This is a genomic window from Photobacterium makurazakiensis, from assembly GCF_050336715.1.
In the GTDB taxonomy this organism is placed as follows: Bacteria; Pseudomonadota; Gammaproteobacteria; order Enterobacterales; family Vibrionaceae; genus Photobacterium; species Photobacterium makurazakiensis.
In genome coordinates, this window is record NZ_JAKJSJ010000020.1 from 1 (window position 1) to 57671 (window position 57671).

Annotated in this window: 48 protein-coding genes and 1 tRNA gene (1 of these 49 running past the window's edge); 22 read left to right on the forward strand and 27 right to left on the reverse strand. The window is 45.6% G+C overall.

The window, feature by feature from the left end:
- Positions 1 to 528 precede the first annotated feature (528 nt).
- The 8 genes from arcA (at position 529) to L4D09_RS09970 (ending at position 8240) form a co-directional block, all read left to right on the forward strand.
- A complete protein-coding gene (arcA, locus tag L4D09_RS09935) occupies positions 529 to 1749 on the forward strand; it encodes an arginine deiminase (RefSeq protein WP_428457350.1) in 1221 nt (406 codons plus the stop codon).
- Between the two features lie 129 nt (positions 1750 to 1878).
- Positions 1879 to 2787, forward strand: a complete 909-nt coding sequence (gene arcC, locus L4D09_RS09940) for a carbamate kinase (RefSeq protein WP_428457351.1) — start codon at positions 1879 to 1881, stop codon at positions 2785 to 2787.
- Positions 2788 to 2921: 134 nt separating this feature from the next.
- A complete protein-coding gene (gene argF, locus L4D09_RS09945; RefSeq protein WP_428457352.1) occupies positions 2922 to 3932 on the forward strand; it encodes an ornithine carbamoyltransferase in 1011 nt (336 codons plus the stop codon).
- A 467-nt stretch (positions 3933 to 4399) separates the two neighbouring features.
- Positions 4400 to 5329: an aspartate carbamoyltransferase gene (gene pyrB, locus L4D09_RS09950; protein WP_428457353.1), complete on the forward strand. Its 930-nt coding sequence runs from the start codon at positions 4400 to 4402 to the stop codon at positions 5327 to 5329.
- A gap of 15 nt (positions 5330 to 5344) precedes the next feature.
- Positions 5345 to 5809 (forward strand): aspartate carbamoyltransferase regulatory subunit, encoded by a 465-nt coding sequence (gene pyrI, locus L4D09_RS09955; protein ID WP_428457354.1) that lies wholly within the window; start codon positions 5345 to 5347, stop codon positions 5807 to 5809.
- A 225-nt stretch (positions 5810 to 6034) separates the two neighbouring features.
- Positions 6035 to 7024, forward strand: a complete 990-nt coding sequence (locus L4D09_RS09960) for a S1 family peptidase (protein ID WP_428457355.1) — start codon at positions 6035 to 6037, stop codon at positions 7022 to 7024.
- A gap of 239 nt (positions 7025 to 7263) precedes the next feature.
- The gene (locus tag L4D09_RS09965) at positions 7264 to 7743 is read left to right on the forward strand and encodes an arginine repressor (protein ID WP_428457441.1); all 480 of its coding nucleotides are present in this window, start codon (positions 7264 to 7266) and stop codon (positions 7741 to 7743) included.
- A gap of 110 nt (positions 7744 to 7853) precedes the next feature.
- Positions 7854 to 8240: an enamine/imine deaminase gene (locus tag L4D09_RS09970; RefSeq protein ID WP_428457356.1), complete on the forward strand. Its 387-nt coding sequence runs from the start codon at positions 7854 to 7856 to the stop codon at positions 8238 to 8240.
- Between the two features lie 68 nt (positions 8241 to 8308).
- Here the strand turns inward: L4D09_RS09970 and idi are convergent, their stop codons facing one another.
- The 8 genes from idi to nudF form a co-directional block, all read right to left on the reverse strand.
- Complete coding sequence (idi, locus tag L4D09_RS09975; RefSeq protein ID WP_428457357.1) at positions 8309 to 8839, reverse strand: isopentenyl-diphosphate Delta-isomerase; 531 nt, start codon at positions 8837 to 8839, stop codon at positions 8309 to 8311.
- A 95-nt stretch (positions 8840 to 8934) separates the two neighbouring features.
- The gene (locus tag L4D09_RS09980; protein ID WP_428457358.1) at positions 8935 to 9660 is read right to left on the reverse strand and encodes a 1-acylglycerol-3-phosphate O-acyltransferase; all 726 of its coding nucleotides are present in this window, start codon (positions 9658 to 9660) and stop codon (positions 8935 to 8937) included.
- Between the two features lie 192 nt (positions 9661 to 9852).
- Positions 9853 to 12117 carry a DNA topoisomerase IV subunit A gene (gene parC / locus L4D09_RS09985; protein ID WP_428457442.1) on the reverse strand — a complete coding sequence of 755 codons (2265 nt, stop codon included), beginning with the start codon at positions 12115 to 12117 and terminating at the stop codon, positions 9853 to 9855.
- A gap of 98 nt (positions 12118 to 12215) precedes the next feature.
- Complete coding sequence (parE, locus tag L4D09_RS09990) at positions 12216 to 14099, reverse strand: DNA topoisomerase IV subunit B (RefSeq protein ID WP_428457359.1); 1884 nt, start codon at positions 14097 to 14099, stop codon at positions 12216 to 12218.
- Between the two features lie 117 nt (positions 14100 to 14216).
- Positions 14217 to 14795: an esterase YqiA gene (yqiA, locus tag L4D09_RS09995; protein ID WP_428457360.1), complete on the reverse strand. Its 579-nt coding sequence runs from the start codon at positions 14793 to 14795 to the stop codon at positions 14217 to 14219.
- Positions 14796 to 15620, reverse strand: coding sequence for a 3',5'-cyclic-AMP phosphodiesterase (gene cpdA, locus L4D09_RS10000; protein ID WP_428457361.1), 825 nt, complete (start codon positions 15618 to 15620; stop codon positions 14796 to 14798).
- 29 nt (positions 15621 to 15649) lie between these two features.
- Positions 15650 to 16078, reverse strand: a complete 429-nt coding sequence (locus tag L4D09_RS10005) for a DUF1249 family protein (protein ID WP_428457362.1) — start codon at positions 16076 to 16078, stop codon at positions 15650 to 15652.
- Between the two features lie 26 nt (positions 16079 to 16104).
- On the reverse strand, positions 16105 to 16743 hold the full coding sequence (gene nudF / locus L4D09_RS10010) for an ADP-ribose diphosphatase (RefSeq protein WP_428457363.1): 639 nt from the start codon (positions 16741 to 16743) through the stop codon (positions 16105 to 16107).
- Positions 16744 to 17033: 290 nt separating this feature from the next.
- Here nudF and tolC point away from each other — a divergent pair, with 290 nt between their 5' ends.
- Positions 17034 to 18326, forward strand: coding sequence for an outer membrane channel protein TolC (gene tolC / locus L4D09_RS10015; RefSeq protein ID WP_428457364.1), 1293 nt, complete (start codon positions 17034 to 17036; stop codon positions 18324 to 18326).
- Between the two features lie 95 nt (positions 18327 to 18421).
- On the opposite strand, the gene hldE is transcribed toward tolC, so the two are convergent.
- The 3 genes from hldE to L4D09_RS10030 form a co-directional block, all read right to left on the reverse strand.
- On the reverse strand, positions 18422 to 19852 hold the full coding sequence (hldE, locus tag L4D09_RS10020; protein ID WP_428457365.1) for a bifunctional D-glycero-beta-D-manno-heptose-7-phosphate kinase/D-glycero-beta-D-manno-heptose 1-phosphate adenylyltransferase HldE: 1431 nt from the start codon (positions 19850 to 19852) through the stop codon (positions 18422 to 18424).
- A 94-nt stretch (positions 19853 to 19946) separates the two neighbouring features.
- Positions 19947 to 22823, reverse strand: coding sequence for a bifunctional [glutamate--ammonia ligase]-adenylyl-L-tyrosine phosphorylase/[glutamate--ammonia-ligase] adenylyltransferase (gene glnE / locus L4D09_RS10025; RefSeq protein WP_428457366.1), 2877 nt, complete (start codon positions 22821 to 22823; stop codon positions 19947 to 19949).
- A gap of 113 nt (positions 22824 to 22936) precedes the next feature.
- Positions 22937 to 24535, reverse strand: a complete 1599-nt coding sequence (locus tag L4D09_RS10030; RefSeq protein WP_428457367.1) for a methyl-accepting chemotaxis protein — start codon at positions 24533 to 24535, stop codon at positions 22937 to 22939.
- A gap of 183 nt (positions 24536 to 24718) precedes the next feature.
- Between L4D09_RS10030 and L4D09_RS10035 the strand changes: the two genes are divergently transcribed.
- Positions 24719 to 25495: a potassium channel family protein gene (locus tag L4D09_RS10035; RefSeq protein WP_428457368.1), complete on the forward strand. Its 777-nt coding sequence runs from the start codon at positions 24719 to 24721 to the stop codon at positions 25493 to 25495.
- 87 nt (positions 25496 to 25582) lie between these two features.
- Here L4D09_RS10035 and L4D09_RS10040 read toward each other — a convergent pair whose 3' ends face one another.
- Complete coding sequence (locus tag L4D09_RS10040; protein ID WP_428457369.1) at positions 25583 to 27100, reverse strand: CYTH and CHAD domain-containing protein; 1518 nt, start codon at positions 27098 to 27100, stop codon at positions 25583 to 25585.
- 184 nt (positions 27101 to 27284) lie between these two features.
- Between L4D09_RS10040 and L4D09_RS10045 the strand changes: the two genes are divergently transcribed.
- From L4D09_RS10045 to L4D09_RS10055, 3 genes are all read left to right on the forward strand, one after another.
- Entirely contained in the window at positions 27285 to 27965 is a 681-nt protein-coding gene (locus L4D09_RS10045; RefSeq protein ID WP_428457370.1) for a TIGR00153 family protein, read from the forward strand.
- Positions 27966 to 27995: 30 nt separating this feature from the next.
- Positions 27996 to 29264, forward strand: coding sequence for an inorganic phosphate transporter (locus tag L4D09_RS10050; RefSeq protein ID WP_428457371.1), 1269 nt, complete (start codon positions 27996 to 27998; stop codon positions 29262 to 29264).
- A gap of 117 nt (positions 29265 to 29381) precedes the next feature.
- Positions 29382 to 29999, forward strand: a complete 618-nt coding sequence (locus L4D09_RS10055; protein ID WP_428457372.1) for a TIGR04211 family SH3 domain-containing protein — start codon at positions 29382 to 29384, stop codon at positions 29997 to 29999.
- Between the two features lie 77 nt (positions 30000 to 30076).
- On the opposite strand, the gene L4D09_RS10060 is transcribed toward L4D09_RS10055, so the two are convergent.
- Positions 30077 to 30973 (reverse strand): general secretion pathway protein GspB, encoded by an 897-nt coding sequence (locus tag L4D09_RS10060; RefSeq protein WP_428457373.1) that lies wholly within the window; start codon positions 30971 to 30973, stop codon positions 30077 to 30079.
- The gene (locus L4D09_RS10065) at positions 30973 to 32646 is read right to left on the reverse strand and encodes an ExeA family protein (protein WP_428457374.1); all 1674 of its coding nucleotides are present in this window, start codon (positions 32644 to 32646) and stop codon (positions 30973 to 30975) included. The genes L4D09_RS10060 and L4D09_RS10065 overlap by 1 nt, the downstream gene beginning before the upstream one ends.
- 190 nt (positions 32647 to 32836) lie before the next feature.
- Between L4D09_RS10065 and L4D09_RS10070 the strand changes: the two genes are divergently transcribed.
- Complete coding sequence (locus tag L4D09_RS10070) at positions 32837 to 34063, forward strand: multifunctional CCA addition/repair protein (RefSeq protein ID WP_428457375.1); 1227 nt, start codon at positions 32837 to 32839, stop codon at positions 34061 to 34063.
- A 73-nt stretch (positions 34064 to 34136) separates the two neighbouring features.
- Here L4D09_RS10070 and L4D09_RS10075 read toward each other — a convergent pair whose 3' ends face one another.
- The 3 genes from L4D09_RS10075 to folB are packed head-to-tail and all read right to left on the reverse strand — an operon-like array spanning position 34137 to position 35783.
- Positions 34137 to 34940: an undecaprenyl-diphosphate phosphatase gene (locus L4D09_RS10075; protein ID WP_428457376.1), complete on the reverse strand. Its 804-nt coding sequence runs from the start codon at positions 34938 to 34940 to the stop codon at positions 34137 to 34139.
- 7 nt (positions 34941 to 34947) lie between these two features.
- Complete coding sequence (gene folK, locus L4D09_RS10080) at positions 34948 to 35433, reverse strand: 2-amino-4-hydroxy-6-hydroxymethyldihydropteridine diphosphokinase (RefSeq protein ID WP_428457377.1); 486 nt, start codon at positions 35431 to 35433, stop codon at positions 34948 to 34950.
- Entirely contained in the window at positions 35430 to 35783 is a 354-nt protein-coding gene (gene folB, locus L4D09_RS10085) for a dihydroneopterin aldolase (protein WP_428457378.1), read from the reverse strand. The genes folK and folB overlap by 4 nt, the downstream gene beginning before the upstream one ends.
- A gap of 214 nt (positions 35784 to 35997) precedes the next feature.
- Here folB and plsY point away from each other — a divergent pair, with 214 nt between their 5' ends.
- Positions 35998 to 36621 (forward strand): glycerol-3-phosphate 1-O-acyltransferase PlsY, encoded by a 624-nt coding sequence (plsY, locus tag L4D09_RS10090; RefSeq protein ID WP_428457379.1) that lies wholly within the window; start codon positions 35998 to 36000, stop codon positions 36619 to 36621.
- A 52-nt stretch (positions 36622 to 36673) separates the two neighbouring features.
- Here plsY and tsaD read toward each other — a convergent pair whose 3' ends face one another.
- Positions 36674 to 37693: a tRNA (adenosine(37)-N6)-threonylcarbamoyltransferase complex transferase subunit TsaD gene (gene tsaD, locus L4D09_RS10095; RefSeq protein ID WP_428457380.1), complete on the reverse strand. Its 1020-nt coding sequence runs from the start codon at positions 37691 to 37693 to the stop codon at positions 36674 to 36676.
- A 184-nt stretch (positions 37694 to 37877) separates the two neighbouring features.
- Between tsaD and rpsU the strand changes: the two genes are divergently transcribed.
- The 7 genes from rpsU to L4D09_RS10130 all read left to right on the forward strand — a co-directional run bounded on the left by rpsU (position 37878) and on the right by L4D09_RS10130 (position 45919).
- A complete protein-coding gene (gene rpsU / locus L4D09_RS10100; protein WP_005301411.1) occupies positions 37878 to 38093 on the forward strand; it encodes a 30S ribosomal protein S21 in 216 nt (71 codons plus the stop codon).
- A 27-nt stretch (positions 38094 to 38120) separates the two neighbouring features.
- Positions 38121 to 38564 (forward strand): GatB/YqeY domain-containing protein, encoded by a 444-nt coding sequence (locus L4D09_RS10105; RefSeq protein ID WP_428457381.1) that lies wholly within the window; start codon positions 38121 to 38123, stop codon positions 38562 to 38564.
- A 165-nt stretch (positions 38565 to 38729) separates the two neighbouring features.
- The gene (gene dnaG, locus L4D09_RS10110; protein ID WP_428457382.1) at positions 38730 to 40490 is read left to right on the forward strand and encodes a DNA primase; all 1761 of its coding nucleotides are present in this window, start codon (positions 38730 to 38732) and stop codon (positions 40488 to 40490) included.
- 92 nt (positions 40491 to 40582) lie between these two features.
- Complete coding sequence (rpoD, locus tag L4D09_RS10115) at positions 40583 to 42421, forward strand: RNA polymerase sigma factor RpoD (protein ID WP_428457383.1); 1839 nt, start codon at positions 40583 to 40585, stop codon at positions 42419 to 42421.
- A gap of 195 nt (positions 42422 to 42616) precedes the next feature.
- Positions 42617 to 42692, forward strand: a tRNA-Ile gene (locus L4D09_RS10120).
- 936 nt (positions 42693 to 43628) lie between these two features.
- Positions 43629 to 45041 carry a pyruvate kinase PykF gene (gene pykF, locus L4D09_RS10125; RefSeq protein ID WP_428457384.1) on the forward strand — a complete coding sequence of 471 codons (1413 nt, stop codon included), beginning with the start codon at positions 43629 to 43631 and terminating at the stop codon, positions 45039 to 45041.
- Between the two features lie 254 nt (positions 45042 to 45295).
- Positions 45296 to 45919 carry a GntR family transcriptional regulator gene (locus L4D09_RS10130; protein ID WP_428457443.1) on the forward strand — a complete coding sequence of 208 codons (624 nt, stop codon included), beginning with the start codon at positions 45296 to 45298 and terminating at the stop codon, positions 45917 to 45919.
- Between the two features lie 18 nt (positions 45920 to 45937).
- Here the strand turns inward: L4D09_RS10130 and L4D09_RS10135 are convergent, their stop codons facing one another.
- The 9 genes from L4D09_RS10135 to L4D09_RS10175 all read right to left on the reverse strand — a co-directional run.
- Positions 45938 to 46066 carry a hypothetical protein gene (locus tag L4D09_RS10135; protein WP_428457385.1) on the reverse strand — a complete coding sequence of 43 codons (129 nt, stop codon included), beginning with the start codon at positions 46064 to 46066 and terminating at the stop codon, positions 45938 to 45940.
- A 175-nt stretch (positions 46067 to 46241) separates the two neighbouring features.
- Positions 46242 to 46739, reverse strand: coding sequence for an acetolactate synthase small subunit (gene ilvN / locus L4D09_RS10140; RefSeq protein WP_428457386.1), 498 nt, complete (start codon positions 46737 to 46739; stop codon positions 46242 to 46244).
- Positions 46739 to 48457: an acetolactate synthase 3 large subunit gene (locus L4D09_RS10145; RefSeq protein ID WP_428457387.1), complete on the reverse strand. Its 1719-nt coding sequence runs from the start codon at positions 48455 to 48457 to the stop codon at positions 46739 to 46741. The genes ilvN and L4D09_RS10145 overlap by 1 nt, the downstream gene beginning before the upstream one ends.
- A gap of 589 nt (positions 48458 to 49046) precedes the next feature.
- On the reverse strand, positions 49047 to 50861 hold the full coding sequence (locus L4D09_RS10150; RefSeq protein ID WP_428457388.1) for an AMP-dependent synthetase/ligase: 1815 nt from the start codon (positions 50859 to 50861) through the stop codon (positions 49047 to 49049).
- Positions 50862 to 51159: 298 nt separating this feature from the next.
- Complete coding sequence (leuO, locus tag L4D09_RS10155) at positions 51160 to 52116, reverse strand: transcriptional regulator LeuO (RefSeq protein WP_428457444.1); 957 nt, start codon at positions 52114 to 52116, stop codon at positions 51160 to 51162.
- Between the two features lie 345 nt (positions 52117 to 52461).
- A complete protein-coding gene (locus L4D09_RS10160) occupies positions 52462 to 53571 on the reverse strand; it encodes an MJ1255/VC2487 family glycosyltransferase (protein ID WP_428457389.1) in 1110 nt (369 codons plus the stop codon).
- Positions 53572 to 53580: 9 nt separating this feature from the next.
- The gene (locus tag L4D09_RS10165) at positions 53581 to 54087 is read right to left on the reverse strand and encodes a phosphatase PAP2 family protein (protein ID WP_428457390.1); all 507 of its coding nucleotides are present in this window, start codon (positions 54085 to 54087) and stop codon (positions 53581 to 53583) included.
- Between the two features lie 143 nt (positions 54088 to 54230).
- Positions 54231 to 57341: an efflux RND transporter permease subunit gene (locus L4D09_RS10170; RefSeq protein ID WP_428457391.1), complete on the reverse strand. Its 3111-nt coding sequence runs from the start codon at positions 57339 to 57341 to the stop codon at positions 54231 to 54233.
- A protein-coding gene (locus L4D09_RS10175; protein ID WP_428457392.1) for an efflux RND transporter periplasmic adaptor subunit crosses the window boundary here: on the reverse strand, positions 57338 to 57671 show its final stretch. Its footprint extends 1007 nt past the window's final position; the window shows 334 of its 1341 coding nt (coding positions 1008–1341); its start codon lies off the right edge, out of view — the gene reads right to left on this strand; its stop codon occupies positions 57338 to 57340. The genes L4D09_RS10170 and L4D09_RS10175 overlap by 4 nt, the downstream gene beginning before the upstream one ends.

The following is a 57671-nucleotide window of genomic DNA, read 5'->3' on the forward strand; positions in this document are numbered from 1 at the left end:
CTATAAATTGGACATTAATAGCGTCTATTTAAAAATAATAACCAACGTCTACCCCACCTTATATATCTAAAAAACAAACCTCCAAAAAAAATCAACTTCAAATAAAAAGGAAAAATATTTGTTACTAACACAATAACATTTCCATTTATTCTATATAGACAAACACTTTTAATGCATAAGATTGAAAAACAAACATTTCCGCAACAGAGTGCAATATGCATAAACTTTCTCAACCAACATACAACCCAATAAAAAACAACAATATAAACCAAAAGATGCACTTAAAAGTCAAATGGGGCACATAAAAACCCATACATATAAAGCAGCATAAAATGAATTAAAAATGTTAATTAAATCCAATTCTTAGGTTGCGGTGATAATAATGAAAATGTGATGAAACTCTAAGACTCTCAGATACCAAAGGGTAAAATAAATACCAGATACGAAAGCGAAGAAATAAAAAACATCAACTTCGCGATAAACAAATAAAGCCAAAAATATGGCAATAAAATAAAGAGAGATACGATCATGAGTAAGTTCTATGTAGGTTCTGAAATAGGCCAACTACGCCGCGTTCTTGTTCACCGTCCGGAGAGAGCTCTAACTCACCTAACGCCATCGAACTGTCACGAGTTATTATTCGATGATGTGTTAGCCGTAGAACGCGCAGGTGAAGAGCATGATGTGTTTGCCAACACCTTACGTGAGCAAGGCGTTGAAGTATTACTACTTGGCGACCTACTGGCTGATACGCTTGCAGTACCTGAAGCAAAAGATTGGCTGTTAAACACCCAGGTATCTGACTACCGCTTAGGCAAAGCATTTGCAAATGATGTTCGCTGCTTCTTGGCAGATCTACCACACAAAGAGCTGTCTTCTATTCTTTTAGGTGGCCTAAGCTATGCGGAATTACCGGTTCAATCGTCTTCTATGATGCAAGGCATACACGAGCCTACAGATTTCATTATTGAACCATTACCAAACCACCTATTTACTCGCGATACCTCATGCTGGGTGTATGGCGGGGTTTCAATCAACCCAATGGCAAAAGCGGCTCGCCAACGTGAAACTAATCATGTTCGCGCTATTTACCGCTGGCACCCAACCTTCGCAGGCCAAGATTTCGTTAAGTACTTTGGTGACGAAGAAAAGATTTACGACAACTCAACCATTGAAGGCGGCGATGTACTGGTTATCGGCAAAGGCGCAGTCTTAATTGGCATGTCAGAGCGCACAACACCACAGGGTGTTGAACAACTTGCTTCTAGCCTATTCAAGCACGGTGAAGCGAAGCAAGTGATTGCGATGCAGTTACCTAAGCACCGCTCTTGCATGCACTTAGACACCGTAATGACTCACATGCGTGAAGACACTTTCTCGGTTTACCCTGAAGTCGTCCGTAAAGATGTTCAGTGCTGGAGCCTAACAGGTGACAAATCTGGCGCGGTAAATGTGAAAGAAGAAGGTTACTTCGTTACTGCTATTGAAAAAGCACTCGGACTTGACCAACTAAACCTGATCACAACTGGCGGTGACAGCTTCGAAGCAGAACGTGAGCAGTGGAATGACGCCAACAACGTATTAACGGTTAAACCTGGTGTGGTTATTGGTTACGAACGTAACACCTACACAAATGAAAAATACGACAAGGCGGGTATCACGGTTCTCCCTATCCCTGGCGATGAACTTGGTCGTGGTCGTGGTGGCGCTCGCTGCATGAGCTGCCCAATCGAACGTGACGGTATCTAATCACCCAGATAAAAGATCTAATAATGGCCGGTCTAACAGCCGGCCACACAACAGAAAAATATCTCAGAATCTAATGGCTTAAGCCAAATAAATAATAAGACTGAGAATAAAACCAAGAGAGACGATCGTATGACTAAGCAAACTGTTGTAGTTGCATTAGGGGGTAACGCCCTACTTCGCCGAGGTGAACCACTAGAAGCGGAAACCCAGCGTCAAAACATCGCCAAGGCTGCACAAACAATTGCTGCTATTGGTAAAGCATACAATGTGGTGCTGGTTCACGGTAACGGCCCGCAAGTGGGCTTATTAGCGCTACAAGGGCTGGAATATAAAAAAGTAAACCCATACCCATTAGACGTATTAGGCTCAGAAACGCAAGGCATGATTGGTTACATGCTAATGCAAGAATTGAAAAACCTGCTGCCAGAACAAGACGTGTCTTGCATGCTAACCCAGATGACAGTTGATCCTAACGATCCTGCTTTTGCCGATCCGACGAAACCTATTGGCCCGGTCTATGAAGAAGCTGAAGCGCGTGAAATGGCAGAAAAATACCACTGGACAGTAAAGCCAGATGGCCAGTACTTCCGCCGCGTCGTACCAAGCCCGCTGCCAACAGGTATTGTCGAAAGTGATGCCATTAACACCCTGATCAAACAAGAGCATTTAGTGATCTGCACCGGTGGTGGCGGCATACCCGTGAAAAAAGAGAACGGCAAATTGATTGGTGTCGAAGCTGTTATCGACAAAGACATGTCAGCAGCCTATTTGGCACAACAACTTAACGCTGATGCATTACTGATCCTAACCGATGCTGACGCCGTATACCTCGATTGGGGCACACCAACACAAAAGGCACTTCGCAGCACTACGCCACGCGAACTGTCTCAATATGCCTTTGATGCGGGTTCTATGGGACCAAAGATTGATGCCTCATGCGAATTCATCAAAAAAGGCGGCAAATTAGTCGGAATTGGAGCACTTGAAGATGGCTTAGCCATTCTAAAAGGTGATGCCGGAACAAATATTATTGCATAGTAATAGAATAGTTATTCACAACTCATCAATAATACGTTAAAAAATACATATAAAAACCCAGCTGGCTGTCGCGATAAATCGAATAATCTCGCCTCGGCCAGACAGAGAGATACCGATTCAGAGAGGATAACATCATGGCTTTTAACCTACGTAACCGTAACTTCCTAAAACTTCTAGACTTCACACCACGTGAAATTCAACATATGTTGGATTTATCTGCTGAGCTAAAAAAAGCAAAATACAACGGTTACGAGCAGCCTCGTCTAACAGGCAAAAACATCGCGTTGATCTTTGAAAAGTCATCAACTCGTACTCGCTGTGCATTTGAAGTAGCAGCATTCGACCAAGGCGCTAAAGTGACTTACTTGGGCCCATCTGGTTCTCAAATCGGTCATAAAGAATCAATGAAAGACACAGCTCGTGTACTAGGTCGTATGTACGATGGTATCGAGTACCGTGGCTTTGGCCAGGAAATCGTAGAAGAGCTAGGCGCACATGCTGGTGTACCAGTATGGAATGGTCTAACAGATGAGTTCCACCCAACACAGATCCTTGCTGACTTCCTTACAATGCAAGAACATGGCCGTGGCAAGCAGCTACATGAAATGACATTCGCTTACCTAGGTGATGCCCGCAACAACATGGGTAACTCACTAATGGTTGGCGCTGCTAAAATGGGCATGGACATCCGCTTAGTTGCACCAAAAGCATTCTGGCCTGAAGAAGAGCTTGTGGCACAGTGCCGTGTAATTGCAGAAGAAACTGGTGCCAAAATCACGATGACTGAAGACGTACAAGAAGGCGTTCAAGGTTGTGATTTCCTATACACCGATGTTTGGGTATCAATGGGTGAAGCGAAAGAAGCATGGGCAGAGCGTATTAACCTAATGCTACCTTACCAAGTGAACATGGACATGCTAAAAGCAACAGGCAACCCGCATGTGAAATTCATGCACTGCCTACCTGCATTCCATGGCGAAGATACTATTGTCGGTAAAGAACTAGCACAAGAATACCCAGTGCTAAAAGATGGCGTAGAAGTCACTGACGAAGTGATTGAATCTAAGCATTCTATCGTATTCGACGAAGCAGAAAACCGCATGCACACCATCAAGGCAATCATGGTGGCAACTCTAGGTCAATAATCGACTCTCTTGGGTTTAGTGCCTATCGTTAGCACAAAATAGGCATTATCTCTTCGTATGCATACCGGCTTTTTAAGCCGGTATTTTTATGCCTAGATTGAGCAAGTAACTCATACTGTGTTTTAACAACTATCAAATAAATCACATGGTTACACAGCTTTCTTCTTACCCGAATTTTCCCCTTCAAAGTGCATAAACTTCCGCAAAATGAATACTTTGCGCAAACGCTTGCTCTCTGTGAAAATGGGGGTATAATCCTTCGCAATTTGTCTAAAGAGAGATAAAAAATGCGCCAGTCAGTGATGTCTTACCTGATGCAATACCGCCGATACTCGGCGATGGTGCCGTTTTTCTCTTTTTTTATTTTTTGTAAAAAGAGCCTCCTTTTTTAAGGGGGCTTTTTTTTGGCTGTAAGAATGCAGCTGCTACATTACGTTCATCATTGAGATATTAAGGGAATAGAAGCCATGCCGAATTCGCTGTTTCAAAAGCACATCATTTCCATCCCAGAACTTAGCCGTAAAGAGCTTGAACTGGTCGTTGAAACTGCAAGCACATTAAAAGCTGAGCCAAACCCTGAATTGTTAAAAAACAAGGTTATTGCAAGCTGCTTTTTTGAGCCTTCAACCCGTACGCGCCTATCGTTTGAAACCGCAATTCAGCGCCTAGGTGGCACTGTTATTGGTTTTGACAACGGTGGTAACACATCACTGGCCAAAAAAGGTGAAACACTGTCTGACTCTGTACAAGTCATCTCATCTTATGTTGATGCCTTTGTAATGCGTCACCCTCAAGAGGGAGCGGCTCGCTTAGCTTCTGAATTCTCACATAACGTGCCAGTGATTAATGGTGGTGACGGTGCAAATCAGCACCCAACGCAAACCCTGCTTGATCTGTTTTCTATCTATGAAACACAAGGTAGCTTAGACAACTTGAATGTCGCTTTTGTCGGTGATCTAAAATATGGCCGTACCGTTCACTCTTTGACTCAAGCGTTATCGAAATTCAACAACATCAATTTCTTCTTCATTGCACCTGAAATTCTAGCGATGCCAGATTACATCTGCGAAGAATTGGATGAAGCAGGTATCAACTATAGCCTTCACGCAACCATGGAAGAGGTTATTCCTGAGCTGGATATCCTGTACATGACGCGAGTTCAGAAAGAGCGTTTCGATGAATCTGAATACGCACATATGAAAGCAGCCTATATCTTAACGGCAGACATGCTAAACGAAGCACGTGATAACCTGAAAATATTGCACCCACTACCGCGTGTTGATGAAATCACCATCGATGTTGATAAAACAAAACATGCTTACTACTTCCAGCAGGCTGAGAATGGCGTATATGCTCGCGAAGCACTATTGGCACTAGTACTAAACGAAGCACTTTAAGCAGGAGAGATAACAATGACTAAAGAAACACAGCTACAGGTTGAAGCAATCAAAAATGGTTCTGTTATTGACCACATCCCTGCAAATGTTGGGATCAAGGTACTTAAGCTGTTTAAATTGCATAAAACAAATCAGCGTGTAACGGTTGGCTTAAACCTACCATCATCAGCGCAAGGCGCTAAAGATCTGATTAAGATTGAAAATATCTTCCTCACCGAAGACCAAGCAAATCAGCTTGCCTTGTATGCACCGAAAGCAACAGTGAACCAAATTGAAAACTACGAAGTAGTGAAAAAGCTCAGCCTATCACTGCCAGAGCAAATCAGTGCGATCTTCAAGTGTCCAAACACCAACTGTATTTCTCATGGCGAGCCCGTTGACAGTAGCTTCAAAGTCATCACGAAGAAAGAAGATGTACAGCTGAAATGTAAATACTGCGAGAAGGTTTTCTCTCGCGAAATCGTTACCGAAAACAACTAACACCTAGAAAACGCAGGTGACAGCAAGTCATAAAGCTGTCTCAAACCCTGTCTTTTTTGGTCTGCAAATAAGAATGCCGACTCACCCGTGAGTCGGCTTTTTTATTCTCACTTCTAGAGCGAACAACGCCCGCCTCTGCCCACTACCTTTGAAGAACATCAAAAATAGCAGCGATTAAAATCAAAAAAATAAACGTCAGCTGCACATAATAAAAAGGTCGTTGGCATGAAGTTAATTGCGCGCGCTCCATACTCAGGTTGTTGGCATGTATTAAAACTCTCACTTACCCTCGCTTTCCTGTCTTTTTACCTGTCGGGGTGTATATCCAGCAATGGGGTTGTCAGCTCTGCTTCAAATCACAGCGCCAATAAAATGGTTGTCATTGGTGTACCCATGTTGATTGGGGGTTTTGGCTCCGCGGTACCTGTGAGTAAAGAGTATATGCTGACCGCCAAACATGTTGCCCAAGTCTCTTGGGATTTGGATGTCATCCACCATCCTGTATGTGATCTCTCTTTAGTCAAACGCCCGTCAGACAATGTACCAAAGTGGGGACTGATCTACCCTGACCAAGACGTTTCTCATCACGGACACTCCGTACTCGGCAACAAGATCAAAGGAAAAGGGAAATACCTACAGGATGTCATTGATACCAATACTAATTGCTTATACTCACTCAGTGATGCCCCTGTGATGTCGGGAATGAGTGGCGGCCCGGTATTTAACCAACAAGGTGAAATAGCAGGGATCACTGTCGCTATCGTGCATAACCCTGAAGATCTTCGTAATCTGCGCCCAGCGGAGCGATACAGTCAGTTTGTCCCCTCAACCCTTATTTTTGACTGGCTCAATGCGCTCGGTGTTTCCACACAATCGGCCAGTAAAGATCTGGCTAATATCCAAGTGTCAGAGTATGTCGCTAATCTTAACCGTCCCGATCAACAAAACACTATCCTTGCTAACCATGCAGCTAACAGTAATGAACAAGGAGGAAGTACTTTTACCCCCGTTTCTAACCAAAACAACTTAGCACCTGCAGCCTCTTCCCCACTGGTCAATTATCGCACCCCCTTAAGATCGACTTTTCTGTCACCGCAATCAGCGAATAAAAGTGCCAACGAAGAAAGTGACACAGCAGCTGTCACCACCCAATCAAGCGACAAGCAAAATCAGCGAAATTTACTGAATAAGTCCGGATATAATTCCTTGTATTAAGCAAAAAGTTGGCATTATATTTTGGTGATTGGGGTCAAGAAAACATTGTTGCATTGTTGATATGATGCTTAGGCAAGATTATGCAACTAAATCATTATGTCTTGTAATCACTGTCAGCTTTAATACACGCATATACAAGTCAATAACCATAAAAAGACAATTGCGTAAGGCTGATACTCAAACAGATACGATCTAAAGTGCCAATAAATAACAAGGAGTTGCCCGTGATTGGATCCAATATGCACGGAGCGATGGATGCTTTTTGCCCAGAAGAAAGCATTACAACAGCCTGCAAGCGACTATTACAGCAACAGAGTTTTACGACCCAAGATGACATTCGAGCCCGATTAATTGATATGGGGTTTGAAGATGTAAGTCAGTCTACAGTCTCACGCCTGCTTTCACGCTTGGGTGTCGCTAAAGTACCTAATGCCTACGGCAAGAAAGTGTATTGTCTAACCGTTGAAAATGAGCCCGTTCAAGTCGGTTCATCTATTGCTTCACAAATCGAGTTTATTACCCATAATCAGCTAGTGGTTGTGGTTAAAACACACCCCGGTAGCGCGCAGCTAGTGGCACGTCTTATTGATATACAGCCACATGCAGAGATCCTCGGCACCGTTGGCGGGAACGATACTGTAATGATTGCCCCAAAGGACATTTTACGCATTGAGCAATGTGAGCAGGTCGTTAAAGCTCGACTTGGTGTCCCGGCATAAAGATAAAAAACGTTGGTGATATCAAGTTCGAAGGATGGAAATCCTTTGACCTCAGTGCGAGAGGACTGCAAACTATCGCTCTCTTAATAATGATAAAGTAAGGACATTCAATGACTCAAGTACTACACACAGAGCAGGCACCTGCCGCTATCGGTCCATATGTCCAAGGTGTTGACCTCGGTAACATGGTTCTGACTTCTGGCCAGATCCCTGTAAACCCACAAACTGGTGAAGTGTCTGAAGACATTGCAGAACAAGCACGCCAGTCACTGGAGAACGTGAAGGCCGTTGTTGAATCTTCTGGCCTAAAAGTGTCTGACATCGTTAAAATGACCGTTTTCGTAAAAGATCTTAACGATTTTGCGACAGTAAATGATGTTTACGGCAAATTTTTCGATGAGCACAATGCACCTTACCCTGCTCGCTCTTGTGTTGAAGTTGCACGTCTACCAAAAGATGTAAAAATCGAAATTGAAGCGATTGCAGTACGCAAATAGCTTCATTCAGATAAAATAAAAAAAGCTGCCACTGGCAGCTTTTTTTATTTTTATGATCTGATCATTTCTCAGCGGTGCGCTTCCGTTTCGCTCAACACTTGAGGGAACCATGCGGTAAATAACTCTGGGGATTGTTCCACCGATTGTTTTAAATCGTTACTCGGCCACCAGCGATATGCCATCACCTCTTCTGGATTAGGATCAATGGCGAGCTCACTTACCTGATGCACTAAGATATGATCTAACTCGTGCTCAATTAAGTGGTTATCTAACTCAGCGCGGTAGAGAAAATTGGCAATATCCTCAAGCTGGGTTATATCAACAACGCCCATTTCTTCCTGTAAACGACGAATACCAGCCTGCTCCATCGTCTCGCCTTTACGCGGATGAGAGCAGCACGAATTGGTCCACAGACCGCCGCTATGGTATTTTCCCAATGCTCGCTGCTGCATCAAGTATTCTCGCTGACCCGCATTCTGGCGATAGATCAGTACAGAGAACGCTAAATGTAAATCACCATCCCGGTGCGCTTGCATTTTTTCTTTTTCGCCCAGCTCCTTGCCCTGCGGATCGACTAAAATAACTTGTTCGTTAATCATTCTTTTATTTCTACACAAATAAAAAGGACACGCTAATGCATGTCCTTATACACTTTTTCAGCCATAATGCTAGCATCACGGCCAATGTTATAATTCTAGCTCGCCGAACGCTGTGCTGCTTCTGCATTAAGCTCCTGAAGCTTATTTTCCATCACGCCACGAGACTGCTTTGAAAGCTCGCGTACATCTTCTTTGGTCAACCCTTCGGTTGAAATAGGCGCGAGTATCTCAACAATTACAACGCCGTTATCCCAGCGATTCAGGTTCACATGTTCCGTTGTGCTACACACAATCGGCACAACAGGTACTTCTGCACCAATTGCGGCATGAAATGCGCCCGTTTTAAATGGCAATAAGCCACGGCCACGAGAGCGAGTGCCTTCTGGGAACATCCAAATAGAGACCTTACGTTGTTTGATTTTTTCAACAACCTGACCAATGGTACCAGCCGCTTTACTACGGTTTGCACGGTCAATCAAAATATTACCCGTTAACCAGTACAGCTGACCAAATAAAGGCATCCATAACAGGCTTTTTTTACCAACAGTCACTGTTCGCGGCATGATCGCACCAGAAACCGTAAATAAATCATAATTATTTTGGTGGTTAGCAATATATACACTCGGCCCATATTGCTCTGGGTTCTCAGGAAAACGAATGTCTAATTTTATGCCAAAAATGCGCGCCATCTTACTAAAGTGGCGACCAACAGTATGAACATTTTTAGGGTTACGTGGGCTTAGTAAGCAGTAACCACAACCAAAAATAAACATGACAACAGCAAACGCTGCTACAGCGATCATGCGTAGTACAAATAACATTAGATTTCCCTCAGCGTACAAGTGTTCGCTAGTATACTTAGGCTGGAAGAAAAAACACCTTTTATGTGTAGAAATTAGACGACTAACATCGCTTCACTTCCCCCCCCTCGCTATGCACTTATTTTCGCGGTATCACTGTGCTGCCCGCTCAAAAAAGCCCTCCGATTGGAGGGCTTCATTCAGTAACGTCGGTTATTCACTCACCGCATCATCAGGAATATCGATTTCCATCCGCGTGACTCGCTGTAAACCTCGAGGCAGCATGCTGCCTCTGCGTCCTCGTTCACCACGGAAGTTCTCAAGATCTGAAGGCTTCAAACCAAGCTTCCGCTTGCCAGCATGAAGCGTTAGCGTACTGCCATGCGGTAACACCACGAGCTGAGACAAAAACTCTTCTCGCGATTTTGAACGAGCTGCTGGAATATTGATGATCTTGTTACCCTTACCTTTCCCTAGTTGAGGCAGGTCTTTAATCGGGAACAACAACATACGCCCTTCATTCGTGATAGCCAAAATATCATCATTATTAATGTCCAAGATTGGCTGTGGCGGCATCACTTCCGCGCTTTCAGGCACCGTCAGCAACGCTTTACCATTCTTGTTCTTAGAGACCATATCTGAACCTTTACAGATAAAGCCATAACCCGCATCAGACCCCATCAACCAAAGCTGCTCGTCCTCAGACATCATGACCTGACACATTTGAGTTCCAGGGGTTAGATTCAAGCGGCCTGTAATCGGCTCTCCTTGGCTTCGAGCTGAAGGCAAGGTATGTGACTCAAGCGCATAACTACGCCCATCACTGCCAAGGAAAATGGCAGGCTGATTGCTCTTGCCTCGAGCATGCGCCAAGAAGCTATCACCCGATTTGTAATTTAGCGTACTTGGATCGACCTCATGCCCTTTAGCATGACGGATCCAACCTTTCTCCGAGAGCACAACAGTAATAGCTTCACTTGGGATCAAGTCGCGTTCCGTTAATGCTTTGGCTTCTTCACGCTCAACCAGTGGTGAACGACGGTCATCACCATACTTCTCGGCATCAGCCAAGATTTCTTTCTTGATCAATGTATTCAGGCGACGTTCTGAGCCTAATAGCTTTTCAAGATAATCACGCTCTTTGGAAAGTTCATCTTGCTCGCCACGGATCTTAAACTCTTCCAATTTAGCTAACTGGCGCAGTTTAATTTCAAGGATGGCATCGGCCTGAATGACACTTAAGTCAAAACGTGACATTAACTCGGCTTTAGGGTCATCCTCATTACGAATAATTTCGATGACTTCATCAATATTGAGATACGCAGCCAATAAACCTTCAAGGATATGAAGACGGGCAATGACCTTATCAAGGCGGTATTGAAGACGACGACGAACTGTCGTACGACGGAACTCAAGCCACTCAGAGATGATTTGAACCAAGCCTTTAACTTGCGGGCGATTATCAAGCCCCAGCATATTCAGGTTGACGCGGAAACTCTTTTCCAAATCTGTTGATGCAAACAGGTGGTTCATCAGCTGTTCGCAATCAATGCGGTTTGAACGCGGCACAATCACGATACGAGTTGGATTTTCGTGATCAGATTCATCACGTAAATCATCGACCATTGGCAGTTTTTTCGCACGCATCTGGTTGGCGATTTGCTCAAGTAACTTCGAGCCAGACACCTGATGTGGCAACGCAGTGATCACGATATCACTGCTTTCTTTATGCCAAATTGCGCGCATTTTAATGCTACCACGACCCGTCCGGTACACCTTTTTCAGGTCGTCTTTCGAGGTAATGATTTCTGCTTCAGTCGGATAATCGGGGCCTTTGACAAACTCCATCACATCATCGAGTTCCGTTTTCGGATTATCGATCATATGGACTGCAGCATGGGCGACTTCACGGGCATTGTGCGGCGGAATGTCTGTGGCCATACCAACCGCAATACCCGTTATGCCATTCAATAGAATATGCGGCAAACGCGCAGGTAACATTTTCGGCTCTTTCATTGTGCCGTCAAAGTTATCCCCCCAATCCACTGTACCCTGGCCTAGCTCTGCCAGTAGCACCTCAGAAAAACGCGACAAACGCGATTCGGTATAACGCATCGCAGCGAATGATTTCGGGTCATCGGGTGCCCCCCAGTTCCCCTGACCATCAACCAACGGGTAACGGTATGAAAAGGGCTGAGCCATTAATACCATGGCTTCATAACAAGCTGAGTCACCATGCGGGTGATATTTACCCAGCACATCACCCACGGTACGGGCTGATTTTTTGTATTTTGCTGTCGCCGACAAACCCAGCTCAGACATGGCGTAAATAATACGTCGCTGTACAGGTTTAAGGCCATCACCAATAAACGGCAAAGCACGATCCATGATTACGTACATGGAATAATTCAGATAAGCGTCTTCGGTAAACTTCCTTAGAGGAAGCTGCTCTACGCCATCGATTGAGACATCAGTCATCGTCGGGTATTCCGTTAAGTCTTTTTGCAACAAGCTGGCACCTTGCCAACCTGCTCATTAAATCATTATGGGGCACCGCAAGGCGGTATTAAATGGCGTTATACTTCCGCCATATCACCTTTCTCTTGCAGCCAATGGCGACGATCTTCTGCACGTTTTTTGCCCAGAAGCATATCCATCATTTCATTAGTCTGCTCATCATCATCAATGGTTAACTGCACCAAGCGACGAGTATTGGGATCCATGGTGGTTTCGCGCAACTGTAGTGGGTTCATTTCACCCAGACCTTTAAATCGCTGTACGTTCACCTTGCCACGTTTGCCACTTAGGCGATCTAAAATGCCATCTTTTTCAGCATCATCAAGTGCATAGAAAACTTCTTTTCCCAAGTCGATACGATACAAGGGTGGCATCGCAATATAGACATGCCCAGCGCGTACTAACGACTCGAAGTGTTTAACAAAAAGCGCACATAACAAGGTCGCAATATGGAGACCATCGGAGTCAGCATCGGCAAGAACACAGATTTTACCGTAGCGTAAGCCACTTAAATCATCGCTATCAGGATCGATCCCGAGAGCGACAGAAATATCGTGGACTTCTTGAGAAGCAAGCACTTGATCTGCCGACACTTCCCACGTATTCAAGATTTTACCACGTAGCGGCATGATAGCTTGGAATACGCGATCACGAGCCTGCTTAGCAGAACCACCCGCCGAGTCACCTTCCACTAAGAACAGTTCGGTGCGAGAAAGATCTTGCTGTGAACAATCGGCTAACTTACCAGGTAGTGCTGGTCCTGACGCAATTTTCTTACGGACCACTTTTTTACTGGCACGCATACGTCGGTGTGCATTCGCAATACACACTTCGGCGAGTTGCTCAGCGAGCTGTGGACGTTCATTCAGCCACAAGCTGAAGGCATCTTTTACCACTCCAGAAACGAATGCCGCACATTGACGTGATGACAAGCGCTCTTTGGTCTGACCCGCAAACTGAGGATCTTGTATTTTCACTGAGAGTACGTAGGCACAGCGCTCCCAAATATCATCTGCGGTTAGTTTTACACCACGCGGGAGTAGATTACGGAACTCACAGAATTCACGCATGGCATCCAACAAACCTTGGCGTAAACCATTAACGTGCGTACCGCCCTGAGCCGTTGGGATCAGGTTAACATAGCTTTCAGTGACTAATTCACCGCCTTCTGGCAACCAGAGTAACGCCCAGTCAGCCGCTTCTGATTGACCACTGAAGACCCCCGTAAACGGTTCTTCCGGCAGTAAGGTATACCCTTTAACGCCTTCCGCTAGGTAGTCTTTTAAACCATCTTCATAACACCAGCGTACGGTTTCATCTGTGCCTTTGTCAGTAAAAACAATTTCCAGGCCAGGGCACAGTACCGCTTTCGCTTTAAGGTTGCTTTTAAGTCGAGTAACAGAGAATTTAGGGCTATCGAAATATGAAACATCAGGCCAAAAGTGAACACTCGTCCCTTTGGCACGACGCCCACACGTTCCAATCACTTCAAGCTCAGAAACCTTATCACCATTCTCGAAGGCGATTTGATACACTTGGCCATCACGTTTAACCGTGACTTCAACACGTTTAGAAAGGGCGTTGACGACTGAAATCCCCACCCCGTGCAAACCACCGGAAAACTGATAGTTTTTACCCGAGAATTTACCACCGGCATGAAGCTTACAAAGGATCAGTTCGACACCAGATACCCCTTCTTCCGGGTGGATATCGACGGGCATGCCTCGGCCATCATCGATAACCTCTAGCGATTGATCGGCATGGAGAATGACCTCCACTTTTCGGGCATGGCCAGCCAAAGCTTCATCGACACTGTTATCGATAACTTCCTGACCAAGGTGATTGGGCCTTGCCGTATCGGTATACATACCCGGACGGCGGCGGACTGGCTCAAGGCCATTTAGAACCTCAATGGCTCCAGCGTTATAGCTTTGCTCTGTCATAGTTACGGAAATTTACGGAAATTTTTGCCACAATAGTCAGTAACCCCAGCTCGGTTGTCAAGCAGGGGCCGATGATGAGACCCACAATTGTGAGTCGAGTTTGATCAATGTTAAGGCTTATAGCCCTAAGAATTTAATGATGTCAGCAGGATAGCGTTCAAATCCAACAAAACTGTGATCGCCTTCTGGCTCAACCGTTTGTCGGCAGGCTGCGTACTTATCGACGGCCTGTCGGTAATCGAGCACTTCGTCACCTTCTTGTTGCAGTAACCAAAATTGCTCTGGACGGGGAATAGAAGCGACATCAATTTGTCGAAGCTCTTCTATATGCTTTGGCTCTAACCAATAGCGTTCACCAGTGTATGGGTTTTGCTGTTCACCAAGGTAATCTTGCAACAACTCATACGGCTTTACTGCTGGGTTAACCAATACCGCCGGAAGCTGAAACTGCTCATTGAGCCAAGTAGAAATATAGCCGCCTAGCGAACTTCCCACCAGCCCTATTTGATACTCCCCGACAAACTGCTGTACATACGCCTCTATAAAAGCGACCGCTTCTGCAGGATAATTTGGCATCTGAGGGATTTCAACCCGAATATCTGCTCGCTCATGGCGACAATATTCAGCCATTAGCTGTGCTTTAAGTGAATTTGGCGAGCTATTGAAACCATGAATGTACAACAGTAAAGGCTTCATTTAATAACCTGATGAGTCGAATTTGGGAATAAAATCATTGCCGTCAATGCGATAAACCTGCGTATTCAGTTGCCCGTCTGCCGTTAGCTCCAGCATTCGCCATCCTGGGTTTTGGCGATCTAACGCAAAGTCATGGGAGTCTGGCTGGAATTGAATACAGGTTGAAGGAGTTGCCAACACTCGTACACCATGAAACGTCCGATCAAGCTCTTGGTGGATATGTCCACATAATACCGCCTGAACTTGCGGGTATTTATCGACAACTTGCCAAAATGCTTCAGCATTGTGTAACTGATGCTGATCCAGCCAAGTGCTACCCGCAGGTAGAGGGTGATGATGCAATAAAATTAATGCGTGGCGCTCAGGGTAAGCTGACAACGCCTGATCGAGCATCGCCAACTGCTGCATACTAAGCTCACCATGCGGCACCCCTTTAACCTGGCTATCGAGTAAGATAACTTGCCAATGCTCACCCGCCAATACTTGATGACAAGGTTTGATCTGCGGGGAAGGCAATACAGCCTGCATACTTGGTTGGTAATCATGGTTGCCAGGCAACCAGAAGCAAGGCTGTGGCCAACGCGCAATACCATCGCAGAAACGCTGATAAGAGGTTTCTGTATGATCTTGAGAGATGTCCCCCGTTGCCACAATGGCATCAAACGGGCGCACAGAAGCATCTACCGCATCTAATACGGCATTAAAGCTGTCTTTCGTCGCGACCCCCAACAAGCTACCGCATTCATCGGCAAATAGGTGGGTGTCGGTAATTTGAAGTAGAACCACGCTATCGGGGTTCGCCTGTGGCAGAGTGTAGTTCTGCAAAACGTCAAAAACCTTGTCTATCTATACTGTTAACAAACCGACTGTCTACTGATCCCATTTTTTAAGCAATATGCCAACCAGTCACCTAAAAAGCGATTTACTTGGTGCTTTTCGTCTTTCTGGTGCATTCGCAAATTCGGGTAATCATACCTTGGCTTAAGCCGTGAAATCTGCTGAGCTGAGCACACTTCTGCGACCCTAGCATCATGATAAAGCCTTACTTTTAAACGGGGTACCATGTAATCTGGCAACGCGTCATCCCCCAATAAGCACAGTTCGATCACTGTGGTATAGCGGGTCGACTCAATGACGGTCAAATGGTATTCATGGTCAAAGACACAATAAACACACCTATCTCCCACCTGATCGTTTTTTGGCAGTAATGGGAGCAGCTTCGCATAGTTCGTCTCATAAAGACGCATGATACCAGCAAAATCAACGGAGTATCGTCTATTCAATCGGCATCCTTTATCAGTGGGTAATTTTATCCAGCTTCAGCCTGTAGCCGTATATAGTTTAGTTGCAACCATTGTAGCGCAATGATTGAAGCCGCATTTTCAATTTTACCAGATTCTACCCACTGATAAGCGACCATTCTTGGTACAACGTGTACACGGATATCTTCACCTTCTTCTGGCAAGCCATGAATACCCTGGGCTAGCGTACTATCAACACGGCCAATAAAAATATCTAATGTCTCCGAGCAACCACCAGAGCTTGATAAGTAACTTGTGATTTTTTCAACTTGAGTCACCGTTACCCCAGCTTCCTCAACCACTTCTCGGCACACCACATCTTGAGAGCTTTCACCTTCTTCGATGATCCCTGCGACAATTTCTAACTGCCAAGGCGTACAATCTGCGGCCATCGCACCAACACGAAACTGTTCGACAATAACAACACAATCAGTGACGGGATCATAAGGCAATAAGGCCGCAGCATGACCGCGTTCAAATAGCTCACGTTCAATGGGCTGACTCCATCCACCAGCAAATAAACGATGGCGAAAACGGTATTTCACCATGCTAAAATAACCTTGATAGAGCGATTCGGTGGACAGCACTTCGATGTCATTGCGAGTAAATGACGTTAATTCACTGTCCTTCGAGGAGTGATTTTTCATTCCAACTTCCCTTTGAATTACTATTGCTCACCTAATGACTGAGAACTCAATAAGCTACACATTGTATTTTTTCATTCATAATGCCCACCATCAATGATTTAATTCAACATTTATGACAAAAATTGTGATTTTATTTAAGTCCTTTTTTTAACTTGAATAGATTACAATCACATATAAAGCAGTAAACCGCGTAAAATAAAGTAAAACTGAAAAATGATCAGTTTCAGGCAAGTAAACATCAGGTACACTGATGTCTTGCTCGTTTTTTGTCAGGACCAGGAAAGGCATTCATGAAAAAATTGCTTCCGCTTATTGTTAGCGTTGCGCTTGGCGGCTTCAGCCAGTTAGCACTGGCTGATGATTTAGCCGAAATATACCAACAAGCCAAACAAAATGACCCGCAGCTGTTGCGCTCAGCTGCTGATAAAGATGCCGCTTTTGAAGCGATTAATTCGACTCGAAGTGCATTGCTACCACAAATTAACCTAACCGCTGGTTACAACACTGCTTTCCTTGATGGTAAAGACAGTGATGATGGCTTTAACGGCGGCCTGACGCTAGACCAGTCGATTTATAATCGTTCAAGCTGGATTAGCCTAGACATCAGTGAAAAACAAGCTCGCCAAAGTGATGCGGCTTATGCTGCAACCCAGCAAGCGCTTATTTTACGTGTATCTGATGCATACTTTGCAGTGCTGCGTGCAATGGACAGCCTTGAATTCGTGCGAGCAGAAAAAGCCGCGGTTGGCCGTCAGCTAGAGCAAACGAAGCAACGTTTCGAAGTCGGGCTATCCGCAATTACTGATGTACACGATGCACAAGCTCAGTACGATAGCGTATTGGCCGATGAGATCCTTGCTGAAAACTCATTAATCAATAGCTACGAAGGACTGCGTGAAATCACCGGTCAAGAGCATACTGATCTGCACATTCTTGACACGAACCGCTTTGCTGCAAGCGCACCAAGAGCCCGTGTACTGGATTTAGTGAAAGATGCTGAAAGCGAAAACTTAAGCTTACTAACATCGCGTATTTCTCAAGATATTGCTCGTGATCAAATCACCCTTGCTGAATCTGGTCACTTGCCAACGTTGTCTTTCAACGCGGGTTACAACTATGATGAGAAAAACATTAATAGCCGTGATGATGGTACGCTGAATGCGGGTATCAACCTTTCGTTACCGGTTTATACCGGTGGCCGTACAACGTCTGAAGTGAAACAGGCACAATTCTCGTATGTTTCTGCAAGTGAAGACTTGGAAGGCTCATACCGCAGTGTTGTAAAAGATGTACGTGCGTTCTACAACAATATTAACGCTTCTATTGGTGCACTACGTGCTTACCAGCAGTCGGTTGTTTCAGCACAATCAGCACTTGAAGCAACAGAAGCTGGTTTTGATGTGGGTACACGTACCATTGTTGATGTATTAGATGCAACACGCCGTCTATATGATGCCAACCGTCAGCTCGCAAACGCGCGCTACGATTACATCATTAGCCAACTTCAGCTTAAACAAGCTGTCGGTTCATTGAATGAACAAGACGTCATTGATGTAAATGCAGGTCTAAGACAAGCGAAGTAATTACATCGCTTTGCTACTCGTAAAAGAACGAAAAAAAGCGCCATCTCAATGGCGCTTTTTTGTATCCGCTTTTCACGTTATAACAAGGTGAGAGGCTACCCTCGACCACCTCTGATCGCATCAATAATTTCAGTGGTTGAGCAACCGTCTTCAAAATTAAGAACGCGTACTTCACCACCAGCAGCAACGACTTCTTGACCACCTGCGATCTCTTCAGGCTTGTAATCACCGCCTTTAACCAACAACGTCGGTAATATTTCACTGATCAAGCGTTGTGGCGTTTCTTCCGTAAATGGTACCACCCAATCAACAGCGCCCAAACCGGCTAAGACAGCCATTCGGCGATCTTCCGGGTTTACTGGACGACCAGGCCCCTTCAAGGTCTGTACCGAGCTGTCAGAATTCACTGCAACAATCAAACGGTCACCCAACTTGGCAGCTTCGTTCAAATACGCGACATGACCTGCATGCAGAATATCGAAACAGCCATTGGTCATAACCACTTTCTCACCACGAGCACGCGCCGACTTTACCGCTTGCTTAAGCTGCGCTTCGCCAATCACCCCATAGCCGCTGTCTTGGCTACCGTGAATGGCATCCGTCAACTCAATGGTGGAAAGTGTCGATGTACCCAGCTTACCCACGACAACACCCGCAGCTGCATTTGCTAACTTGCAAGCATCGGCCAGTGATTTACCTGCAGCAAAAGACGCTGCGAGTACTGAAATAACCGTATCGCCCGCCCCAGTCACATCGTAAACTTCTTTCGCTAACGTCGGCATATGCAGAGGAGGCTGGCCTTTTTGCAGTAAGGTCATACCATGCTCGCTTCGCGTCACCAACAAGGCTTCAAAATCACACCGCTCAATAAGGGCTAAACCTTTCTCAACCAACTCTTCATCAGAATTGCTCTTACCGACAACGGCTTCAAACTCTGACAGGTTTGGCGTTAACAACGTAGCACCACGGTAACGTTCAAAGTCTGCCCCTTTAGGGTCAACCATCACTGGCATACCAGCTTTACGAGCCAATTGGATCATTGCTTGAACATGCTCAAGTGCGCCTTTACCGTAATCAGATAAGATAACGGCTTTCGCTTGGCCAATAGACTGTTCAATACGTGGCAGGATTAAATCGGCATCAACATCGTGAAAACCTTCTTCAAAATCTAAACGGATCAACTGCTGTCCACGGCTCATTACACGCAATTTAGTGATGGTTGGATAATTAGCTAAAGGCACAAAATCACAGCGAACATCTAACGAGCTGAGTTTTTCGGTTAGGGCTTTAGCTGGCTCATCCATCCCAGTTAAACCGATTAAGCGCGCATGCCCACCTAGTGCTGCAATGTTCATTGCAACGTTGGCTGCACCACCAGGGCGCTCTTCAATCTGATCGACCTTTACCACTGGTACCGGAGCTTCAGGTGAAATACGACCTGTAGGTCCATACCAATAGCGATCTAACATAACATCGCCAACCACCAGCACACCTGCTTGATCATAATCAGGAAGCGTCAGTTTCATTTTTTTCTCCGGGGTTGTGATAACTGCCAAATATTAACATAAAGCCAACTCACCATGCATTAATCGCAATGGAAATACTAACCCTATCAATAGGTCAATTTCGTTCGCTGGATGAATTGTTTGAAGCTTCAAATAAATGCTGCCAAATGGCCTTCACGGCTTCTCGCTCTTCAACAAACAGTGACTCAGCAACATACGCTGAGTGCCCTAGCAAATTCAAACGATGGATTTCATTGCGCATGGCACAATAAGATTGCTTCAGCATAGCCGCTTGTTGTTGATCAAGAATGCTATATTCAGCCATGCTATCAAACAAACGCACATTATCAGACCAGCGGGTTAGCGCTAGTTCACTATTGGCATGGTTCAATACTAGATATTGAGCAAGAAATTCAATATCAGTAATTCCCCCTTTATCTTGCTTCAAACCAAACATACCTGCTTTTTTACTGCCTAGATGCTCACGCATTTTATGCCGCATCTCAACAACCTCAACTTTCAGCTTTTCCGGATCTCTCGGTAGCATCAATATCTGTTGACGTATTTGGGAGAAAGCCTGATGCAACGGTTGATCGCCATAGATCATACGTGCCCTAACTAAGGCTTGATGCTCCCAAGTCCACGCTTCTTGTTGCTGATAGTCTGCAAATGCTTCGACTGTACTGACTAATAAGCCAGAAGCACCAGATGGACGAAGACGAACATCAACCTCATATAACACCCCTGATGCCGTCCGCGTTGAGAACAGGTGAACGATGCGCTGGGCAAGACGTAAATAGAACTGGCGCCCATCAATTTCTTTTCGACCATTGGTATTAATATTATCGGGGCAGTCATGAAGAAAAACTAAGTCTAAATCGGAACCATAACCCAGCTCCCAGCCCCCTACCTTGCCATAGCCAAGCACGCCAAAGCCTTTGCTTCCTCGTTCGAGTAAATGCGCTGGCTCGCCAAACTTCTCGACCATTTGTAGCCACGCCTGATTGACCACCGCCGCCACAATCGCTTCCGAGAGGTAGGTAAGGTGATCACTCACCGCCATTAGTGGCAGAGCTCCCGCAATATCTGCCGCTGCTATACGCAATAGCTGCGTTTGCTTAAACTGGCGAATTGCTTCCATTTGCTGTTCCATATCTTCTTCTGGAATACGCGCGAGAAATTCTCGTAGTTCATCACCATAACTTTGCAGTGGGGTCGGGTTATAAAGGTGTTGAGGATCAAGTAACTCATCAAGCAAAATGGGATACTGTGCAAGCTGTGCTGCAACCATTGGGCTTGCCGCACACAGGCGGATCAGCTGCTCTAGGGCGGCAGGGTGTTCGCTTAATAGCTCAAGGTAGGTCGTACGCGTTGCGATTTTAACAATGAGCTTACTGACTCGTTCAAGTACTAGGGCTGCGTCTTCACGGGGAACAATCAACGCGAGCACTTCCGGCATCAACTTCGCTAAGACTTCACGTCCCCGAGGGCCAAGCGTCCGTTTTAATAATTCAGCCTTCATGTTGCCAAGTAATTCAACTTGCCGCTCGGCATCTTCAGCCGCTAATTCTTGTAACACAGCCAGCACGACATCTGGGTCTTTTACCATCGCCCAAATTTCATGATACTGAGGAGCAACCTCGCTCGATTGCTCATCTTCCTCAACCCCAATAATGTCATCAAACACAGCATGAATGGCTGCCATTTGTTGAGTGGTGGCAGCCAGTAAGTCAGCCCAGCTTCCATAACCCATTGCCGACGCTAAGCGACATTGATCTAATGGCTTATCAGGCAATGTTTGGGTTTGCTTATCATCAATAGCCTGAAGTAAATTCTCCAGCCGACGCAAGAAGCAGTAGCCTTGCTCTAATGCATCAACTTGATTACCAGGAAGTAGGCTTTGCTCTCTAATGGCCTCTAGGGTCTCTAAAAGCCCTCGCCCTCTTAGATTCGGGGTACGCCCACCACGGATCAGCTGGAAAGATTGGGCAATAAACTCAACCTCGCGGATCCCGCCAGGGCCTAACTTGATGTTATTCGTCAACCCTCGACGTCGAACCTCACTGCTGATCATCGACTTCATTCGTCGCAATGCCTGAACTGCACTGAAATCAATATAACGACGAAAAACAAACGGTCGCAGCATTTGGCGAAGCTCTTGGTACTGGGTGAAACTTTCGCGTCCCATAACCCGCGCTTTAATCATCGCGTAGCGTTCCCAGTCTCGCCCTTGCTCTTGATAATAATCCTCCAACGCCGCATAGCTCATGACTAATGGGCCACTATCACCAAATGGTCGCAGCCGCATATCTACCCGGTAGCAAAAGCCATCAAAGGTCGGCTGATCCAGCGCTTTAATCAAGCGCTGCCCTAGCCGTGTGAAAAACTGAGCATTAGCCAAACTACGTCGACCGCCTTGCGTTTCGCCATTCTCGGGGTAGGTGAAGATAAGATCGATATCAGAAGAAAAGTTCAGCTCGCCACCACCCAGTTTTCCCATGCCAAGGATCAGCATAGGTTGTGGCACACCCTCTGCATTGGTTGGCGTCCCCCACTCTTTACAGCTTTGGGCATACAACCAGTTATAGGTTTCCATAATCATGGCTTCAGCCAGCATTGAAAGGTGTTCAAGGCTTTCAGCTAGCGGAAACTGTGCAGAAAAATCACGCCAAGCGATCCATACCATTTCCCGGTGACGAAACCGCCGTAAGATCCGCATCAAGCTGTTCTCATCGGTCGCCGCCGATAATAATTCGGCTAATGATTCACGATAAGCTTCGCAACGAGACCCATCACTCAAATGCTCAGCCAGCCAAGGAAGTAAAGATGCATCACGCACAATCGCGGTGGTGATAAAGTCGCTGTGGCCTAATGCTTGTTTGAGTGCTTCCTGCTGATGACTTGGCCAGTCAGCACATGCCTCTGGGTGGGCGTGAACCACTTTTTCAAATGCTTTATCAGCGGCAGATTGAAGGATGTCGAGTTGAGTCATAGTGCTTCCTTTTGCGATTTCCTACCAGGCTTTAGCCTGCCTATGAGTTCTGTCCAAGATAGCACAACGCCCGCGAATTGCGGGCGATGTCGATGGCTTTTTCTTGTTTGAAATTAGACAGTAAAAGCTTTGATTTTATCTTCCAGTTCAGTCGCATGCCCTTGCATAATATCTGACGTTTCAGATAGCTCGGTCACCACAACGACTGAAGCTTCAACCAACTCACGTACATTCGTGAGATTTTGATTCATTTCATCGGCTACCGCACTTTGCTGCTCTGCCGCCGACGCGATTTGGAAGTTCATATCATTGATCAACTTAACTTGATCAACAATCTTATCCAGCTCTCCGCCAGCGCTGGTCACCAACTCAACCCCTTCAGCCGCTTCAACGACACTTTGCTCCATCAAGCCGACAGCTTGATTGGCACTATTTTGTAGCTGAGAGATCATTTCTTGGATCTCAACCGTTGCCGTTTGCGTACGTTGGGCTAAATTTCGAACTTCATCGGCCACCACCGCAAAGCCACGACCTGCATCACCCGCTCGTGCAGCTTCTATCGCGGCATTCAATGCCAATAAGTTAGTTTGCTCAGAAATACTTTGAATAGTGACAATTACACTACCGATTTGCTCAACACGCTCTTCAACCTGATTAACGGCATTGGCTGACTGGCTGATATCTTGTGATAGCTGATTAATTGTACCTATCGTTTGTGAAACGAATTGTTGCCCCTGAAGAGCCTGTTCAGACGTCCCCTCTGTCGCGCTTGAGGCTTCGCGAGCATGGCCTGCTACCGACTGAACCGTCGAGCTCATTTCGCTCATCGCCGAGGCAAGTTGATCAATTTCATTAAACTCTTCTTGGGCCGACTCTTTGGTTTCCACCATACTAATTGACATCACTTCAGCTAAACCAGAAAGTTCACCCGAGGCATCACGCTGATTACAGATAACATCACGTAGCTGAAGACGGGTTTTCTCTAACTCTCGCGCTAAATCACCATACTCATCGCGACAATTCATTTCTATCGGCTGAGACAAGTCCCGTGCAGCGAGGCGTTGAATATTGTCAGCTAAATAACGCGTCTGGCGTAACATTACACTGGAGCCACCAAGTAAAATAACCACAAAGGCAACAATCATAAGCACGGTTTGCCAAGCAACCTGCATTAAATAGTTTTGATAATACACCTCGGCTTCAGCAGCTGATTGAGAAGCCACGACGACCCAATTCCACTCAGCAAGCGTAACGGCGTATTCAAAACGGCTTTGACTATCGATAATGAGGCTATCGCTGCCAGAAAATTGCTGTAGGACTCGACCAAGTTCACCTTGTCCGTCAACACTGCCTGTTAGCATATTCAATGAAGAGGCTGCTGGGTGACCAAAGACCTTACCGCTGCCACGTTCAACCAAATAAATATACGACCCTTGATTCATCGTCGCTGCCTGCGCGGTGATCACCGCTTCAGCATCCGCCACAGATTCACGGCTCGACATCAACTCAGTCAACATAGCGGCATTTGATTGCGCTTGCTCTTGTGCTCTATCTTTCTGAATATCGACAACAGACAGGTAAAAAGTATTCGCATCCCATAATTGTTTACCAATTAGCAAGGCTGTACTGAACACCATCAATAATACCAATTTTGGTATCAGGCGAATGTTTGTTAGTCCTTGCTCCCATGGTTTAAAAACCATTTTGGTCATGTAGAATCTCCATATATTCTATGATGGCCGATTACCATCAACTTAAAGCAGATGAGATGGCAGTGGCAAAAGAGGGGGTCAGCACGCTATGTTTGACTCACTTACTTGAAACACGATTTATTTTGCACCCCGAAACAACCTAATCCATTGTATATATCGGCAGGGAATTTCAAAGATTTAATGATGAAAAAGATCGACGTCGTCAAACATGAACTTAACCCAATGAGCTTAATGGCACTTGTTTTGTCGTTTCTATCACTAACAATTGTCACTTGTATGATTTTCATACCTAAAAGCAATAACGCTTATACCCTACTACTGGGTATTGATACCTTTATCTGCCTGATCTTTTGGTGCCAATTACTGACCGATTTTTTCCGAAGCAAAGAAAAAACACTCTACCTAAAACAACATTGGCCTGACTTTCTCGCCAGCCTCCCTGTCATTGAACAATTACGCTTTGCTCGCTTAATTCAGGTATTTCGAGTTGTTCGATTGATCCGCTCTAGCCACCACATCATTGATCAACTCCATCGCAACCGACGCGAGGCAACTATCGCCTCCATTTTTTTACTATTAACCGTATTAGTCTCTGTCGGCTCTGCCATGATGTTAATCATTGAAGGCAATGTACCAGAATCGAATATCAAAGATCCTGTGGATGCGCTGTGGTGGGTCTTTGTCACGATTTCGACCGTCGGCTATGGCGATCACTATCCAGTAACCCTGCTGGGGAAAGCGTTAGCTGCGGTGATCATCATTTGCGGTGTCGGTCTTTTTGGTATGGTGGCAGGCCTAGTCAGCAATATCATCTCCGACCCTGGGCATGAGAAAGAAAAAGCTGACGAGCAACGCAAAGAAGAGTGGAAAATAATGCTTAACAATCAGCAGCGCTTGCTAGATCGGCTCGATAGCCTAGAAAGGCAACTGGCAAGACAGCAGAAAAAAAGGGAGCCTTAGGAGGAAATGCGTCGTTGGCTGCTCACAAACAGAAAATACCAAAATGCCCAGTCTGAACTGGGCATTTGATGCACATCATATTAATGATTATGGCCAATAGGGAAGAAGTTCAATCCCCATTTGTCGCGTTTGATCCATAGCATGAATCAACGACTCTTCTTTACGAGATAACCACTTTTCTAACTGATGGCGATCTTCTTCATCTTCTTGCTGCTCAACCAATACATGAAGAGGCTCAAGCTGACGTAGATCTTCAATACCTCGTAATAAATCAAGCCATGGCATTCTGAATGTTTGGCGTTTTTCAACATCATACAGCGCTGCAAAACTAAGCCCGCTGATCAGGTTACGAATAAGCCGAGGCTGCTGATCAAGGTAATCAATACGATTTAATTGACGTTCGGCAGGAAAGACATCCACCAATTCTTGCCAAGAACGAGAGAGCGTGCCATCAGAAAAGTCTTTAATGCCACCAGCAAGACGGCTGCGGGACTTATCATCAAGGAATGGCTGCCAACCTCGGCTTAAAATCCAGCGACTCAGATCAAGCAATAAATTGCAGTACCGGGCTGATTCTAGTAATGCCAAAATTTCTTTTGTATCTGGCATTTCCGATTGACGAGCTTTAAGTTGTTTAACCAACGTCTTACGCGCATTCAATTTTTTCAGCAAATGACCTTTTTCAGCCAATAGTGCTTCAATACTTGCAGCCTCGTCCAACCATTCCAACTCACCCTCTAGCCACTGCAACTCTTGACGCAGTAACGCACTGGCACGGCGTGGGATCATACCGCCGAAAATAACGAGCGTCTGACGAAGTAAGCTCAATGCTTGATAGATTTGCTCTAAAGCGGCAGGGTCTTGGCATTCGGTAAAGATTTGTTCGTGATAATGCCAATGGCCGAGTGCGTGCTCTAGGGTGTGGACAAATACCGCTTCGACACTCTCAGCCTCCGTAACGGGCACAAAGGCTAAAGGCTTAACTGCATCGCCTTGGTAATCTGCCGCAAGACGATAGCCACGGGCTGCCTTACTTAAATTGCCAAGCCGCATACCGCCATCAGCACAAAGCTCACGGGCAAGGGTAAACAATGCGTCAGTTTGGCCAGATTTAAGCTCTAACTCCACTTCACAGATAGGGGTGGTTTTACCGTTAGCGCTAACCTCTCCTTGGTCAAAAGCCAGCTCGATTTGGCTACCATCAGGCATCGCGATTAGCCACTGCTGGCGTTCAAAGTCCGTAGAGAATAATGGGGATAATTGTTGCTGCGCCATTTCGGCATCAAAGCCTTCCGGCCAAGCATCGACAGGGTGCAGAGCTAAGTTAGGCTCTGTACTGGTGGTCTCTGCATTATATTCAGGTCGTTGGTGCAATCCGGCAACCACGCGCCCAGCAGTTTTCAGTGTTTGAACAAACACATCATCAAAACGACGTATCCGCAGGCCGATATCGTGCTGGCGAAGAATTTGGTCTGGGGTATCGAAGTAGACATTGCCTAGCTCACGACGACTTTGCTGCAGAACTTTCGCATTTGCAATTTTGTGTAGCAACTGACTCGAAAATTCTGGTGAGACGAAAAACTTCAGTTCTATCTCGGTTTCCATAGTTATACCTATAAACAGTGGCAAACCAAGGATATTGGCAATTGCCTCTAGGGGCAAGCACGAAATATCAACAAAACCTTGATCGAAAATAGTTCCCCTATACTTACTTATGCGTTAACATTCGCGCCTTAATGACCATCGCTCAAGAATTAGCCACTTAAGGCACTTTCTAGGTTATTCGGCTATGCCAGTAAATACTATTATGGGGCTCTTTGCTAAGTCCCCGATCAAACCGCTGCAACGTCATGTTACTCGCGTAAATGAGTGTTGCGAACTGCTTGTTCCTTTCTTCGAAGCCTGTAAGGCGGGTGATTGGGATAAAGCATCCACCTTACGTGAGCAAATCTCGCAGCTTGAAAAAGATGCGGATGTGCTTAAGCGTGAGATCCGTCTAAAACTTCCTCGTGGTCTATTCATGCCTGTCGATCGTACAGACATGCTTAGTCTACTAACTCAACAGGATAAACTTGCCAACCTGTCTAAAGATATCGCTGGTCGAGTCTTTGGGCGCCAATTGCAAATTCCTTCCGAAATGTACCCTGACTTTGTTGCTTATGTTCAACGTTGTCTCGATGCTGCCAATCAGGCGAATCGAGTGATCAATGAGCTTGATGAGCTACTTGAGACAGGTTTCAAAGGCCGGGAAGTGACACTTGTTGCTGAGATGATCAACCAACTGGATGTTATCGAAGATGATACAGACAGTATGCAGATCCAACTTCGTCAACAATTAATGACTATCGAAGACCAATACAGTCCGGTAGACGTCATGTTCCTGTACAAGATTCTCGAGTGGGTTGGCGAAATTGCTGACCAAGCGCAGCGCGTTGGCTCGCGACTTGAAATTATGTTATCGCGCTCTTAAGCGAACTATGTAACAAAACAAGGTTTTACAATGGAAATCCTGGCTAACTACGGCACCACGCTTATTTTGGTGGCGGCACTTTTTGGTTTTTTAATGGCTATTGGTATTGGTGCAAATGATGTTGCCAATGCTATGGGTACCTCTGTTGGCTCAAAAGCGCTAACAGTAAAACAAGCTATCATCATTGCGATGATTTTCGAGTTTGCAGGTGCTTATTTAGCTGGTGGTGAAGTAACTGATACTATCCGTCAGGGTGTTATCGATACTTCTCACTATGCCGCCAACCCAGAAGTTCTGGTGTACGGTATGATGTCAGCTCTGCTGGCTGCTGGTACTTGGTTATTGGTCGCCTCTTTCATGGGCTGGCCAGTTTCAACAACCCACTCTATTATCGGTGCGATCATCGGTTTCGCTTGTATTTCTGTCGGCCCTGAAGCGGTTGATTGGAACTCAGTGAAAGGTATTGTGGGCAGTTGGTTAATTACCCCATTCATCTCTGGCTTATTTGCTTATGCTATCTTTATCAGTGCTCAACGACTTATCTTTGATACTGATAATCCACTGGTAAATGCCAAACGTTTCGTTCCTGTTTATATGTTTATCACGGCGATGGTCATTGCTTTAGTAACAATAACAAAGGGTTTGAAACACGTTGGTCTGCACCTATCAGGTGGTCAAGCATGGGCAGCCTCTATTGCTGTGTCGACTATCGTAATGCTGTTTGGTTACATTTATATTAATCGTAAATATAACGATGATGGTACGTCAGTAAACAGCAATGGGTACGCGGGTGTTGAACGAGTATTTAGCCTACTAATGGTTGTAACAGCATGTGCCATGGCATTTGCACACGGTTCTAACGATGTAGCTAACGCAATTGGTCCACTGTCTGCTGTTGTTTCAACAGTACAGAACATGGGTGAGATTGCAGCGAAAACCAGCCTCGCATGGTGGATTTTGCCGCTGGGTGGTATCGGTATCGTTGTTGGTCTAGCGACTATGGGCCACAAGGTAATGGCAACGGTTGGTACAGGTATTACTGAGCTAACACCGAGCCGTGGCTTTGCAGCTCAGCTAGCAACAGCATCAACAGTTGTACTTGCTTCTGGTACAGGTCTTCCTATTTCAACCACGCAGACTCTGGTCGGTGGTGTCATTGGTGTTGCCTTTGCCCGTGGTATTGCAGCACTGAACCTTGGTGTAGTACGTAATATCGTTGCATCATGGGTTGTAACCCTGCCAGCAGGCGCACTACTTGCAGTCATTTTCTTCCATGTGATGCAAGCCGTGTTTGGTTAAACCTGACTCAGGTTCAAAAGAGGGAGGCATTGCCTCCCTCTTTTCTTGCACCATAGACACAAACTTTTTACTATCTGTGTTCTCATAGAAATATAGGCTCCCCCAAGGAATCAAATTGTGAAACACCTAATCAGCTTACTTATACTCGCCTTCGCGGTAGTCACATTGCCGGCGAAAGCAGAACAAACTCGGTATATCTCCGATAACTTGTTCACATACATGCATAACGGCCCAAGCACCCAATTCCGTATTATTGGCAGCGTTAATGCCGGCACAAAAGTTGCCTTACTAAATACAAACCGCGAAAGTGGATTTAGTCAGATAAAAGATAATCGTGGCCGTACCGGCTGGGTAAATAGCGATTTCATCTCAACTCAGGTTGGCTTGAAGGAACGTTTGCCAGCGTTAGAAAAAGAGCTGACGGAAGTCAAAGCTTCGCTAGCTGATGCGCTGCAATCGGGTGACAAGAAAACAGCGAGCTTACAAAGCTCACTACAAGTTCGCACTGAGCAAATTACTGAGTTAGAAACACAGAACAGCCAGTTGAACGAACAGCTAATGTCATCCCAAGCTGAAATCCGTGAATTGCGTGCACAAATCGATACGCAAAAAGATGACCTACTCATGAAGTGGTTCACATACGGCGGCATGGTTGCAGGCGTTGGCTTGCTATTAGGTCTGATCTTGCCACACTTGATCCCTCGTCGCCGCAAACGTAATAACGGCTGGGCTTAATCCCTTCCTTGTAACGGTGCCTAACGAATAATAAAAAAGCAGCCAATGGCTGCTTTTTTTATCTTGCCCGTTTGATTTTACCACTCTGATAACGCTGGCATCGCAATCAAATAAGATTCAAAGTCTAACACCACCTGGCGAGGCTCTATACGCCTTAGCCTGACACCGGGTGCTATTTCGTCGCCTTCATACGCTTCACTTCCATTCACCTTCACCCAGCGACTATCCGCTGATGAAGAGTAGATATGAGCCTGAAAATCTAAGCTCGGAAGACGATCCTGCACAGAAGCAGGCAGCTCACCAAAGTCCATGGCTTCAATCTGGCTCGATACTGGCTGTTCAGTTTCGTCTTGCAAGCGCTGTGGTAACAGCTCTCCCCCACCAGTCGCTTCGATTGCTGAGCGAAATTGACGGGCTATCTGCGGAGAAAGCTCGGAGTAATCAAGTGTATTTAAGTCCCAGCTATCACTTTGACGGTTATTGTTCTGTGGAGGCGATTGCCGTGTCTCGTTGCTTACGCGGGTTGTTTCATTCGCTGTACGCCTGAGTGATTGTTGAAAACGTGGCATCGGCTCGGTATAAAGCACAGGGTAATCCAGTCGCCGGATCCCGTCAGGGTAGTATGCCAGCGTCTTATCGTCCTCCCCCACAATGGCACTGACACTAGTACTGGCACGGTTAATTGTATTCACACTATCGGTCTGCCCCTGACTCGATACTTGGTCAGGTGCTGAGGTAACTGGAGCAGCACTCATCACTGTGGTTGGAGTCGTTTGACGACCTTCGGCAAAATTTTCGGCAAACCAGTGGTTATAAGACAGCAGGCCAATAACGGGGGCTGCAAATAACATCAGTGGTATACCCCATGATTTAGCGACAGGCTTACTTTCTCGCTGGGAATAACCAAAATTAGCCACCTTGCTCACCGCTTGCTGAGGCTCTGATTGCGCAAGAGCCGATAACAACTTCGACATTAACTTTTCTCCGGTTGTAGCGTTGGTCCCGGAAGGTTTAGCGCCGAGTCAATCACCATCAAGGTTCGAGGGCCTGCAATACCATCAATGGTCAAGTCTTGCGCTCGCTGGAAGCGCCTTAACTTATCCAGTAGCTCTTGCTCAAAAGTATCGTCAGCCCCTGCAGGTAGTCCAAGTAGAGCGCTCAACTGATTATCAAGCCAGCGTACCCGTGGACCATACTGACCGTAACGAATTGCTGTTTTATCACCTAATGGCGGTCGCCACAGTAAGGTGTATTCCCCGAGCCAGCGTTGCTGTAACCACTGTCGGCTAACGGCAATTCGCTCCCCCGCGAGTAATAGCTGTACCTCTTGACGCCCTATGGCATAAACAACAGCGTAATAGTCATTACCTTGTGGCTCAGTCAGGGTAATAACGGCAGGTCGATTGATCAGCCCAAGCTGTTCAAAGCTGCCTTTTCCGTCAAAACAACTTAATTGAATTAATGCCCCGCTTTCGCAATTAGCCTGATTTAACTGTGTGTCATAGCCCCACAGTTGATAAAGCGCTTGCATCGCACGACGTTCAGAAGATGCTAGTTGCATACGTTCTTGCCAATTATGTTCGGCTTGCTGTGGATCGGCCCTCTCCGCCATCATAGCGGGTTTTACTGTTTCAGTGTTATCACTTGCCATGTTGATAACATTGCTTGCCGTGACGAGCGACACAGGCTGCTCACTGGGCGAAATCGACGGCGCCGAGGGTAACATTTCGAGCCAATATCCAGCGCCAACGGCAACCAGTACACCAGCCGCTAACGCACTTAATGGTCCGAGCTTTTTCTCAGTTGGCGTTGCAGTCGCTTTGGGCTGCCCTGTTGGTAGTTGCCAGTCCATCACCTCTTGGCATGCTTGACCAACTAACTCTTTATTGAGCTGATGGACAGAGTGCTGATACCCCAATTGCATTGACTTATCACACACAAGGTTAATTAACCTTGGGATCCCCCCGGTCGCTTTCGCGATCTGTTGGGTCTGGGCTGGTGCGAATACCTGATGTAAACAATCTACAGCCCGCAAGCGATAGTTAATGTATTCATTCACTTCATCAACGGTTAATGGCAGCAAGTGATATCGCGAGGTGATCCTTTGGGCGAGCTGACGTAAACGCTCTTGCTGTAGCAATTGCTGCAACTCTGGCTGACCAACTAACACGACTTTAAGCAATTTCACGCTTTCGGTTTCTAAATTGGTTAGCAGCCTCAATTGCTCCATCACATCTGGCATAAGATGCTGCGCTTCATCAATCAATAGCAGCGTTTGCTTACCCTGGCTATGATTTGCTAGCAAGTGTTGATAAATAACGTTGGTCAGTACTTTAAGGCTGGCATCTTGCGGGTATTCAATCGCAAACTCATCACAAATACTCGCCAGTAACTCATGAGTCGAGAGAGATGGGTTTAGAATAACGGCAACTTGTGTTTCCTGTGGCAATCGTGCGATCAGCGCTCGTAATACGGTAGTTTTTCCGGTGCCGACTTCTCCTGTCAATAACCCAAAGCCGCCGCCACCACTTAAACTTGCCAGCATATGGGTTAATGCTTCACGGTGACGCTCGCTGAGGTAAAGGAAGCGCGCACTAGGCACGATTGAAAAAGGGGGTTCCGTGATCCCAAAAAAGTCCTTATACATGCCAATCTGTCTCACAATACGCCAAAAGAAAGGGATAAGAGTAAAGTACCTTCGTCACAAGTAAATGTATAGAAAAAGCCCCTAGACAGACTCAACAACAACGATTTACTCGCTACTTGTTAGTTATCGTTACTCAATTTGATATAATTCTTGCACAAAAGTAAGAAAACAATGGGAAAAGGTGAAGAGATTGCAAACATATTTAGTCGGCGGGGCCGTCCGTGATGCTCTACTTGGACTTGCAGTCAAAGATAAAGACTGGGTTGTCGTCGGGGCAACACCACAAGAAATGCTCACCAAAGGGTATACTCAGGTGGGCAGTGATTTTCCTGTCTTTCTTCACCCAAAAAGCAAACAAGAGCATGCACTTGCTCGAACTGAACGTAAATCAGGGAAAGGGTATACAGGATTTATTTGTCACTCGGCACCAGATGTTACCCTTGAGCAGGATCTATTACGTCGAGACCTCACCGTAAATGCTATCGCGCAAGATAGTGATGGCACGTACATCGACCCCTATCAGGGATTGAGTGATTTAGAAAACAGGATCCTACGCCATGTGTCTCCAGCCTTTGTAGAAGATCCATTGCGGGTGCTTCGAGTTGCCCGTTTTGCCGCACGTTTTGCCCATCTCGGGTTTACTATCGCCCCGGAAACCATCGCATTAATGCAAGACATGGTTGTTGCTGGTGAACTTGCTGCCCTAACGCCAGAACGCGTATGGATGGAATGGGAAAAGTCTTTACACACACAGAACCCCGAAATTTTCCTCAAAATACTGCGCCAATGCGGGGCATTAGCGGTGATCATGCCTGAAATTCACGACCTGTTTGGCGTGCCACAACCCGCCAAATGGCATCCCGAGATCGATTGCGGCATTCACACCCTATTAGTTGCCGAACAAGCGGCAAAACTCAGTGATGATTTATCGATTCGATTTGCCGCTCAAGTCCACGATTTAGGCAAAGCTCTCACTCCTCCCGAGGAATGGCCGAGCCATAAAATGCACTGTCAAACAGGGCTTGCCGCCATCAAAGGGCTTTGCCAGCGACTGCGTATTCCTAATGACTATCGAGATACCGCTCTCATGGTGTGTGCGCACCATACCAAGCTCCACTTTGCAGCCGAGCTTCGCCCTGCGACCTTTATTGATATATTCGATCAAATTGATGCCTGGCGAAAGCCTGAACGAGTGAAACAATTGGCATGGTGTTGCCGAGCCGATGTCAGAGGTCGAACGGGGTTTGAGAACGACCCCTATCCACAAGCCGATATTTTCCTTGGTGCTTTCAGCGCCGCAGAATCCGTTGCCGTGAAACCGATTGTCGAGGCGGGCTATAAAGGGAAAGACATCAAAGAGCAGTTAACGGCTCAGCGTATCACTGCGGTAAACACTGCATTAAAGACGCTACGCTAAACAAGTAGCCTGAATAAAAAATCCCGACACAATGTCGGGATTTTTATATCAATATGTCACTTAACTTGCGAATTTACTGACTCAGTAAAAAGGCAATCAGGCCAGCACCAAGTAACAAGCGGTAAATCACAAATGGCAACATGCCTAAACGTGTCACTAGCTTTAAGAATACATGGATACAGGCATAAGCACTGACAAACGATACAGCCACACCAATCGCTAATGCATCCAATTGAATGGGTGCGCCGCTAGTCACCATTTTTAAACTTAAGTAACCACCAGCCAGCAGAATAATAGGAATTGACATCAAAAATGAAAAACGAGCTGCCGCTTCGCGGGTGAAGCCAAGATACAGTGCCGCTGTCATGGTTGCACCAGAGCGAGACGTACCAGGGATCATAGCAGCCGCTTGCGCTAAACCAATAAACAATGAACGCTTCCAATCAGCCTGATATTCATCATCTTTTTTCGCTGAGCGTACATCGACCCACCACAATAACAAACCAAAGAAGATGGTCGTTGCAGCAATGACCCATGCCGAGCGTAAGTAGATCTCGATGATGTCTTTCATAAACAGACCGAAGATGCAGGCAGGGATCGTCGCTAACGCTATCATCCATGCTAACTTTGACTCAGCAGAATGCTGCTTCTTGAAAATCGAAGCAATCCAAGCCGATAACAAGCTAACAACTTCTTTTCGAAAATAGGCAATAACGGCAATCAACGTACCGACATGTACCGCAACATCGAATGCCAAGCCCTGATCATCCCAACCTAAAATGGCTGAAGGTAGGATCAAATGGGCAGAACTTGAAATCGGTAAAAATTCCGTTAACCCTTGAATAAGGGCCAACACAAAGGCTTCAAAATAACTCATAGTATCCCTAACAAACAAATTGCTCTACAGGCCAAAGGGCCTGTGAACGATCAAATGACTGCCATAACTCTGTCACAGTACGACCATCGCCAGGGATAGCTTGATCTGGACACAGTTCCATTAATGGCAGTAATACAAATGCAAATTTATAAATATCAATACGCGGAAGTACTGGATGAATATTCTGAACCTGCTCACCATACAACAAGATATCAAGGTCGAGTGTTCGACTCTGATTTTTCTGAGCTTGTGGTGAGCGGCCGTAGTTCAATTCCAGCTGCTTTAGCGTCTTTTGTAGAGTATCGAGCGTTAATGACGTTTTAAAGGCAACCACACAATTATAGAAATTCGGCCCTTCAAATCCAACAGGCTCTGCTTCATAAAGGGTTGAAGACTGGAACGACGTGCCCAACAGAGCGAGCTCATTCATCGCCGCCTGAATATGGTAATCACGCTCAATATTTGACCCTACGCTGATATAAACCGTTGTCACTTGCTGCCTCGAACTATCACTACCCCCACACCACGAGCATTAGCTACCGCTCCAGGCTTGGTGACTTTTACTTTGATCCATGGCACAGAGAAGCGCTCCATGATCAAGCTAGCAATCTCTTCAGCCACACGTTCAACCAAAAGAAAGCGGCCATTTTGAATATGGCTCGTGACGGCATCGCTCACCGATGCATAATCAAGTGCAAAAGCAACGTCATCGCTATCGGCCGCAGGGCGATTATCGTGTGCCATTTCCAAATCAAGCACTAATTTCTGCTTGATCTCCTGCTCCCAGTCATATACCCCGATGGTGGCAATAACTTCAAGATGTTCGATAAATACTGAATCCATGTTCAATCGCTAATATTGTTAGAGGTCGGATACCTAATTTGAGCAAAAGCGCGTATTATCAGGTCGTAATCGTCGATATACTATGACGTTGATTTCCAAGCTCATCATGTTGCCTATGAGCTAAGGGCTAGCACTATACCATATGCCGGCCAAAGCGGAATCTCAGCCAACGGATTTTATCGACAAATATCGTCGTTCGCAGCGGGAACTTTGCATGACACCACTGGTACTTTTGATCATTATTGGCGCTTATCTCTTGGGTTCAATTTCGAGCGCAGTACTGATTTGTCGTCTCTATGGTTTACCCGACCCACGGGATGCCGGCTCAGGAAACCCTGGCGCAACTAATGTGTTGCGAGTCGGGGGACGAAGTGCCGCCGGTGCCGTACTGCTGTGCGATATTCTGAAAGGCATGCTACCTGTTTGGCTAAGTTATTTAATGGGGGTTAACCCTTTCATGCTCGGCTTCATCGGCATTGCAGCCTGTCTTGGGCATATCTATCCAATCTTTTTTCACTTCAGAGGCGGCAAAGGTGTTGCAACCGCACTGGGAGCATTAGCGCCAATTGGGTGGGATCTCAGTGGTATGTTGATCGGCACTTGGTTATTTGCCGTGCTGATTGGCGGCTACTCATCATTAGCGTCACTCATTACCGCCTTAGCCGCACCACTCTTTACTTGGTGGGTAAAGCCCGAGTTTACGATGCCAGTATCCATGCTTTCTTGCCTCATCGTGTTACGGCATCATGATAATGTCAGGCGCTTACTTGAAGGCAAAGAAACCAAGATTTGGAAAAGATTTAACCGCAATACAAAATCGGCCCCACCGCAAAAGTAAGGCCGATCCAGATTAGCGATCTGAGCAAGTACGCCGTTTTATATACTACAACTTAATCTTTAATTGGCTTAAGTTGATCAATAGGCCAACGAGGATAGGCTTTTACTCTAAGATCCGCCGTTTCCTGATTTTTCAAACGCTGCATCCCCGCATAAGCAATCATGGCACCATTATCCGTACAGAACTCGGTACGAGGATAAAATACTTCACCCTTCATTCCGGCCATAAGCTTGGCTAACTCTTGACGTAAGTATTTGTTTGCACTTACACCACCAGCAATAACCAAGCGCTTATAACCTGTTTGCTTTAGCGCACGTTTACACTTTATTGCCAAGGTATCCACTACCGCTTCTTGGAAAGCAAAGGCAATATCGGCACGTGTTTGATCATCGCTCTCATTGGCCCGAATCGTATTCGCAGCAAATGTTTTTAAGCCTGAAAAGCTAAAGTCTAATCCTGGGCGATCCGTCATTGGCCTAGGGAACTTAAATCGCCCCTGTGTGCCATTCTCAGCCAGTTTCGACAGTAATGGGCCTCCAGGGTAATCTAATCCCATTAGCTTCGCGGTCTTATCAAACGCTTCGCCTGCGGCATCATCAACCGATTCACCTAGGATTTGATATTCGCCAATTCCTTTCACATCAACCATCATGGTATGGCCGCCAGAAACCAACAAAGCCACAAATGGGAACGCTGGTGGGGTATCTTCAAGCATTGGCGCTAATAAGTGGCCTTCCATATGGTGAACAGCAACCGCAGGTAAGTTCCATGCATAGGCAAGGCTGCGACCAATGGTTGCACCAACCAACAACGCACCAACTAGCCCCGGACCTGCAGTATAAGCGATACCATCGAGGTCTTCATGAGTTAGGCCGGCCTCAGCCAGTGCCGCTTTTATCAACGGAATGGTCTTTTTGACATGATCGCGTGATGCCAATTCAGGTACCACACCGCCATAATCGGCATGTAATTTCACCTGACTGTAAAGCTCATGTGCCAATAGGCCTTTTTCATCATCGAAAATGGCCACACCTGTTTCATCACAGGAGGTTTCGATGCCCAGTATACGCATAACAACCTCTATACTTATGGTAATTGAGGGCAATGTTACCGCCCTTGACAGAAATTAACCAGTTCAGGGTTGCAGAATGCTTTACAAATGCCCCCTAATCAGATTAGAATTTCGCACCATTTTTAATCAGCTGACACTCTTCGACTGTCAGCGTTAAACCGAATCACTCTGAGGTGAGTATTACATGCCAGTAATCAAAGTACGTGAAAACGAACCGTTTGACGTAGCACTACGTCGTTTCAAGCGCTCTTGCGAAAAAGCAGGTATCCTTTCTGAAGTACGTCGTCGCGAGCACTTCGAAAAGCCAACTACTGTACGTAAGCGTGCGAAAGCAGCGGCAGTTAAGCGTCACCTGAAGAAATTGGCTCGCGAAAACGCGCGTCGCGTTCGTCTGTACTAATCTGACGATTAACAGAAGGAACGTGCTATGACTCTGATTGAACGTCTTAAAGACGAACAAAAAGCGGCGATGAAGGCTAAGAACAAGCCTCGCCTAGGTGCTATCCGTTTAGTGATGGCTGCAATTAAACAACGTGAAGTCGACGAAAAGATCACTCTTTCTGAAGACGACGTGTTGGCAGTACTGACCAAAATGGTTAAGCAACGTCGTGACTCTGTCGCTCAATATGAAGCGGCAAACCGTCAAGACCTTGTTGATGTTGAACTTGCTGAAATTAGCGTACTGGAAGAGTTTATGCCTCAACCGTTGAGCGACGACGAAGTTGCTGCTCTACTGGATGAAGCCATTGCAACAACCGGTGCTGCCAGCATGCAAGACATGGGCAAGCTAATGGGTGTGCTGAAACCGCAAATTCAGGGTCGTGCCGATATGGGTAAAGTTAGCCAATTAGTGAAAGCTAAACTGGGCTAAAACTAACTCAATTCTGCAACAAGCCGTGCTATCCATCAGGAATGCGCGGCTTGTTTGTATTTTGCTGTCAGACTTTTTACACTGACGTCAAACCAAATGGTTATTTCTCTGATAGCCTTTTGATTTGATAACCACCGCTGTCGACTTCTCAGGTAATGCTGCTTTATGGCTGGAAAAATCCCTCGCACATTTATCGATGATCTCATCTCGCGACATGACATCGTCGACGTCGTCGACGCACGGGTAAAGCTAAAAAAGCAGGGCAAAAACTTTGGTGCTTGCTGCCCATTTCATAACGAAAAAACCCCTTCTTTTTCTGTTAGCCAAGAAAAACAGTTTTATCACTGTTTTGGCTGTGGCGCGCACGGTAACGTGCTGGACTTTGTCATGGAGTTCGACCGCCTAGAATTTGTTGAGGCCATCGATGAACTCGCTTCCCAGCTGGGTTTAGAAGTGCCACGCGAACAAGGGAGTGGCGGCGGCCAACCTGTTGCCCGTACCAAAGAAAAGCTTGGCCTGTACGAAATGATGGGGCAAATATCCCAGCACTATCAATCTCAGCTTCGCACTCAAGACGGCAAAGTCGCCATCGATTACCTAAAAGACCGAGGTTTATCGGGTGATGTCGTCAAAAAATTTGGTATCGGTTTTGTACCAGACCAATGGGATCAGGTACGTAACCGCTTCGGCCGTGATTTAGAAGCTCAAAAGGCACTCGTCACCGCTGGAATGCTGATTGAAAATGACAACGGTAGACGTTATGACCGCTTCCGTGGTCGAGTCATGTTCCCCATTCATGACCGTAGAGGTCGTGTCATTGGCTTTGGTGGCCGTGTTTTAGGCGATGGTACCCCAAAGTACCTCAACTCACCGGAAACACCGATATTCCATAAAGGGCGAGAGCTTTACGGGCTTTATGAAGTACTGCAAGCCCATCGCGAGCCAGAGAAGCTATTGGTCGTTGAAGGCTATATGGATGTTGTCGCATTAGCCCAGTTCGGTGTTGATTACGCTGTTGCCTCTTTGGGTACCGCGACAACGGGTGATCACATCCAAATGATGTTCCGTCAGACGGGCATGGTGGTATGTTGCTACGATGGCGACCGAGCAGGTCGTGATGCAGCATGGCGAGCCATGGAGCAAGCCCTGCCCTACCTAAACGATGGCCGTCAGCTAAAATTCATGTTTTTGCCTGACGGTGAAGACCCAGATACCTACATTCGTCAATACGGGCAAGAAGGCTTTGAAAAACAAGTCACAGAAGCCATGAACTTGTCAGATTTCATGTTCAGCACCCTATTGCAACAAGTTGACACGACCAGCAACGAAGGTAAAGCAAAGCTCAGTACTTTGGCTGTCCCATTAATCGATAAAGTCCCCGGTGGCACTTTACGTCTATATTTACGTGAGATGCTTGGCAAAAAGTTGGGGTTACCTGACGAGGCTCAGTTACAACAACTACTCTCAAAGCAAGGTAAAGAAACCCAAAAAAGGGCAGGACAACCAGAAATCAAGCGCACACCCATGCGTGAAGTGATTGCGCTGCTGGTTCAAAACCCCCATTTTGTTAACAGCCTCGAGTTTGATATGGCTGCATTTGAAGGAATAGACGTTGCTGGGCTAAGTTTATTGTTATCAATAGTTGAAAAGTGTCGAACTAACCCCAATATAAAAACTGGTCAGCTACTAGAGGGCTGGCGAGGAAGTAAAAGCGAAGGCATGATGGCCCGTTTGGCCGCCTGGGAGCTTCCCCTCGTCAAAGACGAGGACAATACTCTGGATGTATTTCTCGACGCAATGGACAAAGTAATTGACCAATGCGTCAAACAACAAATAGAAAAGTTGCAGGCTAAATCGAGAACCGTCGGCTTATCAGTCGAAGAGAAGCGGGAATTGCAGTTGCTCATACTCAACCGTCCCGGCTAGTAAGTAGTCATCAATTAAGAAATTTGTTATAATTATTGGTTTGCATATCTGCATACTACATTCTCAATCAGACCCTAAGTTGGATATCGTCTATGGAGCAAAATCCGCAGTCACAGCTAAAGTTACTTGTTGCTAAAGGCAAGGAACAAGGCTATCTGACCTACGCCGAAGTAAATGACCACCTACCGGAAGACATTGTTGACTCCGATCAGGTGGAAGACATCATTCAGATGATTAATGACATGGGTATCAAGGTGGTTGAAACTGCCCCTGATGCCGATGAACTGATGATGACAGAAGACAATGCGGACGAAGACGCGATTGAAGCTGCGGCACAAGCCCTTTCAAGTGTTGAAAGTGAAATTGGCCGTACAACCGACCCAGTTCGTATGTATATGCGTGAAATGGGTACTGTTGAGCTGCTTACCCGTGAAGGCGAAATTGATATCGCAAAACGCATTGAAGATGGTATTAACCAAGTTCAGTGTTCAGTTGCCGAATATCCAACAGCTATTGCCTACCTTCTCGAGCAGTTTGACAAGGTTGAAGCCGATGAGCTTCGCCTAACAGACATTATTTCTGGTTTTGTTGATCCTAATGAAGAAGCGACAACAGCACCAACGGCAACGCACATTGGCTCTGAGCTAAGCGAAGCCGATCTTGAAGATGAAGATAAAGATCTTGAAGATGACGATGACGATGAGGAAGAAGAAGACACTGGTATTGATCCAGAGCTAGCTCGCGAGAAGTTCAACGAATTACGTGAATCTTACGAGAAAATGGCACTGGCGATCAATACTCACGGTCGTAGAGATCCTAAAACCGAAGTCGCCGTTGAAGAGCTTTCAGATATCTTCAAGCAGTTCCGTCTGATCCCTAAGCAGTTCGATAAGCTGGTTAGCTCACTACGTCAATCAATGGATAAAGTACGCACTAACGAGCGCCTTATCATGCGTATGTGTGTTGATAACTCTAAAATGCCAAAGAAAACCTTTGTCGGCCACTTTGCAGGTAATGAGTCATCAAGCGACTGGATCGACGAAGCACTGAACTCTGGTAAACCATATGCAGAGCGCATGAAGAACTACGAAGAAGATCTTCGTCGTGCCTCGCTGAAGCTACGTATACTGGAACAAGAAAGCGGTCTATCAATCGAACGCATTAAAGATATCAGCCGTCGTATGTCTATCGGTGAAGCGAAAGCTCGCCGTGCTAAGAAAGAAATGGTTGAAGCTAACCTGCGTTTGGTTATCTCGATTGCGAAAAAGTACACCAACCGTGGTCTACAGTTCTTGGATCTGATCCAGGAAGGTAACATCGGTCTAATGAAAGCGGTAGATAAGTTTGAATACCGCCGTGGTTACAAGTTCTCGACATACGCAACGTGGTGGATCCGTCAGGCAATCACTCGTTCAATTGCGGATCAGGCGCGTACAATTCGTATCCCTGTTCACATGATTGAAACTATCAACAAGCTAAATCGTATCTCACGTCAGATGCTTCAGGAAATGGGCCGTGAACCATTACCAGAAGAATTGGCTGAACGTATGATGATGCCTGAAGATAAGATCCGTAAAGTACTGAAGATTGCTAAAGAGCCAATCTCAATGGAAACCCCTATCGGTGATGATGAAGATTCGCACCTAGGTGACTTTATTGAAGATACGACACTTCAGCTACCAATGGATGCTGCTACTGCGACCAACCTGCGCATGGCAACTAACGATGTACTTGCAGGCCTTACGCCACGTGAAGCGAAAGTACTGCGTATGCGTTTCGGTATTGATATGAACACTGACCACACCCTAGAGGAAGTAGGTAAGCAGTTCGACGTTACTCGTGAGCGTATCCGTCAGATCGAAGCAAAAGCCCTACGCAAGCTACGTCACCCAAGCCGTTCAGACGTACTACGCAGCTTCCTAGACGAATAATCGCCTAGCGAAAAGCACGACAAAAACGGGTCATTCCATGACCCGTTTTTTTATACCAGCCATTCAATTGGTAGCAGCCTCTCAATTTGCACTTATCTATGTATTAAAATGGGTTAACTGCCTAAAAAGCAAACAAAACAACCACTTTCTTCGCTAGACAAGTCGGAAACCATCCCATATAATTTCCCACACACTGGCCCCTTAGCTCAGTGGTTAGAGCAGGCGACTCATAATCGCTTGGTCCGCAGTTCAAGTCTGCGAGGGGCCACCAAATATAGAAAGGCCGAAGCGGTTAATTACCACTTCGGCCTTTTGCATTTCTGGGGGCTGTGTAGCAAATTCACATTTTCCCTTACTGAGATGCCTTCCGAAAGCCTTACCACAATCTCGATAATTATCCGTTCAACTTCTTCTGTATCTAGCATGGCTTTTAGCTGAGGCTGGTAGATTGCCTTTGTTAACCATGTAATGCCCCCCTCAATTCGCTCAATGAATTATATGAACATTTACTGTTTAATCGTTGATATTAGCCAGAGGTAACAGCATATTCAGACGCGCTAGAGCCGAACAGGAAAGTATATCCAGCAGAAATAACACGCGAGCAACTCATATCACAGAGTGATAAACAATATAACCACTATTGCTTCAGCCCAACACAAGAGCAACTGTGAGCATACTAAAAATGACTCAAACGCCTATCATTCTTCCTTGTCATACAAAAGAACGGTTAATATTTGCCCTTTTGATTTATTTCACTACTAAAAATTAATCAAGTATTGATAATAAACAAAAAAAAACTGTGAAATGTGTAGATAATCTCACCATTGCTTTAAGCGGTGCTAAGAAACTTGCACGTTATCACAAGGTGATAAAAGAGTTCGACTATGCTAGTATACGTTGCTTGTTTGTTAGCCCTGTTTATGTCTTGGCGACATATAACGTTAACATTACCAGCGTACCTTTCTACATAGCTGCTTGTTACATTGGATGTGAAAGATGCTTTACGAAAGCAAATCAATGTTTTCGTAAAGCAATATTTTTGGAAAAAATTTGTCTTATCATCGGTGTTCTGCGAGTGAATGTTGTAAATGCTTGAGCCAGTCCGCATTTTGTAGGCGTCCTTCAACATTAAAGAACCTTCATTTTCAGGTATAACACTATGATTCAAATTTCCCTTGGGTAAAAGTTCGTCTGGAGACAACTCTCAATGAAAAAGACCAAGATCGTATGTACGATTGGACCTAAAACAGAATCTGTAGAAATGCTTACTAAGCTAGTTGACGCTGGCATGAACGTAATGCGCCTTAACTTCTCTCACGGTAACTTTGAAGAGCATGCTGCACGCATCACTAACTACCGTGAAGTAATGGCCAGCACAGGTAAGCAACTTGCGATTCTTCTAGACACTAAAGGTCCAGAAATTCGTACTATCAAGCTTGAAGGCGGTCAAGACTTCTCTCTAGTAGCTGGTCAGGAGTTCACGTTCACAACTGATACTTCTGTAATCGGTAACCAAGATCGCGTAGCGGTAACTTACCCTGGCTTCGCTAAAGATCTGGCAAAAGGCAACACTATCCTTGTTGACGACGGCCTAATCGAAATGGAAGTACTAGAAACCACAGAAACTGACGTTAAGTGTAAAGTACTTAACAACGGTGACCTAGGTGAAAACAAAGGTGTTAACCTACCTGGCGTTTCAGTAAACCTTCCTGCACTATCTGAAAAAGATAAAGCTGACCTAGTATTCGGTTGTGAGCAAGGCGTTGACTTCGTTGCGGCTTCTTTCATTCGTAAAGCGTCTGACGTTAAGGAAATCCGAGAAATCCTTACTGCAAACGGCGGCGAAAGCATCCACATCATCTCTAAGATCGAGAACCAGGAAGGCGTTGACAACTTCGACGAAATCCTTGAGCTATCTGACGGTATCATGGTTGCTCGTGGTGACCTAGGTGTTGAGATCCCAGCTGAAGAAGTTATCTTCGCTCAGAAGATGATGATCGAGAAGTGTAACCGTGCTCGTAAGATGGTTATCACTGCAACTCAGATGCTTGATTCTATGATCAACAACCCACGTCCAACTCGTGCAGAAGCGGGTGACGTAGCGAACGCCGTAATGGATGGTACAGATGCAGTAATGCTATCTGGTGAAACGGCTAAGGGTAAATACCCTGTTGAGTCTGTTTCTATCATGGCTCAAATCTGTTCTCGTACAGATGGCGCGCTTAAAGCTGAACTAGGTTCTCGCCTTGACAGCCCACGCCTACGCATTACTGAAGCAGTATGTAAAGGTGCGGTAGACACAGCTGAGAAACTAGCTGCTCCACTAATCGTTGTTGCAACTGAAGCTGGTAAGTCTGCACGCTCAGTACGTAAGTACTTCCCTACGGCAAACATCATCGCCGTAACGACTAACACTAAGACAGCTGCACAGCTAGTTCTTACAAAAGGCGTTACTCCAGTTGTTGTTGAGTCTATCGACAACACTGACGCGTTCTACGCTCACGGCAAAGAAATTGCTCTAAAAACTGGCCTAGGTGTTAAAGGCGATATCGTTGTTATGGTATCTGGCGCTCTAGTTGCTTCAGGTACAACTAACACTGCTTCTGTACACGTACTGTAAGACAGACTGTTAGAGACAAATACTATAAACGGAAGCCTTTTGGCTTCCGTTTTTTTATGTCCTCTTTCTATCAAACTTCGCCCTATTCCGTGGTAACTACTCACAAATCTGATACCTAGCATTCGCTGTTCATTTTCATCGACGGTATACTCAAAAACCGCGCATTCCTACAGGGAATATCGCTCGATCCATTTGAATACTTAAGAAGCACAGTGAGGAATGCAGTGTCTAGCCCAACCTTAACCAATAAAGTCATGGAAATGATCCGTCAAGACATCTTAAGTGGTGCGTTACTTCCTGGGCAAAAGTTAGTCGTCGCCGAACTTAAAATGCAGTACAACGTTGGTGCTTCACCAATTCGAGAAGCGCTCGTTCAATTATCTTGGCGCAGGTATGTTAATTTCGCCCCTCAAAAAGGGTGTTGGGTGTCACCTGTTTCAGTTGCTGAACTAGAAGACCTCTATGATACTAGCCAAGAGTTATCAAAAATTCTGTTGCAACGTGCTATTGCCAAGGGAGGTGAGGCATGGGAATTAGAGATATTAACCAGCTGCCATAAACTCAATCGAATAAACCCAGCAGAGCCTGATACAAACTTTAACGAATGGGAGCAACGCCATAGTGAATTTCATCTTGCACTACTTTCAGGCAGTCAATCCCCAACACTGTTAGGGCTATACCGAGACGTTTACGAACAGATTGAGCGCTACCGTCATATTTGGGTTAGTCAGCACCGTGCTTACGAAGAGCGCTATCACGATAATGGTGAACATGACGCAATGATGAAGGCGGTACTAGAGAAAGACACTGACCGAGCACTCGAACTGTTTAGTAAGCACTCATTACGTGCTATGGAAATGATCAAAGCTCATTTATGATTCAAGACACAAGTTCGGTTACCAAAATATTTCTTTATGGTGGGTGTTTAACAGCAGTACTGCCAATAAAAAATACAGCGCACTCACATTGAACCCGAGTAAAAATAAGCTTAATACCGTTAATCTCGCGACAAACTTTGCATTCATGGCCTTCCCCTATACGTCACTTTGAACGCAACAACATTAAACAGCACAAACCTTATTAGACTTTAGTCTAATAAGGTGCCATTTTCCGTTGGATTACATATTGAGTTCAGTACAAGCAATAAAAAAACCCAGTGTCAGTAACACTGGGTTTTATACAAGCCATTTGAAGTATCGTTTAAGCTTTTAGCGCTCTTTCGCCGCGAGCGATACCGACCACACCACTTCTGGCAACCTCTAGAATATCTGTTGCTTCACTAACGGCAGAGATGAACGCATCGAGCTTGTCACTCGTACCAGCGAGCTGAATGGTATAAATCTGGCTGGTGACATCGACAATCTGACCACGGAAAATATCGGCAGTTCGTTTGACCTCAGCACGGGCAAAACCGTTGGCTTTCACTTTCACCAGCATCAGCTCACGTTCGACATGTTCACTTTCAGTGATATTACTCACCTTCAGTATATCAATCAGCTTATGCAGCTGCTTTTCGATTTGCTCTAATGCAGCATCATCTTCAACTTGGGTGGTAATATTCAAGCGTGATAATGTCGGATCATCCGTAGGCGCAACGGTTAATGATTCAATGTTATACCCTCGCTGAGAAAACAACCCAACCACTCGAGATAACGCGCCAGATTCGTTTTCTAAGAGTACTGATACAATTCTGCGCATTATGTTCTCTCCGTTTTACTTAGCCACATTTCACTCATAGAACCACCGCGGATCAACATTGGATACACGTGCTCAGTTTCATCTATGCTGATATCGATAAATACCAATTTATCTTTCAGAGCCAGAGCCTTCTCCAGCTCACCTTCAAGCTCTTTCGGATCCGAAATGCGCACTCCAACATGGCCATAAGCTTCAGCGATTGCAGCAAAGTCAGGCACTGAATCCATATAAGAATGGGAGTGGCGGCCTTGATAAATCATATCTTGCCACTGTTTTACCATACCAAGGAAACGGTTATTCAAGTTGATGATCTTCACTGGAATATCATATTGCAACGCAGTAGAAAGCTCCTGAATGTTCATTTGGATACTACCATCACCCGTTACACACACAACTTCTGCATCTGGGAGTGCAAACTTCACTCCCATTGCCGCAGGTAAGCCGAAACCCATAGTGCCTAAGCCACCTGAATTAATCCAACGACGAGGCTTATCAAACGGGTAATACAGTGCCGCAAACATTTGGTGCTGACCAACATCAGATGCAACGTAAGCATCACCATTGGTCAATTTATGCAGTACTTCAATAACCTGCTGTGGCTTAATTCGCTCGTTATCGGTGGTATAATTTAAGCACTGACGAGAGCGCCAAGATTCCACTTCACTCCACCAGCTATCAATTGCCGCTTTATCGTTCTCGCTATTTTGCTCTTCAAGCATTTTTATCATGCCGCTAAGCACAGTATCAGCCGAGCCAACGATAGGAATATCAACTGCGATGGTTTTAGAAATAGACGATGGATCGACATCAATATGCATGATGGTTGCATTCGGACAGTACTTCTCGACGTTATTGGTTGTACGGTCGTCAAAACGCACCCCGATACCAAAGATCAGATCCGAATTATGCATCGCCATATTGGCTTCGTAGGTGCCGTGCATACCAAGCATGCCAAGACAATTCTTGTGGGTTCCCGGAAAAGCACCAAGCCCCATCAAGGTATTCACCACCGGTATGTTCAGCGTTTCAGCCAACTTCAGCAACTGTGAACCACATTCCGCCATGATGGCACCACCACCAACATACAATACTGGTTTTTTAGCACCTAGCAGTGCCTTCAAGCCACGTTTGATCTGCCCTTTATGACCATTGGTCGTCGGGTTGTACGATCGCATCGCGATGGCTTCAGGGTACTTATAAGGGTATGTCTCAGCAGGGTTCAGCATATCTTTGGGAATATCAATAACCACAGGGCCAGGGCGGCCACTTGCAGCGATATAGAATGCTTTTTTAATAATTTCAGGAATGTCTTCTGGCTTTTTCACCAGAAAGCTATGCTTCACAACAGGACGGGAGATCCCCACCATATCACATTCTTGGAAGGCATCATTACCAATCAGGTTGCTCATGACCTGACCAGAAAAGACAACCATAGGAATGGAGTCCATGTAGGCGGTCGCAATGCCAGTAATTGCATTGGTTGCCCCAGGGCCTGAGGTAACAAGTACAACACCTACATCGCCAGTAGCACGCGCATAGCCATCAGCCATGTGTACTGCTGCTTGTTCATGGCGAACGAGGACATGTTCGATATCGCTTTTCTCATGCAGCGCATCGTAAATATCCAATACCGAGCCACCAGGGTATCCGAAGATATGCTTTACGCCTTGATCGATCATTGAACGAACAATCATATCGGCGCCGGACAACATTTCCATATTTCTGCCTCCAGGTTGTGTATATCACCCTGTATAGCTAATTCATCCCGATACGCTTTTCTGAGGCCAGAGCTTCAACTCGATACTCCGGAGGAGAGCATCAGCTTTACCCTGCATGGATTGTACAGATTCAGCATTCAAGATAAACGACCAAGCAATATTACTCTTGTCGTCGTGATGGGTGTTCCCACTCACCAATTAGCTATACAGGTTGATATAACATAGTTAGGGCTTATTTTTAGCCTAATAATGAAATCGAATCGCGTTTTCATGCTATGTCATCAGTGGTTGGTAGTAACAAACCACAATAAACTGCAACAACTGTAACGCTTTTACATCAATCAAGTCTATCGCCTAGAAGCAGTTAAAAGTGATCATCTAAAATGGATAAATATTCATCAAGATAATGAGGCACCAAAATGCCATATCAGTAAATAAATCTAAGTAAGGGGTGAATATAAGTGATATTAACTGGTCAGTCCTGAATTAAAGGACGCGTTCAGCAAAGGAGAGGGAATCTGAGGGGGCGCGATATTCATAACAAAAAGGGAGCCTCGAGGCTCCCTTTATTATGACTACACAATGTTAATTAATGCGATGCTTTTTTATGACTCTCTTCGTACATGTGCTCAATCTCCTGATGGTAGCGATCTTGAATCACTTTACGACGTAGCTTTTGCGTTGGCGTTAATTCGCCTTTATCCATCGAAAAGGCACTTGGCAACAAGGTGAATTTTTTCACCTGTTCAAAGCGAGCGAGATCTTTTTGTAGTTCAACTACACGCTTCTCAATCAGCTCGACAATTTGATTATGTTTAACCAGCTCAAGGCGATCTTTATATTTGATATTCAACTCGCGCGCATGCTCTTCGAGGGTCTCAAAGCAAGGTACGATCAATGCAGAAACAAACTTACGAGTATCAGCAACGACAGCAATTTGCTCGATAAAATGATCTTTACCAATCGCGCCTTCAATTACCTGTGGGGCAATGTACTTACCGCCAGAGGTCTTCATTAGCTCTTTAATGCGATCGGTAATAAACAAGTTACCATTTTCATCAATATGGCCAGCATCACCGGTTTTCAGGAAGCCGTCTTCAGTGAAGTTTTTTGCGGTTTCTTCTGGCATATTGTAGTAACCACGCATGACCATTGGACCACGAACTAAAATCTCATTGTTCTCGCCAATTTTCACTTCAGCGCCAGGCATTGTCATGCCAATAGAGTCAGGGTTGAAGCATTTATCATCCCAGCATGAAACCGTTGCTGTGGTTTCTGTCATGCCGTAGCCTAACTTAACGTTAATACCAATGGCATGGAAGAAGCGGCCGATGCTCTCATCAAGCTTAGCACCACCACATGGCATAAATTTGATACGGCCACCCAGTAAGGCGCGAAGCTTAGACAGCACCATTTTGTCTGCCAGTGCATGACTTTTTTTCAGCATCCAAGACGGTTCGCGGCACTCTTGTTTTGCTAATGCCATACGCGCGCCCATGTTCACAGCCCAGGTGAAGATAGCTTTGCGGTGAACCGGAGCACGAGACACCTTGTCATGCACACCAGAGTAAATTTTTTCATAAACACGAGGTACTGCGGCCATCACATTTGGCTTTATTTCTGCCAATGCTTCTTTCAGTAGGTTCGTGTCAGATAAATAGCAGTTTACCCCGCCTCGGTGCAGTACATAGAATGTCCACGCCCGTTCGAAAACATGAGATAACGGCAGAAAACAAAGAGAGACATCGCCTTCATCAAGGGCAAGGTTCTGATCGTGGCCTTCAAGCTGTGAACCGATGTTCGCGTAATCCAACATCACCCCTTTCGGCGTGCCTGTTGTACCAGAGGTATAAATAAAAGTGAGTAGATCATCCATCGCCATATCATCAAGGCGCTGGGTTAACTCTGCTTCAAACTGCTCACTGCCATTAGCAACAAACTCATCATAGCTAACGACCAACGGATGCTCTGTCAGTTGAACATTATTCGCCATTACCACGATACGCTCTAGCTGAGGACAATCGGCAGCCACGGCTAAGGCCGCATCCAGCTGCTCTTGCTCACCGACAAATAGAATGCGGATATCTGCATCATTGATAATGTATGCAGCCTGCTGAGGTGTATTGGTTGGATAAATTGGCACAGTAACGGCGCGGTTATACAATGAAGCAAAATCTGTCACTGTCCAACGCGGCATATTATTAGAGAAAATACCGACTTTATCTTGAACTTTTAGCCCATGCTCAAGCATTGCTAAAGCGAGTTGATGGATTTCACCACCAAACTCAGACCAGCTAATGTCCTGCCATTGACCATCAACTTGGTGACGTAATGCAACCCTATCGCCTAAGCCGGCAATTTGGGTACGAATTCTGTTAACAATATGAAATTCACGTTTAGCCATAACTACTCTGCCAATTTAGCTTACACCTGTAAGCCTATTCTGCAGGGAATATACCGTTGACGTGGAAAAAGGCAACTACGCAACCTCACAATTTCGTCATTTTTCTGGTATGACCTCCAGTACAATCCCTTTAATTACAAGGGATTTACGAGATGTAATATAAACACTACAAAATGTAAGGAAGTACGTAATACAGGGATAGGTATTCGATTTAAAGAATCTAACACCCTTAATTATAGTATTTTATATTGCGCTACCAATATAAATAAGCCAGCTTACGCTGGCTTATTTAGCTGAGTTAGTGTGAACTATTGCCACATACTGCCAGCAATTGGTCACGCATCCAGATATGTCCTTTATCCTTTTGTGAAGAGTCATGCCAGCTTAAGTAACCACTAATTTTAGCGCCCGAAAATGGCAGAGCCATGATTTTAAGCTGTTGATTGCTCGCGGCAGATTCCGCTAACCAACGAGGAACGACGGCAATTAAGTCAGACTGGCCCGCAACGTAAATAATATTGCTTAAGCTAGCCCCTTGATATGCCTCTTGGTAACTCACATGTTGCTTGTAAATATGATCAGCAAACATTTTAACGCCCGGGATAGATTTCATGACCGCGTGCTTTTCTGTCGCAAACTCAGATTCTGAAATGGTATTACCGATACGAGGGTGATTGCCAGCAGCGATCACAACAAGTTCATCGCTAAATAGCTCGGTGCTGCAGAAACCGGGTTCATCAAAACGCACGTAGTCAATTACAAAGTCAATTTCTTGATAGCGCATTTTTTGCGTTAATTCAGCATCAAATTCAGCTTCTAGCTGCATGCGTAAGTGCGGCGCTTGTTCAGAAACATTACGTAAAATACGTGGGGCAAAACGCATATCCGAAGGGCTGCAAATAGCTAACTTAAAGGTGCGGGTCGATGTCTCTGGTGAGAAAATCGATGACGGCAACTCATTTTTCACTAACTGAAGCGCTTGGCGTAACGGGCCAAATAACTGTTTCGCACGCAGAGTGGGTTGAATACCACGGCCATGACGAATAAACAGCTCATCGTTAAACATTACCTTCAAGCGAGCAACAGCATTACTCACTGCAGGTTGCGACATGCCTAAGCTATGAGCTGCTCGAGTAATATTCTGCTCCTGCATAACGGCATCAAAGACCGTCAATAAATTTAAGTCAACGCTACGCAAGTTTGATTCCAAACTATAACCATCAGCGGAATGAATAGAAGAGCTTCTTCGAGCCATGTTTTTGCCTCTATCTGAACGAATTGTTAGGGCAAAATCCATAATGCCACCAATGAATAATAGAGCTCATCCAAAGCCCTGAAGACTGTTCCCCATGATGGGTGAGGCAAGTATTGTCCAAATAGATTGACGAAATAAATAGGCGGGTACGAGTAAAAATGAACAGTGTTATGTAAAAAAGCAAATTCAGAATACAAACACTTATATATCAGCCACTTAACTCACATATAAAACGTTCTAAAATATCTATAAATAAAATAAAGGTATAATTATAAGTGCCTTAAATACGTTAATCTGCTTATACCCTCAACATTTAAACACCCAATTTTCTTACTCGAAAGTGATTTAATAACTCCCAGTGATTAATGTTCGATGCCGAATTTCTCCCCTTGTTGGTGGAATTTCCAGTACAGCATCTTCTACCGTTTCAGGGAATTCAACTTGTGACCAAAGCTGTTGCCATAATTCATCACAGTGATACCAGTCACCTACCATTATCCACTTTGCCATCGCGTTCGCGACATTAGGGATATTAACGTGCCCGACCGGCTTACTATCCAGCCAATTTCGAACTGCTGATGGCGACAAATACTGCATAGATTGTGCTAACCCCATCAGCTCTAAAGTCATGACATTGCTTTGCTGCTCATACTGACCATGCAAGGGCTTCAATAACAACTTCTTCCCAAGGCTGATTGCCTCAGAGGGCAATTCGAAACCACCATTACCAATCACACCGCTGCAAGTGTGTAAGTGATGATGAAAGTGCTCACGGTGCAATTGGCGCACACTGACGTTGCCATATTCTTCATCTTGGTTTGCCTCTGGGTGAAAGCAATAAAATTTAGTTTCATTAAATCGAGCAAGTAGGTGAAGAATGTTATCAAGACGTTCGAAAGGTAAATACACTAATATCGAACCATCATTGGTGATCGACTGCTCACTTGAAGGAACTATTGGTGGTAAAATCATATGATTAAAATGATACCAATGTACCCCTAATGGCAATGATGATGGGGCAAAATAGCGGGTGATCAATCGGTCACTCCAACGTTCTTCAACCTTTGGTACATCGTGGAGGAAAGCATTTTGGTGACTCAGGCCAATACAGTGCACTTTCTGTCGACGCGCAGCCCATGCGGAAACCGGCTCAAAATCATTAAGCACTAAGTCGTAACTCGATAAATCAAGTTGCTGTATATCTCTGAGTAACGATAGGGGCTGATTTTGTTTTAAGGTCTTCCACTGATTCAATTGCCCATCTTCAGTTACGAACGTTAAGCCTCGCCGTGTTTGATAATCACCAAAACAATCCATATCGAAATATTTGCCTTCAGCTCGACCTGAAAACAAGAAATCAACGTCAGCGCCTACCTCACCTAATGCGCGAGCCAGTTCACGTGCTCGAGAAATATGTCCATTGCCTGTACCTTGCACACCATAAAGAATTTTCATCGTTGCCGCCTATGCCAAACTAACCAATTCAAAACACACAATGCCAAGCAGTGCCCCGACAAAAATATCACTTAAATAATGCACACCAAGTAACACCCTCGAGAATCCAATCGCAATCGCCCAAGGCCAAATAAACCAAGCACAATCTGGGTAAAACGTGGTTATCAGGGATGCCATTACAAATGCTGCAGCTGTATGCCCTGAGGGTAAGCTGTATTTATCTGACGGCTGGATGAAGCTGGGGAACGTTTTAGGTCTAGAGCGCTTAAAGCTGTTTTTCAGCAGTAAATACACCGGAAGCTCGAGAGCAAATGCCATTAGCCCCATCTTTAGGACTTGATGTCCTTGCAGCGGATCCAGTACCCATACCAATACACCAAATACAATATAAAGGTGGCCATCTCCCGTATGGGATATCGCTCGGCTGATCCGAGCGACTTGATAATTAAACCGGTGACAAAGACATAATGTAGAGAATGCAAAATCTAAGCGCTGAATCGGTGCCAGTACGATCATGATCGAATCCTGTCTGATTGATTTATGCTCAGATTAGGAAAACGATATGACAGCGTAGTGACGGTTTCGAGGAGGGATAGTGACAATGTCTATCAGGGGGGCTCCCCCTAATAGACATTAAATACTGTCGTAAATGACAACCGTTAAGCAGTCGCTAACTTTTCATGTTTATGGATCAATTTAAAATCAGCCAAAATGACATAAGCCGCAGGGATCATAAATAATACCAACAACGTCGATGTGAAAATGCCAAATACAATTGAAATCACCAAAGGCTTAATCACCTGTGCTTGTAAACTCGTTTCTAACATCAACGGTAGCAAGCCTGCCGCAGTGGTCAATGAGGTTAGAAATACAGCTCGGAATCGCTCTCGACTTGCCTGCACAACTGCGCGCTGAATATCATCCCCTTCATCAAGGTGATGACGGATATATTGCACCAATAAAATAGAGTCATTCACCACGACACCTGCCAATGACACAAAACCCATCATACTCGGCATACTCAGCGGATGACCTAATAACCAATGCCCCCAAAAAACCCCAATTAGAGCCAATGGAATGGCAAGTAGCACCACAAAAGGTTCAAGGTAGCTTCTAAATTGAAAGCTTAATATTACAAACACCCCAAAGATCCCGAGCATAAAGCCCGTTGCCATCGATTGCCCTGTTTCAGCTGTATCTTTGGCGGCACCTTCAAAATCAAATCGAAGCCCAGGATATTGTTGTTTCAACTTGGGCATCAGTGTTGTTTTAAATTGATTGAGTACTTCACCAGAGCTAATCACGCTCTCTTGTAAGTCGCCATATACACTGAGTGTACGCATACCGTTGATCCGCTGGATACGCACATAATTTCGTTGATGTTCTAAAATCGCGACTGAAGCAAGCGGGATCTGGCCACCATCAGCAAGTACGATGGGAAAACTCGCCAATGTTTGTAGGTCACCGGCTTTTTCTTTATTGAACATCACTTCAATTTCAATGTTTTCTGGCCCTATTTGAATTTCATCGGCGGTTTGACCAAAGTACGCCGATCGCAATTGTGACGCTATCATCTGACCATCAACGCCGAATGATTCCGCCCCAGGGCGCAGCCGAATTAACACTTCAGGTTTCCCCATCCGCATGTCATCCAGTACCCCCGAAACCCCCGCGAACTCATTGAAAAACTGTTGAGTATCAATCGAGGCCGATTTAAGCATCGCCAGATCATCATGTTGCATGCGAACTTCGATCGCACGTCCCCCCGGCCCCATCGCTGGCTGCTTGAACACCAAGGCAACGGGTGCAGCCAATTCTCCAACGTCTTCGCGCCATGCATCGATAAAATCGTCAATCAAACTTTGCCTACTCTCTGCGCTGAGTAAATCCAGCCTGACAGTAGCAACGTGTGGGCCGTTTTCATCGGCATCGGCATTGAAGTTAAATTGCTCGGTAATGTTTTTGACTAACGCGGTACCGCCCTCGTTACGCTCGCTCCATTCATCACCAATACGTTTGGCCGAATCGACTATATCAGCCACCACCATTTCGGTTTGGCTTAAGGTCGACCCTGGCGGTAAAATGACCCGTGCTTCAGCAATATCACCATCCAGCTCTGGAAAACCAACAAACTTCAGCCCGCCTCCGGCCAATAGAGCAAATGATGCAAACAATAAACCAATGACACCGCCCACGAACAAATAACGCCACTGGACAACAGCGGTCACCATTTTGACCAACTGTTCATTCCGAAAACGATCAAAGCGCGCCAGAAAACGCCGCTTCCATTTAGGGGGCTGTTTTTCAAGTGACTGGCGCTTTAGAGAGTGGCTTAAGTGACTAGGTAAAATAAGGAAAGCTTCGACTAAACTGATCGATAACACCAGAATGAGCACTTGTGGTACAACTCTAAGAACGGCCCCCATTTCACCATCGAGAAAGATCAAACTTCCAAAGATACAAATGGTCGTAAGAAAAGATGACACAACACCAGGTAATACCTTTTTAACACCGTTATATACGGCATCTTGGATCTTTTGCCCCCGATCGATATGCGATGCAATTGACTCAGAGATCACTATTGCATCATCCATCATGATCCCGATGGCCATCAACAAGCCAACCAAAGACATGATATTGATCGATAAGGAAAAGGTTGCCATCAAATACATGCTGCCAAGGAAAGCAACGGGCAGCCCAGCCGCAATCCAGAACGAATAGCGGAACGAGAAGAACAACCACATGACGGCAAAAACTAAAACAACCCCTTGCCAACCATTTTTGACCATCATGGTTAGACGATCCCACAATAGTGAAGACAGATCGTTAGTCAGCGTTAATGTTACCCCCGTCGGAGCATGTTGATTTTCTGCCTCAACAAACGCGGCGACCCGCTCTTTGATCCTAAGTGCATCGTCTGATTTATTTTTACTGATCCGCAACATTGCTGATGGCACCCCATCAAACAACACTTTTTGTTCATCAAGGGCGAAACGGTCAGTGATTGTCGCAACATCACCAAGACGGATCACAGCGCCGAGGGTATCGGCGCCGATAACAGTACGTGCGATGGTATCAGGTGTGATTTTTTGCTCATCAAAACGGAGCAGTAAGTTACGATCGGCAAGCTCGATATTACCACTTGGCAACTTGATATTTTGACGGCTGAGTCTATCCGCTATTTCACTAACACTGAGTCCCAGCTGGCGAATCGCGACCTCATCGAGTTCAACCCTTAGCTGATGATCAGAAAAACCACTAACCTCTACCAACGACACCCCATAATCGAGCTTTAGAGTGCGCTTTAACTGCTCAGCATAAGCCTTTAAGTGCGGCAGACTCGTGTCAGCTTTAATCGCCACATCCACCACAGGTTCGTTCCAATCTAACTCTCGAACCATCGGCGATTCAATCTCTGCAGGAAAGTCATTAATCGCATTGATCTGGGTTTGTACATCGACCAACATGCGCGAAACCACATCACTGTTGGTCAACTTAAGGGTCAGCGATGCGGAACCTTCGACTGCCTCACAACGGGTTTCAACAATATTAGCTAATCCATCTACGGCATCTTCCATCCGCATACAGATGCTTTCTTCCACTTCTTGTGGCGAAGCGCCTGGATAGACAACCGAGGCAATAATATAAGGCGGTGCAAATTCAGGAAACGTTTCACGTTTAATTTGAGGTAATGAAACTAGGCCCAATAACAATAGAGCCAGCATCATTAAGTTAGCGGCTGTCGGATGACGAGAGAAATACCGAATCATGATTCCGGCTCCTGCTCTGTCGCCATTTCAACCGATTTTCCGTCAAGGGTGATAACCTTTAATGCCATGCCCGCAACTGCAGGCAAGAGATCATTGAGCACAAGCTGCACTCCTGAAGCTAGATCACCACTAATAGCCACTTGCCTGTCTCGACGGAAAAGCACGGTAACGGGTTGAATTTTCAGGCTGCTATCACTTTCAACCAAGTAGACGTTATCACCATGCAACGCTCGTTCAGGGATCACCCAATGAGGGTTCTTTTGCCCCGACAGTTTTGCTTCAACAAACATACCGTTTACTAGGGGCGGTGCAGTCTCTGGGGATAACTGG

Bases quoted from the DNA above. Each gene is read 5' to 3' on its own strand.
- parE (WP_428457359.1), bottom strand. From the start codon at position 14,099: ATGACAGAGCAAAGCTATAACGCTGGAGCCATTGAGGTTCTAAATGGC.
- L4D09_RS09980 (WP_428457358.1), bottom strand. From the start codon at position 9,660: ATGTTATTTGTACTACGCATGATCGCTGTAGCAGCGTTTGCTGTTGTC.
- nudF (WP_428457363.1), bottom strand. From the start codon at position 16,743: ATGAAAAATCACTCCTCGAAGGACAGTGAATTAACGTCATTTACTCGC.
- L4D09_RS10135 (WP_428457385.1), bottom strand. From the start codon at position 46,066: ATGAATGCAAAGTTTGTCGCGAGATTAACGGTATTAAGCTTATTTTTA.
- L4D09_RS10040 (WP_428457369.1), bottom strand. From the start codon at position 27,100: ATGGAAACCGAGATAGAACTGAAGTTTTTCGTCTCACCAGAATTTTCG.
- L4D09_RS10035 (WP_428457368.1), top strand. From the start codon at position 24,719: ATGAAAAAGATCGACGTCGTCAAACATGAACTTAACCCAATGAGCTTA.
- L4D09_RS09965 (WP_428457441.1), top strand. From the start codon at position 7,264: ATGCACGGAGCGATGGATGCTTTTTGCCCAGAAGAAAGCATTACAACA.
- tolC (WP_428457364.1), top strand. From the start codon at position 17,034: ATGAAAAAATTGCTTCCGCTTATTGTTAGCGTTGCGCTTGGCGGCTTC.
- L4D09_RS10130 (WP_428457443.1), top strand. From the start codon at position 45,296: ATGGAAATGATCCGTCAAGACATCTTAAGTGGTGCGTTACTTCCTGGG.
- tsaD (WP_428457380.1), bottom strand. From the start codon at position 37,693: ATGCGTATACTGGGCATCGAAACCTCCTGTGATGAAACAGGTGTGGCC.
- plsY (WP_428457379.1), top strand. From the start codon at position 35,998: ATGACACCACTGGTACTTTTGATCATTATTGGCGCTTATCTCTTGGGT.
- L4D09_RS10160 (WP_428457389.1), bottom strand. From the start codon at position 53,571: ATGAAAATTCTTTATGGTGTGCAAGGTACAGGCAATGGACATATTTCT.
- L4D09_RS10150 (WP_428457388.1), bottom strand. From the start codon at position 50,861: ATGGCTAAACGTGAATTTCATATTGTTAACAGAATTCGTACCCAAATT.
- arcC (WP_428457351.1), top strand. From the start codon at position 1,879: ATGACTAAGCAAACTGTTGTAGTTGCATTAGGGGGTAACGCCCTACTT.
- glnE (WP_428457366.1), bottom strand. From the start codon at position 22,823: ATGACTCAACTCGACATCCTTCAATCTGCCGCTGATAAAGCATTTGAA.
- L4D09_RS09960 (WP_428457355.1), top strand. From the start codon at position 6,035: ATGAAGTTAATTGCGCGCGCTCCATACTCAGGTTGTTGGCATGTATTA.
- L4D09_RS10145 (WP_428457387.1), bottom strand. From the start codon at position 48,457: ATGGAAATGTTGTCCGGCGCCGATATGATTGTTCGTTCAATGATCGAT.
- L4D09_RS09970 (WP_428457356.1), top strand. From the start codon at position 7,854: ATGACTCAAGTACTACACACAGAGCAGGCACCTGCCGCTATCGGTCCA.
- ilvN (WP_428457386.1), bottom strand. From the start codon at position 46,739: ATGCGCAGAATTGTATCAGTACTCTTAGAAAACGAATCTGGCGCGTTA.
- L4D09_RS10065 (WP_428457374.1), bottom strand. From the start codon at position 32,646: ATGTATAAGGACTTTTTTGGGATCACGGAACCCCCTTTTTCAATCGTG.
- hldE (WP_428457365.1), bottom strand. From the start codon at position 19,852: ATGAAACTGACGCTTCCTGATTATGATCAAGCAGGTGTGCTGGTGGTT.
- pykF (WP_428457384.1), top strand. From the start codon at position 43,629: ATGAAAAAGACCAAGATCGTATGTACGATTGGACCTAAAACAGAATCT.
- pyrI (WP_428457354.1), top strand. From the start codon at position 5,345: ATGACTAAAGAAACACAGCTACAGGTTGAAGCAATCAAAAATGGTTCT.
- L4D09_RS10105 (WP_428457381.1), top strand. From the start codon at position 38,121: ATGACTCTGATTGAACGTCTTAAAGACGAACAAAAAGCGGCGATGAAG.
- L4D09_RS10075 (WP_428457376.1), bottom strand. From the start codon at position 34,940: ATGAGTTATTTTGAAGCCTTTGTGTTGGCCCTTATTCAAGGGTTAACG.
- parC (WP_428457442.1), bottom strand. From the start codon at position 12,117: ATGACTGATGTCTCAATCGATGGCGTAGAGCAGCTTCCTCTAAGGAAG.
- L4D09_RS10060 (WP_428457373.1), bottom strand. From the start codon at position 30,973: ATGTCGAAGTTGTTATCGGCTCTTGCGCAATCAGAGCCTCAGCAAGCG.
- L4D09_RS10050 (WP_428457371.1), top strand. From the start codon at position 27,996: ATGGAAATCCTGGCTAACTACGGCACCACGCTTATTTTGGTGGCGGCA.
- argF (WP_428457352.1), top strand. From the start codon at position 2,922: ATGGCTTTTAACCTACGTAACCGTAACTTCCTAAAACTTCTAGACTTC.
- L4D09_RS10045 (WP_428457370.1), top strand. From the start codon at position 27,285: ATGCCAGTAAATACTATTATGGGGCTCTTTGCTAAGTCCCCGATCAAA.
- arcA (WP_428457350.1), top strand. From the start codon at position 529: ATGAGTAAGTTCTATGTAGGTTCTGAAATAGGCCAACTACGCCGCGTT.
- pyrB (WP_428457353.1), top strand. From the start codon at position 4,400: ATGCCGAATTCGCTGTTTCAAAAGCACATCATTTCCATCCCAGAACTT.
- idi (WP_428457357.1), bottom strand. From the start codon at position 8,839: ATGATTAACGAACAAGTTATTTTAGTCGATCCGCAGGGCAAGGAGCTG.
- dnaG (WP_428457382.1), top strand. From the start codon at position 38,730: ATGGCTGGAAAAATCCCTCGCACATTTATCGATGATCTCATCTCGCGA.
- yqiA (WP_428457360.1), bottom strand. From the start codon at position 14,795: ATGAAGCCTTTACTGTTGTACATTCATGGTTTCAATAGCTCGCCAAAT.
- L4D09_RS10030 (WP_428457367.1), bottom strand. From the start codon at position 24,535: ATGACCAAAATGGTTTTTAAACCATGGGAGCAAGGACTAACAAACATT.
- L4D09_RS10165 (WP_428457390.1), bottom strand. From the start codon at position 54,087: ATGATCGTACTGGCACCGATTCAGCGCTTAGATTTTGCATTCTCTACA.
- rpoD (WP_428457383.1), top strand. From the start codon at position 40,583: ATGGAGCAAAATCCGCAGTCACAGCTAAAGTTACTTGTTGCTAAAGGC.
- leuO (WP_428457444.1), bottom strand. From the start codon at position 52,116: ATGGCTCGAAGAAGCTCTTCTATTCATTCCGCTGATGGTTATAGTTTG.
- rpsU (WP_005301411.1), top strand. From the start codon at position 37,878: ATGCCAGTAATCAAAGTACGTGAAAACGAACCGTTTGACGTAGCACTA.
- folB (WP_428457378.1), bottom strand. From the start codon at position 35,783: ATGGATTCAGTATTTATCGAACATCTTGAAGTTATTGCCACCATCGGG.
- L4D09_RS10170 (WP_428457391.1), bottom strand. From the start codon at position 57,341: ATGATTCGGTATTTCTCTCGTCATCCGACAGCCGCTAACTTAATGATG.